This is a genomic window from Streptomyces sp. NPDC127119, assembly GCF_042677425.1.
Taxonomy (GTDB): domain Bacteria; phylum Actinomycetota; class Actinomycetes; order Streptomycetales; family Streptomycetaceae; genus Streptomyces.
In genome coordinates this window covers 1-56,167 of record NZ_JBHXTO010000014.1, presented here as the reverse complement: position 1 = coordinate 56,167, position 56,167 = coordinate 1, and the positions used below count along the sequence as shown (strand labels likewise).

General features: G+C 71.2%; 51 protein-coding genes (1 of these 51 cut by a window edge). 24 read left to right on the top strand and 27 right to left on the bottom strand.

The window, feature by feature from the left end; genetic code table 11:
• The 3 genes from ACFVH5_RS09740 to ACFVH5_RS09730 all read left to right on the top strand — a co-directional run.
• Positions 1–852, top strand: the 3' portion of a protein-coding gene (locus ACFVH5_RS09740; RefSeq protein ID WP_385833016.1) for a helix-turn-helix transcriptional regulator. The gene continues 138 nt to the left of window position 1, outside the view; only the last 852 of its 990 coding nucleotides appear in the window; its start codon lies off the left edge, out of view; its stop codon occupies positions 850–852.
• Positions 853–863: 11 nt separating this feature from the next.
• Positions 864–1,850, top strand: a complete 987-nt coding sequence (locus ACFVH5_RS09735) for an aldo/keto reductase (RefSeq protein WP_385833014.1) — start codon at positions 864–866, stop codon at positions 1,848–1,850.
• A 224-nt stretch (positions 1,851–2,074) separates the two neighbouring features.
• Positions 2,075–2,806 (top strand): dienelactone hydrolase family protein, encoded by a 732-nt coding sequence (locus ACFVH5_RS09730; RefSeq protein WP_385833066.1) that lies wholly within the window; start codon positions 2,075–2,077, stop codon positions 2,804–2,806.
• A 22-nt stretch (positions 2,807–2,828) separates the two neighbouring features.
• Here the strand turns inward: ACFVH5_RS09730 and ACFVH5_RS09725 are convergent, their stop codons facing one another.
• Both ACFVH5_RS09725 and ACFVH5_RS09720 read right to left on the bottom strand, forming a co-directional pair.
• A complete protein-coding gene (locus ACFVH5_RS09725) occupies positions 2,829–3,752 on the bottom strand; it encodes a squalene/phytoene synthase family protein (protein WP_385833013.1) in 924 nt (307 codons plus the stop codon).
• Positions 3,753–3,924: 172 nt separating this feature from the next.
• Positions 3,925–4,854: a lytic polysaccharide monooxygenase gene (locus ACFVH5_RS09720; RefSeq protein ID WP_385833012.1), complete on the bottom strand. Its 930-nt coding sequence runs from the start codon at positions 4,852–4,854 to the stop codon at positions 3,925–3,927.
• A 220-nt stretch (positions 4,855–5,074) separates the two neighbouring features.
• Here ACFVH5_RS09720 and ACFVH5_RS09715 point away from each other — a divergent pair, with 220 nt between their 5' ends.
• From ACFVH5_RS09715 to ACFVH5_RS09700, 4 genes are all read left to right on the top strand, one after another.
• On the top strand, positions 5,075–5,755 hold the full coding sequence (locus tag ACFVH5_RS09715; protein WP_107019488.1) for an ABC transporter permease: 681 nt from the start codon (positions 5,075–5,077) through the stop codon (positions 5,753–5,755).
• Entirely contained in the window at positions 5,752–6,417 is a 666-nt protein-coding gene (locus ACFVH5_RS09710) for an ABC transporter permease (protein ID WP_385833065.1), read from the top strand. The genes ACFVH5_RS09715 and ACFVH5_RS09710 overlap by 4 nt, the downstream gene beginning before the upstream one ends.
• Positions 6,414–7,376, top strand: a complete 963-nt coding sequence (locus ACFVH5_RS09705) for an ABC transporter substrate-binding protein (protein WP_385833011.1) — start codon at positions 6,414–6,416, stop codon at positions 7,374–7,376. Before ACFVH5_RS09710 ends, ACFVH5_RS09705 begins: the two co-directional genes overlap by 4 nt.
• Positions 7,377–7,502: 126 nt before the next feature.
• Positions 7,503–8,501: a hypothetical protein gene (locus ACFVH5_RS09700; protein WP_385833010.1), complete on the top strand. Its 999-nt coding sequence runs from the start codon at positions 7,503–7,505 to the stop codon at positions 8,499–8,501.
• Here ACFVH5_RS09700 and ACFVH5_RS09695 read toward each other — a convergent pair.
• From ACFVH5_RS09695 to rhaI, 7 genes are all read right to left on the bottom strand, one after another.
• Positions 8,468–9,622 (bottom strand): betaine/proline/choline family ABC transporter ATP-binding protein, encoded by a 1,155-nt coding sequence (locus ACFVH5_RS09695; RefSeq protein ID WP_385833009.1) that lies wholly within the window; start codon positions 9,620–9,622, stop codon positions 8,468–8,470. The two genes, ACFVH5_RS09700 and ACFVH5_RS09695, sit on opposite strands and share 34 nt — an antisense overlap.
• A gap of 22 nt (positions 9,623–9,644) precedes the next feature.
• Positions 9,645–10,292 (bottom strand): lactate utilization protein C, encoded by a 648-nt coding sequence (locus ACFVH5_RS09690; RefSeq protein ID WP_385833008.1) that lies wholly within the window; start codon positions 10,290–10,292, stop codon positions 9,645–9,647.
• A complete protein-coding gene (locus ACFVH5_RS09685; protein WP_385833064.1) occupies positions 10,289–11,746 on the bottom strand; it encodes a LutB/LldF family L-lactate oxidation iron-sulfur protein in 1,458 nt (485 codons plus the stop codon). The genes ACFVH5_RS09690 and ACFVH5_RS09685 overlap by 4 nt, the downstream gene beginning before the upstream one ends.
• A gap of 20 nt (positions 11,747–11,766) precedes the next feature.
• Positions 11,767–12,519, bottom strand: coding sequence for a (Fe-S)-binding protein (locus ACFVH5_RS09680; RefSeq protein WP_385833007.1), 753 nt, complete (start codon positions 12,517–12,519; stop codon positions 11,767–11,769).
• A 166-nt stretch (positions 12,520–12,685) separates the two neighbouring features.
• Complete coding sequence (locus tag ACFVH5_RS09675) at positions 12,686–14,122, bottom strand: rhamnulokinase family protein (RefSeq protein WP_385833063.1); 1,437 nt, start codon at positions 14,120–14,122, stop codon at positions 12,686–12,688.
• A gap of 23 nt (positions 14,123–14,145) precedes the next feature.
• Complete coding sequence (locus ACFVH5_RS09670; protein ID WP_385833006.1) at positions 14,146–16,197, bottom strand: bifunctional aldolase/short-chain dehydrogenase; 2,052 nt, start codon at positions 16,195–16,197, stop codon at positions 14,146–14,148.
• A gap of 224 nt (positions 16,198–16,421) precedes the next feature.
• On the bottom strand, positions 16,422–17,582 hold the full coding sequence (gene rhaI / locus ACFVH5_RS09665; protein WP_385833005.1) for an L-rhamnose isomerase: 1,161 nt from the start codon (positions 17,580–17,582) through the stop codon (positions 16,422–16,424).
• Positions 17,583–17,877: 295 nt separating this feature from the next.
• Here rhaI and ACFVH5_RS09660 point away from each other — a divergent pair, with 295 nt between their 5' ends.
• The 10 genes from ACFVH5_RS09660 to ACFVH5_RS09615 all read left to right on the top strand — a co-directional run bounded on the left by ACFVH5_RS09660 (position 17,878) and on the right by ACFVH5_RS09615 (position 28,980).
• Positions 17,878–19,395 (top strand): sugar ABC transporter ATP-binding protein, encoded by a 1,518-nt coding sequence (locus ACFVH5_RS09660; protein ID WP_385833004.1) that lies wholly within the window; start codon positions 17,878–17,880, stop codon positions 19,393–19,395.
• Positions 19,392–20,432 (top strand): ABC transporter permease, encoded by a 1,041-nt coding sequence (locus tag ACFVH5_RS09655; RefSeq protein ID WP_384802122.1) that lies wholly within the window; start codon positions 19,392–19,394, stop codon positions 20,430–20,432. Before ACFVH5_RS09660 ends, ACFVH5_RS09655 begins: the two co-directional genes overlap by 4 nt.
• Positions 20,425–21,417 carry an ABC transporter permease gene (locus ACFVH5_RS09650; protein ID WP_107019499.1) on the top strand — a complete coding sequence of 331 codons (993 nt, stop codon included), beginning with the start codon at positions 20,425–20,427 and terminating at the stop codon, positions 21,415–21,417. Before ACFVH5_RS09655 ends, ACFVH5_RS09650 begins: the two co-directional genes overlap by 8 nt.
• 118 nt (positions 21,418–21,535) lie before the next feature.
• Positions 21,536–22,621: a rhamnose ABC transporter substrate-binding protein gene (gene rhaS, locus ACFVH5_RS09645; RefSeq protein WP_385833003.1), complete on the top strand. Its 1,086-nt coding sequence runs from the start codon at positions 21,536–21,538 to the stop codon at positions 22,619–22,621.
• Positions 22,622–22,712: 91 nt separating this feature from the next.
• The gene (locus ACFVH5_RS09640; RefSeq protein WP_248776046.1) at positions 22,713–23,033 is read left to right on the top strand and encodes an L-rhamnose mutarotase; all 321 of its coding nucleotides are present in this window, start codon (positions 22,713–22,715) and stop codon (positions 23,031–23,033) included.
• A 101-nt stretch (positions 23,034–23,134) separates the two neighbouring features.
• Positions 23,135–24,556 (top strand): BNR repeat-containing protein, encoded by a 1,422-nt coding sequence (locus ACFVH5_RS09635; protein WP_385833002.1) that lies wholly within the window; start codon positions 23,135–23,137, stop codon positions 24,554–24,556.
• 78 nt (positions 24,557–24,634) lie between these two features.
• Entirely contained in the window at positions 24,635–25,660 is a 1,026-nt protein-coding gene (locus ACFVH5_RS09630; RefSeq protein ID WP_385833001.1) for a LacI family DNA-binding transcriptional regulator, read from the top strand.
• A gap of 190 nt (positions 25,661–25,850) precedes the next feature.
• Complete coding sequence (locus ACFVH5_RS09625; protein ID WP_385833000.1) at positions 25,851–27,152, top strand: alpha/beta fold hydrolase; 1,302 nt, start codon at positions 25,851–25,853, stop codon at positions 27,150–27,152.
• A gap of 106 nt (positions 27,153–27,258) precedes the next feature.
• Positions 27,259–28,035 carry an SDR family NAD(P)-dependent oxidoreductase gene (locus tag ACFVH5_RS09620; protein WP_385832999.1) on the top strand — a complete coding sequence of 259 codons (777 nt, stop codon included), beginning with the start codon at positions 27,259–27,261 and terminating at the stop codon, positions 28,033–28,035.
• 105 nt (positions 28,036–28,140) lie between these two features.
• The gene (locus tag ACFVH5_RS09615) at positions 28,141–28,980 is read left to right on the top strand and encodes a pentapeptide repeat-containing protein (protein ID WP_385832998.1); all 840 of its coding nucleotides are present in this window, start codon (positions 28,141–28,143) and stop codon (positions 28,978–28,980) included.
• Here the strand turns inward: ACFVH5_RS09615 and ACFVH5_RS09610 are convergent.
• Complete coding sequence (locus ACFVH5_RS09610) at positions 28,948–30,498, bottom strand: cytochrome P450 (protein ID WP_385832997.1); 1,551 nt, start codon at positions 30,496–30,498, stop codon at positions 28,948–28,950. The two genes, ACFVH5_RS09615 and ACFVH5_RS09610, sit on opposite strands and share 33 nt — an antisense overlap.
• 148 nt (positions 30,499–30,646) lie before the next feature.
• On the opposite strand from ACFVH5_RS09610, the gene ACFVH5_RS09605 reads away from it, so the two are divergent.
• A complete protein-coding gene (locus ACFVH5_RS09605) occupies positions 30,647–31,255 on the top strand; it encodes a TetR/AcrR family transcriptional regulator (RefSeq protein WP_210886852.1) in 609 nt (202 codons plus the stop codon).
• Between the two features lie 98 nt (positions 31,256–31,353).
• Positions 31,354–32,079 (top strand): DUF2470 domain-containing protein, encoded by a 726-nt coding sequence (locus tag ACFVH5_RS09600; protein WP_384802096.1) that lies wholly within the window; start codon positions 31,354–31,356, stop codon positions 32,077–32,079.
• Positions 32,080–32,142: 63 nt separating this feature from the next.
• Here ACFVH5_RS09600 and ACFVH5_RS09595 read toward each other — a convergent pair whose 3' ends face one another.
• From ACFVH5_RS09595 to ACFVH5_RS09560, 8 genes are all read right to left on the bottom strand, one after another.
• A complete protein-coding gene (locus ACFVH5_RS09595) occupies positions 32,143–33,210 on the bottom strand; it encodes a hypothetical protein (RefSeq protein WP_385833062.1) in 1,068 nt (355 codons plus the stop codon).
• Between the two features lie 67 nt (positions 33,211–33,277).
• Complete coding sequence (locus tag ACFVH5_RS09590; protein ID WP_385832996.1) at positions 33,278–34,537, bottom strand: aromatic acid exporter family protein; 1,260 nt, start codon at positions 34,535–34,537, stop codon at positions 33,278–33,280.
• A gap of 104 nt (positions 34,538–34,641) precedes the next feature.
• Entirely contained in the window at positions 34,642–35,136 is a 495-nt protein-coding gene (locus tag ACFVH5_RS09585) for an FBP domain-containing protein (RefSeq protein ID WP_385832995.1), read from the bottom strand.
• A 126-nt stretch (positions 35,137–35,262) separates the two neighbouring features.
• Entirely contained in the window at positions 35,263–35,649 is a 387-nt protein-coding gene (locus ACFVH5_RS09580; RefSeq protein WP_384802084.1) for a hypothetical protein, read from the bottom strand.
• Between the two features lie 322 nt (positions 35,650–35,971).
• A complete protein-coding gene (locus ACFVH5_RS09575; protein ID WP_385832994.1) occupies positions 35,972–37,330 on the bottom strand; it encodes a GH1 family beta-glucosidase in 1,359 nt (452 codons plus the stop codon).
• A gap of 47 nt (positions 37,331–37,377) precedes the next feature.
• A complete protein-coding gene (locus ACFVH5_RS09570) occupies positions 37,378–38,277 on the bottom strand; it encodes a carbohydrate ABC transporter permease (RefSeq protein ID WP_385832993.1) in 900 nt (299 codons plus the stop codon).
• Positions 38,270–39,259 carry a carbohydrate ABC transporter permease gene (locus ACFVH5_RS09565; RefSeq protein WP_385832992.1) on the bottom strand — a complete coding sequence of 330 codons (990 nt, stop codon included), beginning with the start codon at positions 39,257–39,259 and terminating at the stop codon, positions 38,270–38,272. The genes ACFVH5_RS09570 and ACFVH5_RS09565 overlap by 8 nt, the downstream gene beginning before the upstream one ends.
• A gap of 7 nt (positions 39,260–39,266) precedes the next feature.
• Positions 39,267–40,583 (bottom strand): ABC transporter substrate-binding protein, encoded by a 1,317-nt coding sequence (locus ACFVH5_RS09560; RefSeq protein ID WP_385832991.1) that lies wholly within the window; start codon positions 40,581–40,583, stop codon positions 39,267–39,269.
• Between the two features lie 167 nt (positions 40,584–40,750).
• On the opposite strand from ACFVH5_RS09560, the gene ACFVH5_RS09555 reads away from it, so the two are divergent.
• Together ACFVH5_RS09555 and ACFVH5_RS09550 are read left to right on the top strand one after the other, a co-directional pair.
• A complete protein-coding gene (locus tag ACFVH5_RS09555) occupies positions 40,751–42,292 on the top strand; it encodes an ROK family protein (RefSeq protein WP_385832990.1) in 1,542 nt (513 codons plus the stop codon).
• A 102-nt stretch (positions 42,293–42,394) separates the two neighbouring features.
• Positions 42,395–42,664: a hypothetical protein gene (locus ACFVH5_RS09550; RefSeq protein ID WP_385832989.1), complete on the top strand. Its 270-nt coding sequence runs from the start codon at positions 42,395–42,397 to the stop codon at positions 42,662–42,664.
• A 92-nt stretch (positions 42,665–42,756) separates the two neighbouring features.
• On the opposite strand, the gene ACFVH5_RS09545 is transcribed toward ACFVH5_RS09550, so the two are convergent.
• From ACFVH5_RS09545 to ACFVH5_RS09535, 3 genes are all read right to left on the bottom strand, one after another.
• Complete coding sequence (locus ACFVH5_RS09545; protein ID WP_385832987.1) at positions 42,757–43,719, bottom strand: SDR family NAD(P)-dependent oxidoreductase; 963 nt, start codon at positions 43,717–43,719, stop codon at positions 42,757–42,759.
• A 295-nt stretch (positions 43,720–44,014) separates the two neighbouring features.
• Complete coding sequence (locus ACFVH5_RS09540) at positions 44,015–44,680, bottom strand: HAD family hydrolase (protein ID WP_385832986.1); 666 nt, start codon at positions 44,678–44,680, stop codon at positions 44,015–44,017.
• A gap of 51 nt (positions 44,681–44,731) precedes the next feature.
• The gene (locus tag ACFVH5_RS09535) at positions 44,732–45,769 is read right to left on the bottom strand and encodes a PHP domain-containing protein (protein WP_385832985.1); all 1,038 of its coding nucleotides are present in this window, start codon (positions 45,767–45,769) and stop codon (positions 44,732–44,734) included.
• Between the two features lie 196 nt (positions 45,770–45,965).
• On the opposite strand from ACFVH5_RS09535, the gene ACFVH5_RS09530 reads away from it, so the two are divergent.
• The gene (locus ACFVH5_RS09530) at positions 45,966–46,202 is read left to right on the top strand and encodes a hypothetical protein (protein WP_210886817.1); all 237 of its coding nucleotides are present in this window, start codon (positions 45,966–45,968) and stop codon (positions 46,200–46,202) included.
• 375 nt (positions 46,203–46,577) lie between these two features.
• On the opposite strand, the gene ACFVH5_RS09525 is transcribed toward ACFVH5_RS09530, so the two are convergent.
• The 4 genes from ACFVH5_RS09525 to otr(A) form a co-directional block, all read right to left on the bottom strand.
• A complete protein-coding gene (locus ACFVH5_RS09525; protein ID WP_385832984.1) occupies positions 46,578–47,849 on the bottom strand; it encodes an RICIN domain-containing protein in 1,272 nt (423 codons plus the stop codon).
• Between the two features lie 200 nt (positions 47,850–48,049).
• Positions 48,050–48,724, bottom strand: coding sequence for a VanZ family protein (locus ACFVH5_RS09520; RefSeq protein WP_385832983.1), 675 nt, complete (start codon positions 48,722–48,724; stop codon positions 48,050–48,052).
• A 204-nt stretch (positions 48,725–48,928) separates the two neighbouring features.
• On the bottom strand, positions 48,929–49,579 hold the full coding sequence (locus ACFVH5_RS09515; protein WP_107019525.1) for a DUF4230 domain-containing protein: 651 nt from the start codon (positions 49,577–49,579) through the stop codon (positions 48,929–48,931).
• A 121-nt stretch (positions 49,580–49,700) separates the two neighbouring features.
• On the bottom strand, positions 49,701–51,689 hold the full coding sequence (otr(A), locus tag ACFVH5_RS09510) for a tetracycline resistance ribosomal protection protein Otr(A) (RefSeq protein ID WP_385832982.1): 1,989 nt from the start codon (positions 51,687–51,689) through the stop codon (positions 49,701–49,703).
• A 267-nt stretch (positions 51,690–51,956) separates the two neighbouring features.
• On the opposite strand from otr(A), the gene tuf reads away from it, so the two are divergent.
• The gene (tuf, locus tag ACFVH5_RS09505) at positions 51,957–53,150 is read left to right on the top strand and encodes an elongation factor Tu (protein ID WP_385832981.1); all 1,194 of its coding nucleotides are present in this window, start codon (positions 51,957–51,959) and stop codon (positions 53,148–53,150) included.
• A gap of 38 nt (positions 53,151–53,188) precedes the next feature.
• Here tuf and ACFVH5_RS09500 read toward each other — a convergent pair whose 3' ends face one another.
• Both ACFVH5_RS09500 and ACFVH5_RS09495 read right to left on the bottom strand, forming a co-directional pair.
• Complete coding sequence (locus ACFVH5_RS09500) at positions 53,189–53,569, bottom strand: STAS domain-containing protein (RefSeq protein WP_385832980.1); 381 nt, start codon at positions 53,567–53,569, stop codon at positions 53,189–53,191.
• A 360-nt stretch (positions 53,570–53,929) separates the two neighbouring features.
• On the bottom strand, positions 53,930–54,880 hold the full coding sequence (locus ACFVH5_RS09495; protein ID WP_385832979.1) for an NADP-dependent oxidoreductase: 951 nt from the start codon (positions 54,878–54,880) through the stop codon (positions 53,930–53,932).
• Positions 54,881–54,950: 70 nt separating this feature from the next.
• Here ACFVH5_RS09495 and ACFVH5_RS09490 point away from each other — a divergent pair, with 70 nt between their 5' ends.
• A complete protein-coding gene (locus ACFVH5_RS09490) occupies positions 54,951–56,015 on the top strand; it encodes a GlxA family transcriptional regulator (RefSeq protein ID WP_385832978.1) in 1,065 nt (354 codons plus the stop codon).
• Positions 56,016–56,167 lie beyond the last annotated feature (152 nt).

Sequence of the window (56,167 nt, the reverse complement as noted above, 5' to 3'; positions counted from 1 at the left end):
GGGGTCAGCATCGACTACTACGTCCGTCTGGAGCGCGGTCATCTCGCCGGCGCCTCGGAGGGCGTCCTGGACTCCGTCGCGAACGCCCTCCAGCTGGACGACGCCGAACGCTCCCACCTCTACGACCTGGCCCGCGCCGCCGCCAAGCGGCCCGCCCGCCGCACCCGGCGCCCCCGCGGCCCGCTGCCGGACAGCGTCCTGCGCGTCCTCGACGCCATGACCGACGCCCCGGCCTTCATCCGCAACGGCCGCCTGGACATCCTCGCCGTCAACCGCCTCGGCCGCGCCCTGTACAGCCCTCTCCACGCGGGCACGGAGCAGCGTAGGCACGGGGGAGAGGAACAACGTACTCACGCAGGGAAGGCGGAGCGCGCGGTCAACATCGCCCGCTTCCAGTTCCTCGACCCCGCCGGGAGCGACTTCTTCCCGGACCGGGAGGAGTCCGTGAACACCACCGTGTCCCTGCTGCGCACCGAGGCGGGGCGCGCTCCGGGCGACAGCGAGCTGACCGGGCTGATCGGTGAACTCGTCACCCGCAGCGAGGAGTTCCGCACCGCCTGGGCCAAGCACAACGTGCGCCTGCACCACACCGGCCGCAAGGCCTTCCGGCATCCCGCCGTCGGTGAGATCACCCTCGACTTCGACGCCATGGACCTGCCCGCCCAGCCCGGCCTCACCCTGACCGCCTACAGCGCCGCGCCCCACACCCCGGCCCATGACGCGCTCAAGCTGCTCGCCGCCTGGGCTGCGACGGAAGACGCGTCCGCGGCCACCGACGACGCATCCGCTGTGGCCGAGGACCGGTCCGCCACCGCCGAGGACGGATCCACGACCGCCATCGACACCGCATGAGGAGCCGCACGATGCACACCCGCACCCTCGGGCAGGGACTTGAGGTCTCGGCGATCGGCCTGGGCTGCATGGGCATGTCCCAGAGCTACGGCCCCAACCCCGGCGACCGCGCGGACATGATCGGCGTGCTCCGCGCCGCCGTCGACCGCGGCATCACCTTCTTCGACACCGCCGAGGTCTACGGCCCCTACGTCAACGAAGAACTCGTCGGGGAAGCCCTCGCCCCCGTACGCGACCGGGTCGTCCTCGCGACCAAGTTCGGCTGGCGCATCGAGGACGGTACGTCGGCCGGGCTCGACAGCCGCCCGGAGCAGATCGAGCGGGTCGCGGACGCCTCGCTGCGCCGCCTGCGCACGGACACGATCGACCTCTTCTACCAGCACCGGGTCGACCCGGACGTCCCGATCGAGGACGTCGCCGGAGCGGTCGCGGAACTCGTACAGGCGGGCAAGGTACGCCACTTCGGCCTCTCCGAGGCGGGCGCGGCGACGATCCGCCGGGCGCACGCCGTCCACCCCGTGACCGCCGTCCAGAGCGAGTACTCCCTGTGGACCCGCGACCCCGAGCCCGAGGTGCTGCCCACGCTCGCCGAACTCGGCATCGGATTCGTGCCGTTCAGTCCGCTCGGCAAGGGCTTCCTCACCGGCACCGTGGACACCGCGACCGCGTTCACCGAGGGCGACATCCGCACCACCGTCCCGCGGTTCCAGCAGGACAACCTCGCTGCCAACCAGGCCCTGGTCGACCACGTCGCCGTACTCGCCCGCGCCCGCGGGGCCACGCCGGGGCAGGTCGCGTTGGCCTGGCTGCTCGCCCAGCGTCCCTGGATCGTGCCGATCCCCGGCACCCGTCGGGTGGCACGCCTGGAGGAGAACGCGGGCGCGGCCCAAGTCGCCCTGTCCGCCGACGACATCGCGGACCTCGACGCCGCGGCGGCCCGCATCGGTGTGCACGGCGACCGCTACAACCCCATGCACCTGGGACTCGTCGGCAGGTGAGACGGCGTCCGCCGAGGGGATGCCGCGCGCCCGCGAAAACCCGTTGGCGGACCCGAGCGGCCCCTGCTACTTTTCCGGAGGCCGTGCGAGAGAACGAGGAGGTGGTACCCGTGACATCACTGTCGACATGGGTGCTCTCCTCCGGGGTCACGGTCGGGCGATAGGTCGTCCGGGAGCGCCGTTCAGCAGCACTCCCGAAAGGCCCGACCATGCGTGACACGACCATGCACTTCACGTCCGAGCAGCGCCTCGAAGACGGCGTCCTCGCACGTGAGTTCACCCTCGGCGAGATCCCCGGCACCCTGTGGACGTCCGCATCCACCACATCCGCCGCACCGGCCCCGCTGATCCTCATGGCCCACAACAACGGCCTCCCCAAGCGGGACGCCCGGCTGGTGGCCCGGGCCCGGCACTCCGTGGGACGCGGCTACGCGGTGGCCTCCATCGACGCCGCCGGGTGCGGTGACCGGCCCCGCTCCGCCGCCGACGAACAGACCCGCGCCGACCTCCGGCGGGCGATGCGGGCAGGCGAGCCGGTCGACGAGATCTTCGAGTCCCTCGTCGGCCCGCTGGTCGGGAAGGCGGCCCCGGAATGGCGGACCACCCTGGACGCCCTCCTGTCGCTGCCGGAGATCGGCGGCCCGGTCGGGTACTCGGGGTGGACCGCCCTCGGCATCCGGCTGGCGGTGACCGAGCCACGTATCGCGGCCGCCGGGTTCTTCGCCGGGGGATACGTGCCCCACGCCCAGCGCGAGGAGGCCCGGCAGGTCACCGTCCCGCTGCTGCTCCTGCTGCAGTGGGACGACGAGGGGAACCCCCGGCAACGGGCCCTGGACCTGTTCGACGCCTTCGCCACCAAGGAGAAGACCCTGCACGCCAACACGGGCGGCCACACCGGCACCCCGTGGTTCGAGGCGGAGGACGCGGGCCGCTTCTTCGACCGACACCTGAAGTAAGTTCTGGGGTCACGCGGCGCTCTCAGAGCGTGCTGGTCCTCGCCGTCGCGCCGACCGGTTCGGCGCGGCGGGTCAGGAGGCGTAGGCAGGCCAGCGGGCGGTCGCGTACGGGGCGGCGGGTGACCGTGGCGCCGCGGGTCGCCACCGATTCCAGGCGCTGGTGGTGCAGGTCCAGGATGAAGCGCATCAGCCGCCGGTGTTCGTCCGAGCAGTGGTCGAGCAGCACACCCGCCTCCCGGAGCGTGGCGCGCGCGGTGCGGGCGGTGGCCGCGACCAGCGCGCGTACCCCGGGCAGGTCGCGGCCCCGCTCCAGGTCCTCGCGCGTGATGTCGTACCGGTCGAGATCGCTGACCGGCAGGTACAGGCGCCCGCCACGCAGATCCTCGTGCAGGTCGGTCAGGATGTCCGTCCGCTGGGCCGCGTCGGCGAACAGCCGGCAGGCGGCGGCGAACTCGGCGCTGCCGCCGCCCTGATGGGCCAGCCCCGAGGTGATCATCAGGAACGGCCAGGTGAGCTGTTCCACGTACCGCTGGTAGTCGGCCTCGGTGGCGAAGCCGGGGAAGTCGAGGTCGATCCGCGCGCCGTCCAGATACGAGTCGACCCACCGGCGCGGCAGCTCCCGGGCGGCAGCGGTGTTCAGGAACGCGCGCAGCAGCGGGTGCTCGGCGCTTCCCGAGTCCAGCGCCGTGCGCACCTGCGCGTCCCACGCGTCGTAACGCCGGGTGCGTTCGTCGACCGTGCCCCGGTCGCAGACGTCGTCGGTGTAGGAGGCGAACGCGTAACCCGCGAGGACATGGGGCTGGTGGTCCGCGGGCACCATCAGGCGCACCGCCAGATAGCCGGCCGGCTCCCGCCGCTGCATGAACCGCACGGCCTTCATGTAGTCGTCACGCAGCACGCCCTGGCTCACCTCGGCCGCTTCCAGACTTTTCCGCCAGGTCCGCACGTTCCGCTCTCCTGAGACTGCCAGTCTTCAACCGCCGAAGCGACGCACGCTACCAGTCAGGTGATCTTCGGCGGACGGCAGGTCCTGGAGGCCGGTCCGGGCGGCCAATCCCGCCGGGAGCTCCCGGCGGGAGATCCGGTGTACGGAAGGACCGGGCGGCGGATCGAGGGCGTCAGCGGCGCCTGCGCAGGGTGTACGCGGCGCCCGCCGTGATCAGGAGCCCCGCCGCGCCGCCCGCCACGAGGGGCAGCGCCGGGGCCCGGTCGTCGCCGGAGGTGGCGGAGGAGACCGCCTCGCCGGGATCACTGGTCACCGTCTCCGACGGCTGCGGGGGAGCACTGGTGGCGCCGGCCGGGGACTTCGACGGGGAGGGCGCGGCGCTGGTCTCCGCCGCCGCGGACTTCGTCGGCGACGCGGCCGGCTTGCGCGTCGCGGAGCCGCCGGAGCCCGCGGACCCGGCAGCGTCCTTCGCGGCGGGGAAGACCACGTCGGAGCACGAGTAGTACGTGTCCGGCGTACTCGTGTTCTGCCAGATCGTGTACAGCAGATGGCGTCCGGTGCGGTCGGCCGGCAGCGTGGCCTTGATCCGGTAGGCGCCGTTCACCAGGGCAGGATCGGTGGCCGTCGCGAAGGGCTTGGCCGGCAGATCGGACCACTTGAGCGGCTTCGTCGGGTCGTAGCCGTCCTTCGTCAGGAACAGCTTGAACGTTCCTGTGTGCGGGATCGTCGACTTGTAGGTGAGCGTCATGGCCGCCCCGGCCGTCAACGTGGTCGAGGGCCAGTCGGCGCGGGCCAGGTCCAGGCCCCGGTAGGCGGCGAGGCCACCGCTGCACAGCTTGCCGTCGGGGACGACCTGCCGGTCCCGGCCGCCGACACCCGCCAGCCGCAGGTTGTCGAAGACGGCGACACCGGAGGCGGTGGCGGCCCGGCAGGCCGCCGACTGCGCCCGCTGTCCGCCCTCGGGGGAGCAGGCCACCACCCGGCTGACCGGATCCGTCGGCGCCCCGTGCGCGGCTGCGGGCCCGGCGGCCCCCACCGCGAGCAGGAGCGGGGCCGTCCCGGCGAGGACGACGAGGGCGGCGGTGCGGGGTGCGGTCGTCATGGGCGGGATTCCTCCTGGGACGGCGGGCAGGGGAAGCCCGCTGTCCCTGAAGTACGGGAGAGGCGCAAGGGGCGTTCAACGCGCCCCACGGCCCGTGCGTAACTCCTCCTTCGGGTCACTCCCTGTGCGGCCGGCTCCCCGTACGGGTCATCAATTCGCGCCGTACGCCGCCCGGCCCGCTGGAATGGACCGTGACCGGACCCGTGACCGGAAGGGACCCGTGACCGCGCCCCCGGACGACTGCCTCGCGCGCAACGAGTGGATCTGCGGCGACTATCTGAGCACCCGCCGCCACATCCTCCTCGACGCGGTCGGCCAGCACCTCCAGCTGACGGTGCTGTCCGTCCTCATCGGCCTGGCGATCGCCCTGCCGCTGGCCGTACTGGCCCGCCGCTGGGGCTGGGCCGCGGGCCCGGTGCTCGCCGTCACGACCGTCCTCTACACGATCCCGTCGCTGGCGATGTTCTCGCTGCTCCTGCCGGTGTACGGGCTGTCGGCGGCCCTCGTCGTCGCCGGGCTCGTCCTCTACTCGCTGACCCTGCTCGTACGGAACATCCTGGCCGGGCTCCGGGCCGTACCCGAGGACACCCGGCAGGCGGCCCGCGGCATGGGGTACGGGCCCGTGCGGCTCCTGCTCACCGTCGAACTGCCGCTGGCCCTGCCCGCCGCCATGGCGGGGCTCAGGATCGCCACCGTCTCCGCGGTCTCGCTCGCCACGGTCGGCGCGATCGTCGGCTTCGGAGGGCTCGGCAACCTCATCTACGCGGGCATGAACACCTACTTCAAGGCCCAGGTCCTCACCGCGTCCGTGCTGTGCGTGGTCATCGCGGTCGCCGCCGATCTGCTGCTGCTCGGGATCCAGTGGCTGATCACCCCCTGGACGAGAGCGAGGCGCGGATGAACACCCTCACCGACGCCTGGAACTGGCTCACCGACCCGGCGCACTGGGCGGGCGACGACGGCGTCTGGCACCGGCTCGGCCAGCATCTCGTCCTGACCGTCGTCTGCCTCGTCATCAGCTGTCTGATCGCGCTGCCCGTCGCCCTCGTCCTGGGCCACCTAGGCAGGGGCGGCGCGCTCGCCGTCAACATCTCGAACGTCGGCCGGGCCGTCCCCACCTTCGCGGTCCTGGTCCTGCTGCTGCTCACCCCCATCGGCGACCGGGGCGAGGGCCCCACCGTCGTCGCGCTCGTCCTGTTCGCCGTACCGCCGCTGCTCACCAACGCGTACGTCGGGATGCGCGAGGTCGACCGGGACGTCGTCCGGGCGGCCCGCGGCATGGGGATGACCGGCCGGCAGCTGCTGTGGCGGGTCGAGGCGCCGCTCGCGATGCCGATGATCATGGGCGGGGTGCGGATCGCGGCCGTACAGCTCGTGGCCACCGCCACGATCGCCGCGCTCGCGGGCGGCGGCGGACTCGGCCGGATCATCACCGCCGGGTTCAACCTGGCGAGCACGCCGCAGGTCGTCGCCGGAGCCGTCCTCGTGGCCGTCTTCGCGCTGCTCGTCGAGGCCGTCTTCGAGGCGGCCGAACGGCTGCTGCCCCGACGGGGCACACGATGAGGGCGGGGCACGGGACCAGGTGGGGCGGGGCCCTCGCCGGCGTGCTCCTGCTGCTCCTGCCGACCGCCTGCGCCTCCGGCCCCTCCCTGGAGAACCAGGGCGAGGTCACCGCACCGCCCGGCGACAGCAGGAACCTGACCATCGGCTCGGCCGGCTTCACCGAGAGCGACCTGCTGGCCACCATGTACGGACTGCTGCTGAACCAGGCCGGCTACAGGACGTCGACGCTCACCGTCGCCAACCGCGAACTGTACGAACCCGCCCTGGAATCGGGGCAGATCGACGTCGTCGCCGAGTACGCGGCGACCTTCGCGGACTGGCTGAACGCCAAGACCAACGGGGCGGACGCCCCCGCCGTCGGCTCGCCCGACCTGGACGCCACGATGGCCGCGCTGCGGAAACTGGCCACGCCCCGCGGACTCACCGTCCTCGACCCCGGCAAGGCCGTCGACCAGAACGCCTTCGCCGTGACCCGGGCCTTCGCCCGCGAGCACGACCTGAAGACACTCAGCGACCTGGGGGCGTCCGGCGTCGCCGTGCGGCTCGCGGCGGGCGACGAGTGCGTGCAACGGCCGTACTGCGAACCAGGATTGAAGAAGACGTACGGCATCGACATCACCGGTGTGGACCCCAAGGGCGTCGGCACTACGCAGGCGAAACGGGCCGTGCAGAACGGCCAGGACCAGATGGTGCTGACCACCACGACGGACGCGACCCTCGACGACTTCGGCCTGGTCCTGCTCACGGACGACAGACACCTCCAGAACGCCGACTACATCGTGCCGGTGGTCAACCGCTCGCGGGCGGGCGGCAAGAACGTCGCGGCGGCCCTCGGCAAGCTCAACGGGGTACTGACGACACGGGACCTGGCGTCCATGAACCAGCAGGTGGACAGCTGGCGCCGACTGCCCGAGGACGTGGCCCGGACGTATCTGCGGGACCGCGGATTGCTCCCGTAGCGGGACCGTGACGACTGTCGCAGTACTGGTGCGGCGGAACGGCTTCCCGCACAACCCCCGTGTCGGTACACGTCTTACATGGAAAACGGGGGACACCGCCCGACGAGGCGGGAGAAGTTATCGGAAATGAGGGTGGGGGCGCCCACGGTCGAAAAGCCCGAACTGCTGAGCGAAGCGGATTCGGTTTCCCGCGGCGACTACGAGAAGCTGGGCAGAGCGTTCCCGAAGCAGCAGCTGGAACTCCAGCGGCTGTACGGGGTCTCCCAGCGGGCCTTCGAGCGGGAGACCAGGATCTCGCTGATGGCCACCGTGGTGTACACGCTGCGCAGCGCGCTCGCCTCCCCGCAGCTCGACGACGCATCGGCCAGGTCCAGCATGGCCGCCTACCTGGACAAGGAGATCGCCGGCATCCGGGCCAGGGTGCGCCAGGACAGAGCGGTGGCCGTCAGCCGCGGGCTCAACGTCGGGCTCTCCAGCGGGCTGCTGATCAGCCTCCTGCTGCTCGGCCTTCCGCTGATGGCGGGCGCGTGGGGATGGCTCGCGGACGTGGGAATCACCCTGAGCTGCAGCGACCGCTGGACGCTCATGGGTGTCTTCCTGAGCGGCGGAGCCGGGGCGTTCGGCGCGGTGTTCAGCGTGCTGGCGCGGCTGCGCAACAGCGGGGACGAACTGACCCGTCGCAAGACCAACGGACACAGCGCGGCCGTCGTACCGGGCCAGATGTCGCGGAGCATGCGGCACGAGGGCGTCTACCGCGTGGTCATCGGCTGGGTCCTCGGTATCGCCGTGTTCCTGCTGCTGAGCGCGGAGTTCGTCCAGGTGATCGAGATACCGGTCGCCACGGCCGACATCTGCGGCGGCGGTGAGGGGACGAACACCTCGTTCTGGGTGTTCTGGTGCGCCATCGGCTTCCTGTCGGGCTTCAACGAACGATGGGCCTTCGGACTGCTGAACCGCTCGTCCCGCTCCTACGGCGCGGACCGGACGGCCGACCCGGGCGACACAGCAGGTGCGGACGACACAGCGGATACGGGCGCCACACCAGGTACGGGTGCTGCGGTCGGCGCGGACAGCGGCAGGAGGTCCAGGACTCAGGCGTCCGCCACCGAGTCGAAGTCCACCTGACCCCGCGGCACACCAAGCGCGTCCGCGTCCACCGAGCGGCGCAGCGCCTCGTGCAGCTTCGCCGGGGTCAGTACGCCGAGGAAGCGCGCCCCGTCGAGCACGGCCACCCAGCCGGCGTCGTGCTGGAGCATCACGCCGAAGGCCTGCTTGAGCGGGGCGCCCACCGCGACCCAGGAGTTCATCCGATGGACGAGGGCGGCCACCGTGCCGCCCCCGGCCAGCGCCTCGGCGCCCACCCAGCCGTGCAGATCGCCGTCCGCGTCCAGGACGACCGCCCAGCGCGCGCCCTCCGCGCGCAGCCGTTCGGCGGCCCGCTCGGCGGGCTCGTCGAGGCGCACCACCGGCGGCTGCTCCAGGTCGTCGGGCTCGATCTCGGTGACCGACAGCCGCTTCAGGCCCCGGTCGGCGCCCACGAAGCCCGCCACGTACGGGGTCGCCGGGGTGCCCAGCACCGCCCCCGGCGTGTCGTACTGCTCGATGCGGCCCTGCCCGTACACGGCGATGCGGTCGCCGAGCCGGACGGCCTCCTCGATGTCGTGCGTGACCAGCAGCACCGTCTTGCGCACGGCCGCCTGCATCCGCAGGAACTCGTCCTGCAACTGCTCCCGCACCACCGGGTCGACCGCCCCGAAGGGCTCGTCCATCAGCAGGACGGGCGGGTCGGCGGCCAGCGCCCGCGCCACGCCGACCCGCTGGCGCTGACCGCCCGAGAGCTGGTCGGGATAGCGGGAGCCGAACGTCTTCGGGTCGAGCCCGACCAGGTCGAGCAGTTCGGCGGCCCGCGCCCGCGCCTTCGCCCTCTTCCAGCCGATGAGGGTCGGCACGGTCGCCGTGTTGTCCAGGACCGTGCGGTGCGGGAAGAGGCCCACCTGCTGGATGACGTAACCGATCCGCCGGCGCAGCCGCACCGGGTCGACCTTCGCGATGTCCTCGCCGTCGACGAGGATCCGGCCCGAGGTCGGCTCGATGAGCCGGTTGACCATCATCATGGTCGTCGTCTTGCCGCAGCCGGACGGGCCCACGAGCGTGACGAGTTCGCCCTCGGACACCTCGAAGGAGAGCCCGTCCACCGCGGTCGTACCGTCCGGATAGCGCTTGGTGACCTGTTCGAACCGGATCATTCCCTCACGCTAACCGCGTCCGTCACTCTCCGCTCACCAGCACCACCTCAAGGGTGCGCGGACCGTGCACCCCCTCGACCCGGTCGAGCTCGATGTCACTGGTGGCGGACGGACCCGAGATCCAGGTCAGCGGGCGGGCCGGGTCGACGCGCTCCAGGCCCTGGGGCACCGAGGAGACGACCTGCTCCGGGACGCGGACGACACAGATGTGGTGGTCCGGGACCAGCGTGATCCGGCGGCGGCCCTGATCCGGGCTCCCGTCCAGCACGATGGTGCCGGTCTCGGCGATGGCGACGGCACACGCCGTGACCACGCTGTCGACCCGGTCCAGTTCGTCCGGGGTGTTCGCGGCGGAGTCGGGCACCTGGGTGACCTCGGTGGCCGCGAGCCACGCCGGATCCAGGCCCGTCGGTACGCAGACCGCCGCCGAACCCCGCTCGGCCAGCAGCCGGGCGATCGTCGCCGCCAGCTCACCGGCCGTGCAGCGGTGCACGAGGGCCCGGTAGTCCGCCAGGTTCTCCGCCAGCAGGTCCACCGTCTCGGCGACACCCCGATGCCCGTGCTCGCGCAGATACGGGCGCGCGAAGGCCTGGTCGTACGGCGTGTCGTCCTGCGGCACATCGGCCAGCGCACGCCGCACCCGGGCCAGGATCAGATCCCTGCTGCTCACTTCGAGGTGTCCTTTCCGCCCCGGGTCCGCTGCCACCAGTCGCGGAACGGTTCCGCGGGAACCGCCGGCAGCGACCGGGTCTCGCTCCACGCCTTGCCGGGGCCCGGCAGCGTCCGCGGATGGAAGCGGCGGGTCCGGGACGCCATCCGCTGGCCGGTGCGCAGCGCGCCCGGACGGCTGAACGCCCACCGCGCGGCGCGCATCGCCGCCCGCTCGGCTGCGTGCCCCTTGGCTGGCTTGACGACGACCTTCGCGCCCTCGCGGGTCACGGCACCGCCCTGCACGACCCGTTCCCGCAGATGCACCAGCACCTCCGGGATGTCGATCGCGACCGGGCACACGTCGTAGCAGGCACCGCACAGCGAGGACGCGTACGGGAGCGAGGCGTCTATCTCGCTCTCGGTGCCCCGCAGTTGCGGGCTGAGGATCGCACCGATGGGGCCCGGGTAGACCGAGCCGTACGCGTGGCCGCCCGCCCGCTCGTACACCGGGCAGACATTGAGACACGCCGAGCAGCGGATGCAGCGCAGCGCCTGGCGTCCCACCTCGTCGGCCAGCGTGTCGGTGCGCCCGTTGTCGATGAGGACCAGATGGAAGTCCTGCGGCCCGTCCTCGTCCGTGGTGCCCGTCCACGTCGAGGTGTACGGGTTCATGCGCTCGGCCGTCGAGGAGCGGGGGAGGGTCTGCAGGAAGACCTCCAGGTCCTGCCAGGTCGGTACGATCTTCTCGATGCCGACGACCGAGATCAGCGTCTCGGGCAGGGTCAGGCACATCCGGCCGTTGCCCTCGGACTCCACCACGACCAGGGTGCCGGTCTCGGCGACCATGAAGTTGGCGCCGGAGACACCGACCTTGGCGCGCAGGAACTTCTCCCGCAGGTGCAGCCGGGCCGCGTCGGCCAGTTCGGCGGGCGTGTCGGTCAGGCCCTCCGGTGCCGGGCGGCCCCACTCGCTCATCTCGCGCGTGAAGATCTCACGGATCTCGCCGCGGTTGCGGTGGATGGCCGGGACGAGGATGTGCGAGGGCCGGTCCTTGCCCAACTGCACGATCAGCTCGGCGAGATCGGTCTCGTAGGCGTTGATGCCCTCGGCTTCGAGCGCCTCGTTCAGCCCGATCTCCTGCGTGGCCATCGACTTGACCTTGACGACCTCGCTCTCCCCGGTCGCCTTCACCAGGTACGTGACGATGCGGTTGGCCTCGTCCGCGTCGGCGGCCCAGTGCACGGTGCCGCCCGCCGCCGTGACCGACTCCTCCAACTGCACGAGATAGCGGTCGAGATGACGGAGCGTGTGGTCCTTGATCTGCTTGCCGGCCTCGCGCAGCTCGGCCCAGTCGGAGACCTCCGCGACCGCGTTCGCGCGCTTGGCGCGGATGGTGTGCGTCGCGTGCCGCAGATTGCCGCGCAGGGTCTGGTTGTGGACGGCCTCGTGCGCGGCCTTCGGAAAGGCCGGCATACCGAGATACGTGCCACCGCTCATGCCCGCTCCTCCTCCGTGCTCGCCAGGATCTCCGCGATGTGTACCGGGCGCATGCCCGTCCTGAGTCGGGTCATGGTGCCGCCGATGTGCATGAGGCAGGAGTTGTCGGCGGCGCACAGTACGTCGGCGCCCGTCGACTCCGCGTTGCGGACCTTGTCCGCGCCCATCGCCGCCGAGACATCGGAGTTCTTCAGCGCGAAGGTGCCGCCGAAGCCGCAGCACTCGTCGGCGCCCGGCAGCTCTTTGAGCTCAAGTCCCTCGACGGACTGGAGCAGTCGGCGCGGGCGGTCGCCGAGACCGAGGCTGCGCAGGCCGTGGCAGGTGGGGTGGTAGGTGACGGTGTGCGGGTAGTACGCGCCCACGTCGGTCACCTTGAGCACGTCCACGAGGAACTCGGTGAGTTCGTACGTCTTCGGTACGACCGGCGCGAGGGTGGTGGCGAGGCCGTCGCCGCGGCCCTCCGCGCGGGCCCGTTCGCCCATCCGGGGGTACAGCTCGCGGACCATCGCGCCGCACGAACCGGAGGGGGTCACGATCGCGTCGTACCCGCCGAACACATCGGAGAAGTGCCGGGCCAGTGGTTCGGCCTCGTGGCGGTATCCGGTGTTGTAGTGCGCCTGCCCGCAGCAGGTCTGCGCCATCGGGAAGTCGACGTCGACGCCCAGCCTGGTCAGCAGCTTCACGACGGCTCGGCCCGTGTCCGGATAGAGCGTGTCGTTGACACAGGTCAGGAACAGGGCGACACGCATCGCGGCTCCTTGGGGTTGTACGTCGGATGGATGCACCGTACGCGGCGCGGGGCCCTGCCGGAATGAGCGGTGGTCTCCGCGGGGTTTTCGGGTGCGGGTTCGCCGTGGCCGGCCGCGCAGTTCCCCGCGCCCCTTTCGGGGCGCCTGTGCTGGAGCTGATTTCCTGTCATCGGCCGCTCAGGCGGGACTCGGCCGACCGCCAGGCCGCCGTGGTGCCCTGCGGCTCGTAGCGGGTCAGGGGCTGGGTGCGGGCCAGTAGCGCGCGCATCTCCGTGCGGTCGCCCACCTGGCCGTGGGCGCGGGCCTGTACCAGGACGTTGCCCAGGGCCGCCGCCTCCGGTGGGCCCGCCACGACCGGGAGGCCGCAGGCGTCGGCGGTCAGGCGGCACAGCAGGGCGTTGCGGGCGCCGCCGCCGACGATGTGCACGACGTCGACCGGGTGGTCGGCCAGTTCCCGCGCCTGGAGGACCGCCCGGCGGTGGGCGAGGGCGAGCGAGTCGAGGATGCACCGGGTGATCTCGGCGCGCGAGGCGGGCACGGGCTGCCCCGACTCCCGGCAGGCGTCGGCGATCCGGGACGGCATCCGGCCGGGGGCCAGGAACCCGGAGTCACCCGCGTCCACGACGGACCGCAGCGCCGGCACCTGGGCGGCGGCGGACAGGAGTTCGCCGAGGTCGGGGTTGCCCCACTCCCGCAGGCACTCCTGGAGCAGCCACAGGCCCATGATGTTCCGCAGATAGCGGACCGTGGCGTCCAGGCCCAGTTCGTTGGTGAAGTTCGCGGTGCGGCTCGCCTCGGTGAGGACGGGTGCGTCCAGCTCGAGACCCACCAGCGACCAGGTCCCGGTGCAGATGTAGGCGAACCGCTCGTTCACGGCCGGGACGGCGGCCACCGCGGAGGCGGTGTCGTGGGAACCGACGGTCGTCACCGGCACCGGACCCGTCAGCCCGGTCTCCTCCAGCACGTCCGGCCGGAGCAGACCAGCCGGGTCCCCGGGCCGCCGCAGCGGCGCGAAGAGGTCCAGGTCGACACCGAGACGCGCCGCCACGTCGTACGACCAGTCACCCGTGCGCGGGTCGATCAGCTGGGTGGTGGAGGCGTTGGTCAGCTCCGTGCCCGCCTCGCCCGTCAGCCAGTACGTCAGCAGATCCGGGATGAGCAACAGGCGCTTCGCGTGCGCCAGTTGTGCGGAGGAACCGGCCGCCACCAGCTGGTACAGCGTGTTGAAGGGGGCGTACTGGAGTCCGGTGGCCGCGTACAGCTCGGCGGCGGGCACGGTGGCCCACACCTTCTCCGCGACGCCCTGGGTGCGGGCGTCGCGGTAGTGCACCGGGTTGCCGAGCAGCGCCCCGTCGGCGTCGAGCAGGCCGTAGTCCACGGCCCAGCTGTCGATGCCGACCGAGTCGACGGGCCCGGCCGCGCGCAGCCCGTCGAGGACCCCCGCGTACAGGGACAGGATGTCCCAGCGCAGGCCCTCGGGCGTACGCACCGGCCGGTTCGGGAAGCGGTGGGCCTCCGTCAGTTCCAGCGAGTCGGGGCCGACGCGGCCGACCATGACGCGTCCGCTGGACGCGCCGAGGTCGACCGCGGCGTACGACTTCACCGCCGGTTCCCGAGCGAGGTCCGTCATCGGAGGAACGCGGCGGCGACGCCGGCGTCGACCGGGACGTGCAGACCGGTGGTGTGCGTGAGGTCGCCGCCGGTCAGGGCGAAGACGGCGTTCGCGACGTGCTCGGGCAGGACCTCGCGCTTGAGGATGGTCCGCTGGGCGTAGAACTCGCCGAGCTTCTCCTCCTCGATGCCGTAGGTGGCCGCGCGCTGGGCGCCCCAGCCGCCGGCGAAGATCCCGGAACCGCGCACGACCCCGTCGGGGTTGATGCCGTTGACGCGGATGCCGTGCTCGCCCAGCTCGGCGGCGAGGAGCCTGACCTGATGGGCCTGGTCGGCCTTGGTCGCCGAGTAGGCGATGTTGTTCGGGCCCGCGAAGACGGCGTTCTTGGACGCGATGTAGATGACGTCGCCGCCCAGCTCCTGCGCGATCATCACCCGGGCCGCCTCGCGCGAGACGAGGAAGGAGCCGCGGGCCATGATGTCGTGCTGGAGGTCCCAGTCCTTCGCCGTGGTCTCCAGGAGCGGCTTGGAGATGGAGATGCCGGCGTTGTTCACGACCAGGTCGACACCGCCGAAGGCGAGGACCGCCGCCTTGAAGGCCTCGGTGATCTGCTCCTCGGAGGTCACGTCCACGGCGACGGCGACGGCCTTGTCGGGGCCGCCGAGCGCGGTGGCGACCTCGGCGGCGTTGTCCGCGTTGAGGTCCGCGATCACGACACAGGCGCCCTCGGCGACGAGTCGCTCGGCGATGGCCTTGCCGATCCCGCTGCCGGCGCCGGTCACGAGCGCGACCCGGGTGGCGAGCGGCTTGGCCTTGGGCATGCGCTGAAGCTTGGCTTCCTCCAGGGCCCAGTACTCGATGCGGAACTTCTCGGACTCCTCGATCGGCGCGTAGGTCGAGACGGCCTCCGCGCCGCGCATCACGTTGATCGCGTTGACGTAGAACTCGCCGGCCACGCGCGCGGTCTGCTTGTCCTTGCCGAAGGAGAACATGCCGACGCCGGGGACCAGCACGATCGCCGGGTCGGCGCCGCGCATGGCGGGGGAGTCGGCGTCGGCGTGCCGCTGGTAGTAGGCGGCGTACTCCGCGCGGTACTCGGTGTGCAGCTCCTTCAGCCGCGCGACCGCCTCGTCGAGTCCGGCGGCCGACGGCAGATCGAGGACGAGCGGCCTGACCTTCGTCCGGAGGAAGTGGTCCGGGCAGGAGGTGCCGAGGGCGGCGAGGCGCGGGTGCTCGGTGCTCGCCAGGAAGTCGAGGACGACCTCGGAGTCGGTGAAGTGCCCGACCTGGGGCCGGTCCTGCGAGGCCAGCGACCGGATGACGGGCGCGAGCGCGGCGGCCCGCTCCCGCCGCTCGGCGTCACCGAGCGCGGCGTACCCGTCGAGCGCCGGACCGAAGGGGTCGGCCTTCCCGCGCTCGACGAGGAACTCCTCGGCGGTACGGATGATGTGCAGCGAGTTGCGCTCGCACTCCTCGGCGGTGGCGCCCCAGGCGGTGATGCCGTGCCCGCCGAGGACACAGCCGACGGCCTGCGGGTTGGCCTCCTTGACCGCGGCGATGTCCAGCCCCAGCTGGAAACCGGGCCGCCGCCACGGCACCCACACCACGCTGTCCCCGAAACACTCGGCGGTCAGCTTCTCCCCGTCGGCCGCACAGGCGAGCGCGATCCCGGAGTCGGGATGCAGATGATCGACATGGGCGGCGTCCACCAGACCATGCATCGCGGTGTCGATCGAAGGCGCGGCCCCGCCCTTGCCGTGCAGGCAGTAGTCGAAGGCGGCGACCATCTCGTCCTCGCGCTCGACGCCCGGGTACACGTCCTTCAGCGCGAGCAGCCGGTCGAGCCGCAACACGGCGAGCCCGCCCTCGGTCAGGGTGCCCAGGTCGCCCCCGGACCCCTTGACCCACATCAACTCGACGTCCCCGCCGGTCACAGGGTCGGTCTCGGTCCCCTTCGCGGACGTGTTGCCCCCCGCGTAGTTGGTATTACGAGGATCAGCACCAAGCCGATTGGACCGCCCGAGCAGAGCAGCGGCCTCAGGATGGGGACGGGATTGGTTTGCCATGTTCCGGTTCCTTAAAAGAAGAGATGAGGAGAAAGCCCCGCAAGGGGCGCGGGGAACTGCGCGACCAGCCACGCACGACCCGCAGTAGGCCACCGGCCTCAGCCCCCACGGCGAGTGGACCGCCAGGGTTCAAGCCCCGCAGGGGCCGCGACCAGCCACGCACGACCCGCAGTCGGCCCCCGGCCCCACGGCGAGCGGACCGCCAAGGCCGAGGGAAGCTGGGGTCAGGCCCCCCAACCGGCCTGCTGCCCACCCACCCGCTCGGAGGCGATCTTCTCCGCCCACCCGGACCGGGAATACGCGGCGATCGGGTCCGCGTCCAACCCGAGCTCCTCACGAACCTCCGCGACCAACGGCCGCACATCCGTGTTGTACGCGTCCATGACCACCGCGTTCGCGGCCAGCACGTCACCGGACCGCTGCGCGACGGCCAAGGCCTCTCCGTCGACGAGCAGCGCCTTCGCGGTGGCCTCCTGCACGTTCATCACGGACCGGATGATCGCCGGGATCTTCGCCTCGATGTTGTGGCACTGGTCGAGCATGAACGCCACATCGGCGGTGAAGCCGCCGCCCCGGATGACCTCGTACATGATCCGGAACAGCTGGAAGGGGTCGGCCGCACCGACCATCAGGTCGTCGTCCGCGTAGAACCGCGAGTTGAAGTCGAACGCCCCGAGCTTCCCCTCCCGCAGCAGCGTGGCGACGATGAACTCGATGTTGGTGCCGGGCGCGTGGTGGCCCGTGTCGACGACGACCTGCGCCTTGGGGCCGAGTTTCAGGCAGTGGGCGTACGCCGTGCCCCAGTCCGGCACGTCGGTCGCGTAGAAGGCCGGCTCGAAGAACTTGTACTCAAGCAGCATCCGCTGGTCGTCGCCGAGACGCTCGTACACCTGGGCGAGGGCCTCGGCGAGCCGGTCCTGGCGCTCCCGGAGGTCGTCCTGGCCGGGATAGTTCGTACCGTCGGCGAACCACAGCTTCAGGTCCTTCGACCCGGTGGCGTCCATGATGTCGATGCACTCGTGCAGGTGGCCCACGGCCTTCCTGCGCACTGCGGCGTCCGGGTGGCAGACGCTGCCCAGCTTGTAGTCGTCGTCCTGGAAGGTGTTGGAGTTGATCGCGCCGAGGGCCACACCGCGTTCCTCGGCGTGCTTGGCGAGCGCCGCGTAGTCCTCGACCCGGTCCCAGGGAATGTGCATCGCCACGGTGGGCGCGGCCCCCGTGAACTCGTGCACCTTCGCCGCGTCGTCGATCTTTTCGAAAGGGTTGCGGGGAACTCCTGGCTGCGCGAACACCTTGAAGCGGGTTCCCGAGTTCCCGTACGCCCACGACGGCGTCTCTACTGCCTGGGTCTTGAGGGCGGCCTTCACCGCGGCGAGCTCGGTCACTTCGGGGCTCCTGTGACTTCCGTTGTGGCATCGGTTCCGAACGGCTTCCGAACACCATGGCTGACACCACGGCTCTGAAACGATTCAGAAGGCAGAAGTTATGAGCCCCCCGAAAGGCTGTCAACCCCTCCGGCGCGGACGCCTTGCCGTGACTCGGTTGTGACCTTTGGCTATCGAAAATTTCGGCCTGTACCCATTGACGTGACCTGGGCTACATGTCTAACGTCCCGGCAACCTAGTTGAAACCTTTCACGACGTCGTGAGGCCGCATCGCCCGCGTCGTTGAGGAGCCCTCATGACCCACCGGTCCGACGCGGATCCGGCCCCCGTGCTGGCACTCAAGGACATCTCGAAGTCCTTCGGTGCCGTACGCGCCCTGCGGGACGTGTCCCTGGAACTCTTCCCCGGCGAAGTGCACGCACTCGCCGGAGAGAACGGCGCGGGCAAGTCGACCCTCATCAAGACGCTCGCCGGCGTGCACCGACCGGACGCCGGTCAGGTGCTCCTGGACGGCGAGCCCACCCTCTTCCACGGTCCCGCCGACGCCCGCGACGCGGGTATCGCGGTGATCTATCAGGAGCCGACCCTCTTTCCCGACCTCTCGATCGCCGAGAACATCTTCATGGGGCGCCAGCCCCGGCGGGCCCTCGGCCGGATCGACCACAAGGCCACGCACGCCGCGACCCTGGCCCTCATGAAGCGGCTCGGCGTCGAGCTCGACCCCGAACGCCCGGCGCGCGGCCTGTCCATCGCGGACCAGCAGATCGTCGAGATCGCCAAGGCGCTCTCCTTCGACGCCCGCGTCCTGATCATGGACGAGCCGACCGCCGCCCTCACCGGCAGCGAGGTGGCCCGCCTCTTCGGAGTGGTCCGCGCACTGCGGGAGCAGGGCTCGGCCGTGCTGTTCATCTCGCACCGGCTGGAAGAGATCTTCCAGATCTGCAAGCGGGTCACGACCCTGCGCGACGGGGCCCTGATCTCCAGCGAACCGCTCGACGGCATGACCGAGGAGGACCTCGTCCGCCGCATGGTCGGCCGCGACCTCGACGAGCTCTACCCCAAGCAGGACGTCCGGGCGGGCGAGGTCGCCCTGAGCGTGCGGCGCCTGACCCGCGAGGGTGTCTTCACCGACGTCTCCTTCGACGTCCGCCGCGGCGAGATCGTCGGCCTCGCCGGACTCGTCGGCGCCGGGCGCACGGAGGTCGCCCGGGCCGTCTTCGGCGTCGACCGCTGGGACGCCGGAGAGGTCGAGCTGGACGGGAAGAAGCTGACGAACGGCGCGCCCTCCACGGCCATGGCCGCGGGCCTCGCCCTCGTCCCCGAGGACCGCCGCGCCCAGGGCCTGGTGATGGACATGTCCATCGAGCGCAACATCGGCCTCACCGGACTGCGCAAGACCGTCAAGGCGGGTCTGATGGACCGCGGCGCCGAGCGCAGCCGCTCCCTCGACTGGGCCGTCAAGCTCCAGGTCAAGTACGCCCGGATCGCCGACACCGTCAACACGCTGTCCGGCGGCAACCAGCAGAAGGTCGTCCTCGCCAAGTGGCTCGCCACCGGCCCCAAGGTGCTGATCGTCGACGAGCCGACCCGCGGCATCGACGTCGGTACGAAGGCCGAGGTGCACCGGCTGCTCAGCCAGCTGGCCGCCGACGGGGTGGCCGTCCTGATGATCTCCTCCGACCTGCCCGAGATCCTCGGCATGGCCGACCGGGTCCTCGTCATGCACGAGGGCCGGCTCACCGCCGAGATCGCACGTACCGACGCCACCGAGGAAACCGTGATGGCCGCAGCCACCGGGAGGGCAGCCGCGTGACGGTCACCGCTCCCAACCCCGCCCCCGCCGCCGAGGTGCCCAAGTCCAGCGGCACCCGGCTGGTGGACCGCGTCTTCAAGATGCGCGAACTCGCCATCCTGCTGGTCTTCCTGGTGATGATCGTCATCACCCAGATCGGCAACAGCGACTTCCTGTCCGAGCAGGGCATCAAGGACCTCCTGCTGAACGCGACCATCCTCGTGCTGGTCGCCACCGGCCAGTCCCTGGTCGTCATCACCCGCAACGTCGACCTGTCCGTCGGTTCGACGCTCGGCATCAGCGCCTTCGCCGCCGGCACCTACCTGGAAGGCGGCGGCAACTCCGTCGTCGCGGTGGTCCTCGCGGTCCTCCTCGGCGTCGGCTGCGGCCTGGTCAACGGACTGCTCGTCAGCCTCGGCCAGGTGCCCGCGCTCGTCGTCACCCTCGGCACGCTCTACATCATCCGCGGCATCGACTCCATCTGGGTCGGCTCCCGGCAGATCACCGCGGCGGGCCTGCCCGACGGCTTCATCGACTTCGGCTCCGGCGGCATCTCCGCCGTGCCGTACCTGGCCCTGATCGCGCTGGCGGTCCTGATCGCCACGGCGTACTACCTCAAGCACTTCGGCAGCGGCCGCGAGCTGTACGCGCTCGGCTCCAACCCGGAGGCCGCCCGGCTCGCCGGCATCCCCGTACGCAAGCGCATCCTCGCCGCGTACACCTTCTGCGGAGCCCTCGCGGGCCTCGCGGGCGCGCTGTACCTCGCCCGGTTCGGCAACGTCGACTCCGGCACCGGCAACGGCTACGAACTCACCGTCGTCAGCGCGGTCGTGGTCGGTGGCGTCGTCTTCACCGGCGGCTCCGGCAGCGTCTACGGAGCGGCCCTCGGCGCACTGCTCCTCACCTCCATCAACAGCGTGCTGCCCGCCCTCGGCGTCAGCTCGGTCTGGGTGCTCGCCATCAACGGCATCCTGCTCATCCTCGCCATCGCGGTCGACCGGATCGTCGCCCTGCGCGTGGCGACCGCACTGAAGAAGAGGAACGCCCGCCATGGCTGACTCCGCTCTCACGCGCGCCGTCCGCTGGGACACGGTGGTCGGGGCCCTCCTGATCGTCGTCCTGCTGCTCTCCTTCACCACCGTGGACGGCTTCGGCAACGCGCTCAACCTGTCGTTCCTCATCGGCAACACGCTGCCCATCGCGCTGATCGCCCTGCCGATGACGATGCTCGTGGTGTCCGGCGAGATCGACCTCTCGGTGGCCTCCACGGCCGGTCTGTCCGGGGCGGTGATGGGCGCCCTGTGGAACCAGGGCATGACCATCGAGACGATCATCCCGATCTGTCTGCTCCTCGGTGTGGTGTGCGGGCTGATCAACGGGCTGCTCGTGACCCGCCTGGGACTGCCGTCCCTCGCCGTCACCATCGGCACGCTCGCCGCCTACCGGGGCATCGCGCAGATCGTGCTCGGCTCCGACGCGGTGACCGACTTCCCCACCCAGTACCTGGACTTCGCGGCCGGCCGCCTCGGGGACACCTTCATCCCGTACGCGTTCCTGCCCTTCCTGGTGCTGCTCGCGATCGCCGTGGTCGCGCTGCACGCCACCCCGTTCGGGCGATCCCTGTTCGCGGTCGGCGCCAACGAGGAGGCCGCGCGGTTCGCCGGCATCCGCGTCAAGCGGCAGAAGCTGATCCTGTTCACCGTGACCGGACTGATGGCCTCGCTGACCGGCATCTTCTGGGCGCTGCACTACGCGAGCGCGCGGTACGACAACGCCACGGGGCTCGAACTGTCCGTCGTGGCGGCGGTGCTGCTGGGCGGGATCGACTTCGACGGCGGCAAGGGGACGCTCGGCGGTGCGATCGCCGGTGTCTTCCTGCTGGGTGCCCTGCAGAACGTGATGAGCCTTCAGGACGTCTCCGCGCAGTCCCAGATCGTCGTCACGGGCGTGCTGCTCGTGCTGTCCGTGCTCGGGCCCCGCGTGGCACGGCAGGTGTCCGTCGCACGGGCGGGGCGCCGGGCGGCGCGCAGTTCCACCGGCTAGGCGGTAACGCCCCGCTGGTCAGGCCGTTTTGTAATCTGCGGGCCGTCTGTGGCTGGTCGCGCAGTTCCCCGCGCCCCTTACGGGGCGCACCGTACTCATCCCAGTAAAGGATCCAGCCATGCGCAAGTCATCCCTCCGCCGAGCCTGTGCGGTTCTCGCTGCCACCACCTCTCTGGCCCTGGCCCTCACCGCCTGCGGCGGGGGGACCTCCAAGGACGACGTCAAGGACGAGGGCGGCTCGAACGCGGCGGCCGGCAAGGCCGACCCGAACGCGGCCACCAAGAAGGGCCTGACCGTCGGCTTCCTGCCCAAGCAGGTCAACAACCCGTACTTCACCTCCTCCGACAAGGGCGGCGAGAAGGCCCTCACCGAGCTGGGCTCGAAGTACAAGGAGGTCGGCACCAACAGCGGCACCGACACCGCCGGCCAGGTCTCCTACGTCAACACGCTCACCCAGCAGCAGGTCGACGCCATCGCCGTGTCCGCGCAGGACCCGGGCGCGCTGTGCACCTCGCTCAAGCAGGCCATGAAGAACGACATCAAGGTCGTCACCTACGACTCGGACACCAAGACCGACTGCCGCAACGCCTTCGTGTCGCAGGCCAGCGCCGAGGACCTGGGCCGCACCGAGGTGCAGCTGCTCGCCGAGCAGATCGGCTACAAGGGCGAGATCGCGATCCTGTCCGCCGCGCAGACCGCGACGAACCAGAACACGTGGATCGACTTCATGAAGGACGAGCTGAAGGACCCGAAGTACAAGGACATCAAGCTCGTCAAGACCGCCTACGGCAACGACGACGCCCAGCAGTCCTTCCAGCAGACCCAGGGCCTGCTCCAGGAGTACCCGAAGCTGAAGGGGATCATCTCCCCGACCACGGTCGGCATCAAGGCCGCCGCCCAGTACCTGTCGGGCTCCAAGTACAAGGGCAAGGTCAAGCTGACCGGCCTCGGCACCCCGAACGACATGCGCAAGTACGTCAAGAACGGCACCGTCGACGCGTTCGAGCTGTGGGACCCGGCGAAGCTCGGCGAGCTGGCCGCCCGTACGTCCGTCGCGCTGGTCTCCGGCCAGATCACCGGCAAGGAGGGCGAGACCTTCAAGGCCGGCGACATGGGTGAGTTCACCATCGGCAAGGACGGCGTGATCAACCTCGGCAAGCCGACCGTGTTCAACGCCGAGAACATCGACCAGTTCGACTTCTGAGACGGGCGCCGACAGCAGGGCCGCCCTCCCGCGTCACGGGCGGCCCGGCCGACGGCACTTCCCCCCCCCCACGACCCCGGAGTGGTTCTTCATGCAGCGTGTCTGTTTCCTGCTCAAGGTCCGTGAGGACCGGCTCGACGAGTACCGCGAGAGACACACCACCGTGTGGCCCGAGATGCAGGAGGCGCTCTCGGCCACCGGCTGGCACAACTACTCGCTCTTCCTGCGGGAGGACGGTCTGCTGGTCGGCTACCTGGAGACCGAGGACTTCGCGGCCGCGCAGGCGGGCATGGAGGCCACCGGGGTCAACGCCCGCTGGCAGGCCGAGATGGCGCCGTTCTTCGAAGCGCTGGACGGCGCCAGACCGGACGAGGCCATGAAGCCGCTCACCGAGGTGTTCCACCTCGCCTGACGACCCGCCGACCCATCTACCCGCCGACCCATCGGCCCGATCACCGTGCTCTTCCCTCGCTCGTTCCCCTCCTCGTCCCCACACGCCAAGGAGCCCCGGACATGAAGAGACGCACCCTGCTGGCCACCGCCCTGCTCGGTACCGTCGCGGCCCCGGCCCTCGCCGGTACCGCCAGGGCGGCGGCCCCAGGTCCCTCGGTCACCCGGACCGGGACCACCACGCTCGACAGCCAGGCCATCTTCTTCGTCTCCTACGACGGCCTGGTCAACAACAACTCGTTCCAGAAGAACGCCCTGCTCACCCACAAGGGCTACCAGTACGCCGCCTGGTACACCGCCGACCGCAACGCCGTCATCGGCCGCCGCGTGCTCGGCGCGAGCACCTGGTCGACCGTCAAGGTCGGACACACCCTGCGCTACGACGACTCCCACAACGTCATCTCCATGGGTGTCTCCAAGACCGACGGCCGCCTGCACCTCCACATGGACTCCCACAGCGACGGCTTCACCTACGTGAAGTCGGTGGCCGGGCTCATGGACAACCCCGCGGGCCTGACCTGGACCACGAGCCGGTTCGGGTCGCCCCAGTCCACCCTCGACGGACTCGCGCTCACCTCGCAGTTCACGTACCCGCAGTTCGTGTCGACCCCCGACGGGAAGCTCCAGCTCAGCTACCGCGTGGGGGTGTCCGGCAACGGCCGCAACGCCCTCGCCGAGTACAACGGCACGACCTGGACCGCCCTCGGCGAGTGGAGCTCCTCCACCGGCACGTACACCAGCGAGCACGGCTCCAGCACCGTCCGCAACATGTACCTGCACGGCATCGACTACGACCGCAACGGACGGCTGCACTCCTTCTTCACCTGGCGCGAGCAGAACGGCGCCGTGATGTGCAACAGCGGCGGCCTCACCAACCACGACACGGGGTACGTCTACTCCGACGACCGGGGCCGCACCTGGCGCAACAACGCCGGAACGGTCGTCGGCACCACCGGCACCTCGAACACGGTCGCCGTCACCGACAGCGGCCTGGTGATCGACGCCCTCAACCCGGACCACTCCCTGATGAACCAGGAGAGCCAGGCCACCGACTCCGCGGGCCGCCCGCACGCGATCATCAGCTACGTCCCCGGCCGCTTCGGCCAGTGCACCACGAACTACGTCGCCGACCGGACGGCGAACGGCCGTGCCTTCCACGTACGGAAGACCGCCTCCGGCGCCTGGAGCAAGACCGAGATACCGATCGCCCTCAACTCCAGCCAGCGCACCCGGCTGATCCTCGACAGGTACGACAACGCGTACGCGATCCTGCCCTTCGGCCGCATCGCCGCCGCGTCCGCCGCCTCCGGACACACCGACTGGACGACCCTGTTCGACGGCGGCGGACTCGACGCGTTCGGCGAGGTCCTCGTCGACGAGACACGGATCGCCCAGGACGGTGTGCTGTCCGTCCTGTACCAGGTCAGGTCCACCGGTACGACGCCGTCGGCGCTGCGTGTCATCGACTTCGCCCTGCCCGCATGACGAAGTCCGTTCCGGGTGGGCGCGCGGGTAATGTGACTGCGTGCCCACCACTCACCGTTCCATGGAGGTAACCGCCTGATGGCCCAGTCGGTGGGTATCAAGGACGTCGCCCGAGTCGCCGGAGTCTCCGTCGGCACGGTCTCGAACGTCATCAACCGCCCTGACACGGTCGCCTCCGAGACCCGCGCGCGCGTGCTCTCCGCCATCGACCGGCTCGGCTACGTACGCAGCGAGTCGGCCCGGCAGCTGCGCGCCGGACGCAGCCGCATCATGGGCCTGCTCGTCCTCGACATGGGCAACCCCTTCTTCGTGGACGTGGCACGCGGCGCCGAGCGGGCGGCCCGCGAGGCCGGACTCGGCGTGATGGTCTGCAACAGCGCGCAGAGCGCCGGCGAGGAGGCCGACTATCTGTCGCTCTTCGCCGAACAGCGTGTCCGGGGCGTCCTGTTGACCCCCGCCGACGCGACCGGACGCAACATAGAGGCGTTCCGCCGGCACGGCATCCCCTTCGTCCTCGTCGACCGCGTGGCCGAGGGCACCACCGAGTGCTCGGTGTCCGTGGACGACGTCGCGGGCGGCGCACTCGCCGTCCGGCACCTGATCGACGCGGGCCACCGCTCCATCGCGTACGTGAGCGGGCCGCCCGGACTCACCCAGGTCACCGACCGCCGCACCGGCGCCCTGAACGCCCTCGCCGAGGCCGGACTCGGCCCCGAATGCCTGCGCGAGCTGCCCACCGAGCGCCTCGACGTGGCCGCGGGCCGCGACGCGGGCGCCAGGCTCCTCGGCCTCGCGGAGCGCCCCACCGCCGTCTTCTGCGCCAACGACCTGCTCGCCCTCGGTGTGCTGCAGGCGATGTTCGCGGCCGGGGTGAGCGTCCCGGACGACCTCGCGATCGTCGGCTACGACGACATCGAGTTCGCCGCGGCGGCGGCCGTCCCGCTGACATCGGTGCGCCAGCCCGCCGTGACCATGGGCGCGCTCGCCGCGGAACTCCTCCTGGAGGAGACCGAGGCCGACGCGGCCCCCGGCGCGCACCAGCACCGGCGCGTGGTCCTCCAGCCGGAACTGGTGGTGCGGCGCTCCAGCCTCCCGCCGCGCTGAGGGGCGTTCCGGGCCGTGCGGCGGTGCTGAGCGGCTGGTCAGTACGTTTCTGTTCCCCAGCCGTTCGCCGGCTGTTCCACCGCCTGATCGGCCGGTCAGTAAGGATTTCTTGATCCCCGCCCTCGGCTCGCCGAAGAACTTGTGCTGAACTGGTTCGCGGTCAGGAATCCGTCCGTCTCGGGAGCCCCTTTTGAGCGCCAGTTACCGTCAGCCCGGTGTCGTCCTCAGCGACCGCCGGTTCACCGTGCCCCTCGATCACGACGCCCCCACCGGGGAGACGATCGAGCTGTACGCCCGTGAGGTGGTCGCGAGCGACCAGGCGGACCAGGACCTGCCCTGGCTGGTGTATCTCCAGGGAGGGCCCGGTTTCGGCGCCAACCGCTTCGTCGGCAGGCAGGCCTGGCTGGGCCGCGCCCTGGAGGAGTACCGCGTCCTGCTGCTCGACCAGCGCGGCACCGGCAGCTCCACGCCCGCCAACCGGCAGACGCTCCCGCTGCGCGGCGGACCGCGGGAACAGGCCGACTATCTCGCACTGTTCCGCGCCGACTCCATCGTTCGCGACTGCGAGGCGATCCGCCCGGCCGTCACCGGCGGCGCCCCCTGGACCGTCCTCGGCCAGAGCTTCGGCGGCTTCTGCACGACCCACTACCTCTCCACCGCGCCGGAGGGCCTCAGCACGGCCCTCATCACCGGCGGCCTCCCGACCCTCGACGGCCACGCCGACGACGTCTACCGGGCCGCGTACCCGCGGATCGAGCGCAAAGTCGCCGCGCACTACGCGCGTTACCCCCAGGACATCGAGCGGGCCCGCCGGATCGCCGAGCACCTCCTGCTCAACGAGCCCGTCCTGAACGGCGGTTACCGGCTCACCGTCGAGGCCTTCCAGTCGCTCGGCATCCTCCTCGGCGGCGGCGAGGGCAGTCACCGGCTGCACTACCTCCTGGAGAACGCCTTCGTCCGCACCGCCCAGGGCGCGGCCCTCTCCGACGCCTTCCAGGAGGAGGTCCAGTCCCTCCTCTCCTACGCAGGACATCCCCTGTACGCGCTGGTCCACGAGGCCTGCTACGGACAGGGTGAGCGCCCCACCGCCTGGTCCGCCGAGCGGGTCCGCGCCGACTTCCCCCAGTTCGACGCGGCCAAGAGCCTCGCGGGCGACGGCCCCGTCCTCTTCACCGGCGAGTCCGTCCACCCCTGGACCTTCGACTGCGACCCCGCCCTGCGCCCGCTGCGCGAGACCGCGGACCTGCTCGCCGAGCGCGCCGACTGGCCCGTCCTGTACGACCCGGCGCGCCTCGCCGTCAACGAGGTCCCCGTCGCCGCGGCCGTCTACCACGACGACATGTACGTCGACACGGACCACGCCCTGAGCACGGCCCGCACGATCCGCGGCCTGCGCACGTACGTCACGAACGAGTTCGAGCACGACGGGGTGAGAGCGGGCGGCCCCCGCGTCCTGGACCGCCTCCTGTCCCTGGCGAGGGACGAGGCCTGACAACCTCGCGAGGGGGCGCCCTCCAGGGCGCCCTTCAGGGGCGCGGGGAACCGCGCGCCCGGCCACTTCGGACCCGCAGCCGAACTCCCGTCCCTAGTCTGATCCCATGAGGCGATTCGACGATCACGCGGTCCTGATCACAGCCGCGGGCCAGGGCATCGGCGAGGCGACGGCACACCGCTTCGCCGAGGAGGGCGCGTCCGTGCTGGTCACGGACCTGGACAAGGCCCGCGCCGAACGGGTCGCCGCCGCGATCCGTGACAGCGGCGGCACGGCCGCGTCGTACGCGTGCGACGTGGCCGACGCCGCCGCCGTCGAAGGGGCGGTCGCCACGGCGGTGGACTCCTTCGGCCGCCTGGACGTGCTGGTCAACAACGCCTACGCGTGCCATACCGACCCCGCCTCCTTCGAGGAGCACGAGGACGGGCCCTGGTACGAGGACTTCGAGATCACCCTGCACGGCGCGTACCGCTGCATCCGCGCGGCCCTGCCGCATCTGGTGGCCGCGGGCGGACGAGGGGCGATCGTCACCATCGGCTCGGTCAACGCCGAGCAGCACTTCGGCTCCCACGCGTACAGCGCGGCGAAGGCGGCACTGGCCTCGCTGACCCGTACCGTCGCCGTCGAATCGGCCCCGCGGGGTGTCCGGGTGAACCTCGTCGAGCCCGGCACCATCCGTACCCACGCCTGGGACGGCCGGGGCGAGATCCTCGAACGCGTCGCCGCCCACTACCCGTTGGGGCGGGTCGGTGAGCCCGCCGACATCGCGTCCGCCGTCGCCTTCCTGGCCTCGGCGGACGCGGCCTGGATCACCGGGGCGACGCTGCCGGTCGACGGCGGCCTGCTGGTGAGCAACCTGGCGATGCTCCGCGACATGTCCTGAGACCGAGCGACCCGACCGTCGGTGCACCTGACAGCCGGTACGGGGGAGGAGCTGAACCATGCTCGTGGTGATCACCACGAGCGCGTCCTGCGTACGCTGGGAGACATGCAAGACGAACCCGGCAGCACGGCCCCGGCCCGCACCGAACTGACCGCCGACTGTGCCCGGTGCTTCGGGCTGTGCTGTGTCGCGCTGCCCTTCACGGCCTCCGCGGACTTCGCGATCGACAAGGCCGCGGGGAGCCCCTGCAAGAACCTGCGGACGGATTTCGGCTGCGGCATCCACACGGAACTGCGGCAGCGGGGCTTCAACGGCTGCACGGTCTACGACTGCTTCGGCGCGGGCCAGAAGGTCTCGCAGCTCACCTTCGGCGGCGAGGACTGGCGCTCGGGGGACCGTGAGCACTCCCGGCTGATGTTCGACGTGTTCCACACCGTGCGGCAGTTGCAGGAACTGCTCTGGTATCTCACCCAGGCACTGGAACTGCCCGCGGCCCGCCCGGTCCACCCCGAACTGCGCCGCGTGCTCGACCGCACCGAGGCGCTCACCCGCCTGGAGCGGCGGGAACTGGCCGGGCTGGACGTGTCGGAGGTCCGCCAGGACGTCAACGTCCTGCTCCTGCGCACCAGCGAACTGGCCCGCGCCGGACTCGGCCGGGGCAGGAAGAAGGAACGCCGGGGCGCCGACCTGATGGGAGCCCGGCTCAAGGGCGCCGATCTGCGGGGCGCCAACCTCCGCGGCGCCTACCTCATCGCCGCGGACCTCACGGGCGCCGATCTGCGCTCCGCGGATCTGATCGGCGCCGACCTGCGCGACGCCGATCTCACGGACGCCGACCTGACCGACGTCCTCTTCCTCACCCAGCCGCAGCTCAACGCCGCCAAGGGCAGCGCAGGGACCAGGCTGCCGGCGTCATTCACCCGCCCCGGTCACTGGACACCGTGACACCGGCGGCGCCTCCCGTATCCCCGAAGCCTCCGACCCGACGGCCGACTCGACGGCCGGTGCGGGGGAGCGCCGGTCGAGCCGCAGGGTCAGTCCCTCCGGCATCAGCGTGAGGCGCTCCACCACCCGCAGCCGGTAGGCGGGGTCCGGCCGCAGCTCGTACCGGCGCAGCAGCAGTCCCAGGACGAGCGTCGCCTCGTGCAGCGCGAACTGCCGCCCGATGCACGCCCGCGCGCCGGTGCCGAACGGCTTGAAGGTGTGGGCGGGGCGGGCCCGTACGGCTCCCGGCTCGAAGCGGTCCGGGTCGAACCGTTCCGTGTCCGGGCCCCACGCGTCCGGATCGCGGTGCAGCAGCGGCATCAGGACCAGCGCCCACGCGCCCCGGCGCATCGGATGGACACCGCCGAGGACCGTGTCCTCGCGGGCCTCGCGCGCGAACGCGGGCGCCGTCGGCCACAGCCGCAGCGACTCGTCGAGTACGCGCCGCACGTACCGGAGCCTGGCGACCTGGTCGTAGGCCGGTTCCGGGACGTCTCCCCAGACGCGGTCCACCTCGGCGCGGGCACGGGCGGCGATCTCGGGGTGCTGCGCCAGATGGTGCAGGGCGAACGAGAGCGCGCCCGACGTCGTCTCGTGCCCGGCGATCAGGAAGGTGATGACCTGGCGGCGGACGTTCTCGGGCGTCAGGCGCTCGCCGGTCTCCGGATGCGCGGTCTCCAGCATCCGGTCCAGCAGGTCGCCGTCGCCGGCCGGCCCGTGCAGCCGCGTCTCGACGACCGCGTCGACCGTGCGGTTCAGGTACGCCACGTCGGCCCGGTTGCGGCGGGTGGCGGTGCGCATCAGCACCGGCGCCACCGGCGCGGGGACGACATTGAGGCGCTGCGCGTACGACAGCGCGCCCACCATGGCCGTGACGAAGGGGTGCGGCCGGGTGCGCTCGAAGGAGTCGAAGTCATGGCCGAAGCCGGTGCGGGCGATCGTCTCCAGCGTCAGTTTCGTCATGTCGCCGGGCACGTCGACGGCCCGGCCCGCGGCCTGTTCGCCGTCCCAGCGGTCGGTGAGCCGGGCGGCCACGCCCAGCATCATCGCGTGGTAGCCCTCCATGGCCTCCCGGCTGAAGCCGGGCGCCAGCACGTCGTGCGCGAGCTGCCAGTTGGGCTCGTGGTTGTACGCCGTGAAGAGGCCGTCGCCTGCGACGGGCCGCAGGTTGGCGACCCCCAGCCCGACATGCTTGGCGAACCGGGACTCGTCCGCCAGGTCGCCCGTGAGCCCCGCGCCCCAGACGAAGACGATCTCCTTGCCGAACCCCTTGCGCCGGAAGATCGGCCCGAGCCCGCGTCCGACGCGCAGCGAATCCTGCAACGGCGTACGGAGGTTGGTGCCGACGGCGTCGCCGATCAGCGGCACCCGGTAGGGCGGGTGCGGGATGCGGCGCAGCTCGGGCCAGCCCAGCTCCGCGCTGCGGAACCCCTTCGGCAGCGCGCCTTTCGACGACCGGTTCTCCTTCGCGCCCGCCATCACGTCATCTCCCCTGCACCGGCCACCGGTTGCGCCTGTTGTACGCGGATTCAATAGCGTGGTCAGTCTGGTCCCGCTGTTGAACCGACGTCAAGTAAGACGTCACGTACAACGCCGGCCGGGAGGGCGGGCCGGGTAAAGTGCGGGCATGGCCGCCAAGGAGGGGGAGCGCACGCGTCGTCGGCTCAGTACCGAGGAGCGCCGGGAGGAACTGCTCACGGTCGGGGCGCGCCTGTTCTCGGAGAGTCCGTACGACGACGTCTGGATCGAGCAGGTCGCCGAACTCGCCGGTGTGTCACGGGGGTTGCTCTACCACTACTTCCCGACCAAGCGGGACTTCTTCGCGGCCGTCGTCGAGCGCGAGAGCAGGCGCATGCTGCGGGTCACCGCCGCCGTGCCCGGCGTGCCCGTGCGGACGCAGATCGACGCCGGGCTCGACACCTTCCTGGAGTACGTGCAGAAGCACGCGCACGGCTTCCGCGCCTTCCACCGCGCCGAGGCGGCGGGGGACCAGGCCGTGCGGAAGGTGTACCGGGAGACGCTCGCCGCGCAGCAGCGGCAGATCCTGGAGGCGCTGGCCGCCGACCCCGAGACGGCCTGGACCGAGGAGGACCTGCCGGTCCTGCGGATCGCCGTGCGGGGCTGGCTGGCCTTCATGGCGGCGGCCTGTCTGGAGTGGCTCAAGGAGCCGGATCTCTCCCGGGAGCAGGTGCGCGATGTGTGCGCGCGAGCCCTGCTCGGAGCCGTCCGTCCGTGAACCCGCTGTCACAAAGGTGCCGTCGACGGCGCCGCGTGGTTGGCGTACACCCCGATCTTCTGTAGGTTAGGCAAGGCTTACCTAAGGGAGGGTTTGGGATGGGTGACCGTCACAGCTGGACGGCCGCACCGGCCACGGCACAACGTGCCCGCTCGGTGCTCGCCGCGGCGTGGTCCTGCGCGGTGACCGCGGAAGGCGGTCGGGAGGAGTTCATCGGCGTACACACCGTCGCGGAGGACGGCCGGGTGCTGCTGCATCTGCCCGACGACAGCGTGCTCACCACGGCCGCGATCTGCGCGCCCCGCGGAGAGCCGTCCGCCGTACTGGAGTTCGCCGACGTGGCGCCCGTCCCGGTACGCAACCGTATCCGCTCGCGCCTGTGGATGGCGGGCTGGTTCGCGCCCGAGGACGACCACCTGACGTTCCACCCGACCCGCGCCGTGCTGCGCGAGCCCGGCGGGGCGGTCGTCGTCGACCTCGACGAGTACGCCGCCGCCGAGCCCGACCCACTGGCCCTCGCGGAGGCCCAACTGCTCACCCACCTCGCCGATTCGCACCCGGACGCCGTCGAGCGGCTGACCCGGCTCGTCGAACCGGACTGCCTGCACGGTGCCGTCCGGGTGCAGCCGCTCGCCGTCGACCGGCACGGGCTGACGCTGCGCATCGAGCGCGTCCGCGGCCACGGCGACGTACGACTGCCCTTCCACCGGCCCGCGGACGACGTCGGGCAGCTCACCGAGCGCATGCACATCCTGCTCACGCAGGCGAGCGGCGCGAGCTGCCCCCGTCCGCTGCAGCGGCAGCGCACGGAGAGCGAGGGCTGAACCGAAGGGCGACCAGCGGGCGGCGGGTGACGGGAACGCGCCCCGGGCGGACCGGAGCCGGGCTCACCAGTCCCCGTCGCCGACCGGTTTGCCCGGTGCGTCGCCCAGCGGCTTCACCTGGCCAGGCGACGGCGGCTGCCACGGGGTGTGGTCGTCGCCGAGCCAGTCGCCGACCGGCTTGACCGCGCCGAGTTCGTCCGTGGGGTCGAGATCCGTGGCGTCCTGGTCGTAGTAGTCGAACCAGGGCAGCCCGGCACGGGTGTAGGCCGCACGGTCGACGGGCGACGGCGGGGGAGCCTCACCCGTGATGCGCCGCCACTGCGGCGGCGTCACGAGATGGACGAAGACCCGCCCGGACGCGGTGGTCGACCAGTCCGACAGCGGGCGGTCGTCCTTGTAGACCTCCTGGCGCATCGAACCGCCGACGCCGAGACCCATCGCCCCCGAGGCGCGGGGCGCGGCTGCCGCCGGAGCCGCAGGCATCGCACCGGCCGGCTGCGGCATGCCGCCGGGCGCGGACATCGGCGCCGGGGCGCCGTAGCCGCCCGACGCCGACCGGGCCCGCCTGCGTACCGTCTCCTCCGCCAGCCGGCGCTGTTCCTCCCGCCACGTGTGCAGCGCGGTGTCGGTCAGCGGGAACGACTGGAGCTGTACGCCGCCCCACACCTCCTCGCCGGTCACCTGGCCCTCGACCGTCGCGCCCAGCCCCAGCGGCACCGCCACGAACTGACGGACCGTGCCCTTGCCGGAGTTGATGCCGTCGAGCCACGGCTGGCGGGGCAGCACCACGTAGTTCTGCGGATCCCGGCCCGGCCGGGGGCTCCACGGACTGCCGGACACCGCGCACACCTTGCCCGCGCCCACCTGGAGGGCAGCCGGTTCCGCGGCGCCGAAGCTCAGCCACATCGCCTCGCGCAGATGGACCGGCAGCATCACCCCGCCGCGGGCCAGCCACTCCGCGGGCACCGTCTCCGGGTGGTCCTCCACGCGTCGCAGCGGGAACTCGCCGAGCCCCGGCGGCAGCGCGTGCGTGCCCGTCTCGGGCAGGCGCAGGGTACGGATGAACCGGACCCGCACACCACCCGCCAGAAGCAGCGAGTTCCCGTCGATCCGGACGGTGCCGTCGGCCATCCGCACTCCCTCTGTCGTCATGTGCCGCCCCGTGGGCAGGTCGCCCTGTCGCGGCGGTGCCGGTACATCACGTAGTACGAGTCGAGGGGGCCCCGCGGTTCCGGCGCGCGCGGCGCAGGCGTCGGCGGAGGCGTCGGCGGAGGCGGTCCAGCCGGGGCATGCGCTCGCGCTGTTCGCGCGTACAGCGGTCCAGTTCCTCCAGCAGACGGCGGGAGCGGTGCTCCATGTCGAGTTCGTCGAGCATCCGCGTGACCTCGGTGACCACGGCCCCGTACAACTGCCACTGGTGCGCGTCCCGCTGCACCTCCTCCAGGAGGAGCTGGGCCAGCTTGTCGCGGGTGGCCGTCGCGGCGGTGAGTTCGTGGGCGAGCCGGGCCTCCGCCGACTCGGCGCTGCGGCTGACGTCGGTGGTGACCAGCACGGCGAAGCTGACCACGGCGTCACCGACCTCGGACAGGAGCCGCTCGAAGACCGTCCCGATGTGCGACTCGAAGAGCGGCTCGGGGGTGCGTTCCTTGGCGAGGTCGGTGAGGGTACGCGTGAGCACCCGCAGGACCACCGTGCAGATCTCCAGCGTGTCGAGCCCGGTGCGCAGGACGACCCGGTGCAACAGGCCCTCCCGTACACGGGGATTGAGCCGCAGGCTGTCCTCGGCCTGTTTGAGGGCCGCGTCCACGTCGACGATGTCGTGGTCGAGCTGCCGCGCCTCGTGGAGGCTCTCGGTCGCGGCGGCCACCTGGGTACGGCCCGCGGCCTCGTCGCCGACGCGCAGCATCAACCGCCGCATCCGGCGCGCCAGATCCTCGATGGACTCACCGGCGGCGCCGACCCACACCGGGGGAGCGAACAGCAGATTGCAGCCGAGGCCGACCACGGCACCGATCACCGTCTCCAGGATCCGGGCCCAGGCCGTGTCGCCGATGCGGGTGACGCCGAGGACCAGCATGGCGCTGATCGCCACCTCGGGCACGAACTCGCTGACCCGCACCAGGTGTCCGACGGCCAGCGCGGCCAGGATGAGCAGTCCGAGGCTCCACCAGGTCAGCCCCACCAGGGCGCTGAACCCGATGGCGACGAGGACGCCGGCGACCACGGCGTTCACCCGTCGGATGCCGGTGGTGAGGGTGGCGTAGAGGGTGACCTGGACGACGAGGAGCGCGGTCAGGGGAGCGGTGAGCGGCGCGGCCTCGGGGCTGAAGCGCAGAGCGACCACGTAGGCCACGGTCGCGGCCGCCGCCGCCCGGACCGTCTGGACGATCACGGGCTGCTGCCGCCACTTGGTCACCTGGGCGCTGCCGGCGGCCCACACTTCACGTACATCTCGCATCCCTGGCCACTTCCCGTTCGACGGCCGCATCGAACGCGAACGGAGGGGTCGGCTCCGACGATGCTTCCTACCGTCCAGTCGGTCAGGAGTGCGGCGGGGGCGGATCAGGAGTGGAGACGGTCCAGGAAGGACGACAACCGGCCGTTCATGCGGGCGACCTGCTCCTCCACGGTGAGGCTCTCCTCAAAGCGCGCGCCGGGGCCGGGCAGCTTCTTGCCGCGTACGTACAGGGAACAGGCGAGGTCGGCGCAGATGTAGACACCCACCGAGTTGCCCTCGCGGCCGGCCGGGCCCACCTTGCGGGCCGTCATCAGGGAGACGCCGTTTCCCGGATGGGTGGTCAGGCACAGCGAGCACATGCTGCGGTGCATGAAGCCGCGCTGCTGCGACGGGAAGCGCAGGGTCACACCGACGGGGCCGCCCGACCGCTCGGTCACCAGGTGACTGCGGTCGGGCGCCCCGGGGTCGCGCCAGCCCAGGAAGTCCAGATCGTCCCACGGCCGGTCCGCCAGATCGTGCGGCACGAACAGGCGCTTGGCCTCTCCCTTGGAGCAGTTGACGAACGAACTGCGGATGTCCTGCTCGGTGAGCGGCTTCATGGCGGGGTCTCCTGATGGATCGGGGCGGTGCGAAAGCTGAACCTAGGGTCACTAGGTTATGGCCTAGGCTACGTAGCCGATCCATGGAGAGCCACTGTGTTTTTGTGGAGGGTGACGGCATACGTGCTACACGTCGTCGTCCAGGTCCGGGTCGGGGCCGCCGTTCGCGTCCGTGTTGGACAGGCGCAGGGCGAGGGTGCGCAGGAGATCGGTGCTCTTGATCTCGGTGCGTTCGGTGTCGTGGACGTCGGCGAGCTCCGAGAAGAGGAAGGCGAAGGCGCCGACGAGGGAGATCGCGGCGGGCATCAGGGCGTCGATGACCGCTTGGCCCGCCTCGGCGGGGGTGGCGTCGCCGGGGACCTCCACGGAGGGGAAGACTTCCGTCACCAGCCTGCCGAGTTGGGCCTCGCCGGCATCGATGTCCACCTCGGTGTCCTCGTTGAGCCTGCGCACCATTTCCTGGGTCTCGGTCAGGACGCCGATCGCTCGGAGGATGATCTCGCTCTGTTCCATGCGGGGAGCTTATGCGGTTCGCATGCACGGGGTTGTGGCGTGGGCGTTGCGGGGTCGGTGCGGGCCCGTTGTGGCCGGCCGCGCAGTTCCCCGCGCCCCTGGGGGGTGTGCCCCCGTGGACAAAGGACTGCCGTCGATGGACGCGCCCTTCAGGGGCGCGGGGAACTGCACAATCCTTTGGTCTTGGGGCGTGCCAAGGACGGCGCATCGCCCACCCGCGTACCCCCGGGCGTGGCCGCCGTAACCGCGCGCGGAGCAACGGCCGCTGTGATGCGGGCCGTTGCTCCGCGCCCCGCCCGAGTCGCCCCGGCAGAGGCCAGAGTCACGCGGCCTTGCGCTGTGTCCCGCCGTGCTCCCGGACGATCTCGGCGTACCGGTGCCCGCTCCCCTTCACCGTGCGCCGCTGTGTCCGGTAGTCGACGTGGACGAGGCCGAAGCGTTTGTCGTAGCCGTACGCCCACTCGAAGTTGTCCAGCAGCGACCAGGCGTAGTAGCCCGCGAGCGGAGCGCCCTTGCGGGCCGCCGAGGCGCAGGCCGCCAGGTGCTGTTCGAGATACCGGGTCCGCTCGGGATCGTCGACCGTGCCGTCGGGGCGTACGACGTCCGGGTAGGCCGAGCCGTTCTCGGTGACGTACAGCTTCCGGGCGCCGTACTCGTCCGTGAGGCGCAGCAGCAGGTTCTCGATGCCGGCCGCGTCGATCTCCCAGTCCATGGCCGTGCGCGGCACACCGTGACGGCGGACGGCGGCGGCGTACGGGGCCGGGCCCGTCGGGTCGTCCTCGATGGCCGACGGGAAGTAGTAGTTGAGCCCCAGCCAGTCCAGCGGCTGGGCCATGACCGCCAAGTCGCCCTCCTGCTCGGGGAGTTCGACCCCGTACACCTCGCGCATGTCCGCCGGGAAGCCGCGGCCGTGGACGGGGTCGAGCCACCAGCGGTTGGTGTGCCCGTCCATGCGCCGGGCCGCCGCGATGTCCTCGGGGCGCTCGGTGGCGGCCTCGATGTAGGACAGGTTGTTGACGATGCCGACCTGGGCGCCGGGGGCCGCGGCGCGGATCGCCTGGGTGGCGAGGCCGTGGCCGAGGAGCAGGTGGTAGGACGCGCGGACGGCCGCCGTGAGGTCGGTCAGGCCCGGGGCCATCCGGCCCTCCAGATGGCCGATCCACGCCGAGCACAGCGGCTCGTTGAGGGTCGTCCAGTGCTGGACGCGGTCGCCGAGGCGCTCGGCCACGACCGCCGCGTACGACGCGAGGTGGTGTGCCGTGTCGCGCTCGGTCCAGCCGCCCCGGTCCTGGAGCACCTGCGGAAGGTCCCAGTGGTACAGGGTGACCGACGGGGTGATGCCGGCCTCCAGCAGACCGTCGATCAACGCGTCGTAGAAGTCGAGTCCCTTGGCGTTCGCGGGACCGTCGCCGCCCGGTACCACCCGTGGCCAGGCGATCGACAGCCGGTACGCGTTGGTGCCCAGCTCCTTCATCAGGGCGATGTCCTCGCGCCACCGGTGGTAGTGGTCGCAGGCGACGTCGCCGTGGTCGTCGCCGTCCACCTTCCCGGGCGTGTGCGAGAAGGTGTCCCAGATGGAGGGCGAACGGCCGTCCTCGGCCACGGCACCTTCGATCTGGTACGCCGAGGTGGCCGTGCCCCACACGAAGTCCTGGGGGAGTGCGGCGAGATCGATGGTCACAGAAGTCCTCTCGGAATGAAGGGAGTCGACTGACGTGCGGGTGGTGGTCACTTGACGGCCCCGGCGGTGAGTCCGGCGACCAGATAGCGCTGGAGCAGCAGGAACCCGGCGACCACGGGCACGCTCACCACGAGGGAGGCGGCCATGACCTGGTTCCAGTACACGTCGTTCTGCGTGGCGTAGCCCTGGAGGCCGACGGCGAGCGTGCGGGTGGTGTCGTTGGTCATCACCGACGCGAACAGCACCTCGCCCCACGCCGTCATGAACGCGTACACGGCGACGGCGACGATCCCCGGCACCGCGGCGGGCACGACGACCCGGAAGAGCGCGCCGAGCGGCCCGTTGCCGTCCACCATCGCCGCCTCGTCCAGGTCGCGCGGCACCGACTCGAAGTACCCGATCAGCATCCAGATCGAGAACGGCAGCGAGAACGTCAGATAGGTGAGGATCAGACCGATCCGCGAGCCGAAGAGCGCGATACCGGTGGCGTTGCCGATGTTCACGTAGATGAGGAACAGCGGGAGCAGGAACAGGATCCCGGGGAACATCTGCGTGGACAGCACGGTCACGGTGAACAGGCGCTTCCCGCGGAAGCGGTAGCGGCTCACGCCGTACGCGGCGAAGATCGCGATCACCACTGAGAGGACCGTCGCCGCACCCGCCACGATCAGCGAGTTGACGAAGTACTTCGCCAGCGGGACCGTCGACCAGATGTCGATGTACGGGCGGATCGTCAGCCCGCTGGGCAGCCAGCGGAACTCGCCCGACACGTCCTCCAGCGGCTTCAGCGAGCTGGACAGCATCACGTACACGGGCAGCAGCACGAACCCGGTGAGCAGCGTGAGGAAGATCCGCCGCGACCACACGAAGGACCGGGGCGCGGCCATCGGTGACCGCCGCGCCCCCGCCGGCTTCCCGGGCCGCGCCGCCGTGGTGGTCCTAGACATCGGCCGCCCTCCGTCCGCGTGAGGTCAGGGCGAGATAGACACCCGTCACGACCAGCAGGAACAGCAGAAGCAGCACGGACATCGCGGATCCCGTCCCGAAGTTCCACGTCACGAACGACGACTGGTAGATGTGGATCGAGATCAGGTCGGCCGCCTCCGGCGCCGCCTTGCCGAACAGCACGTACGGCGTGTTGAAGTCGTTGAACGTCCACAGGAACAGCACGAGGACCAGCACCTGGTTGACCGGGCGCAGCGACGGCATCGTGATGCGGCGCAACTGCTGCAGCATCCCGGCCCCGTCGATGGAGGCCGCCTCGTACAGCTCCTTGGGGATGTTCTGCAGGCCCGCCATCACGATGAGGAAGGCGAACGGCCAGCCCTTCCACACCGACACGACGAGCAGCGCGACGAAGCTGTTGTCGCCGATCAGCCAGAAGGACGGGCTGTCGGTGAGGCCCAGCTGGTCGTGCAGCACATGGTTCACCAGGCCGTTGTCCCGCTGGAACATGAAGGCCCAGGTGATGACGGCCGCGTACACCGGAAGCGCGTACGGGACGAGGAAGACGGCCCGCAGGAAGCCCCGGCCGCGGAAGTTCTCCTGCATGTACACCGCGGCCGTCGTGCCGAGCAGCCAGCACAGGCCGACGGAGAGCACGGTGAACGCGCAGGTGACGAAGAACGAGTGGAGCAGCGCCTTGCCGATGGGCGCGTCGAAGTCCACGGACAGGCTGTAGTTGTCGAAGCCCGCCCAGGGCGCGGCGCCCCAGTCACGTATGTAGAACTGCGTGAGCTCCTTGAAGCTCATGACGATGCCGATCACCATCGGCACCAGATGGACGAGGAGTTCGAGCAGCAGGGCGGGCAGCAGGAGCAGATACGGCAGGGCGATCCGGCGTACCCGCCCGGTGCGGCGGCGCGGGGCGGGCGCCGTCGCACCGGGCGGTGCTTCCTTACCGACCGCGGGCTCGGCGGTCACGGTCATCGAACGCTCACTTCTTCGGCATCTGCTGCTGGGCCTCGTCGAGCTTCTCCTTGACCGAGGCCGTGGTCACCGGCCGGCCGGCCGCCGCGTCCGCGAAGAGCTCCTTGACGGCCGTGCCGACCGCGGTCTCGAACTGCGACTCGTTCGCCACCTGCGGCAGCGGGGCCGCGCTCTTGGCGAGCGTGTCCCGGATGACCTTCAGGGCGGGCGTGTTGAACGCGGGGTCCTGCTGGGCCGCCTTGACCGGCGGGATGGACCCGTAGGTCTTGTTGAGGATCGTCTGCTCGTCCACGCTCGTCATGAAGTTCACGAACTTCATGGCGCCGTCGATGTTGTCGGTGTTCTTGAAGACGGCCATGTTGATGCCCGCCACCATCGAGTTGACGGCCGTGTCGGCGCCCGGGGTGCCGGACTGCACCGGCACCGGCGCGACGCCCCACTCGTCGTCGCTCATGCCGTGCGCCTTGAGCGTGGCCGCCGCCGTCTGCCACAGCACCATCGCCGTCTTGTCCTTGGCGAAGTCCTGGAGGGACTGGTTCTGCGCGTACTCGGCGTTACCGGGTGCGACGACCTTGTCCTTGCCCATCAGGTCGACGTACTGCTTGACCGCCGCCACGGCCCCGTCGGAGGTGAAGTCGGGCTTGCCCTCGGCGTCGAAGAAGTCGGCGCCGTGCTGCTTGGCGAAGACGAAGACGTGGTGGATGTTCTCCGAGAGGTTCGCCCCCTCGGCGCCCAGCGCCCACTTGTCGTCCTTGGAAATCTTCTTCCCGTCGGCGACCAGATCGTCCCAGGTGGCGGGCGGTCCGGATATCCCCGCGTCCTCGAACATCTTCTTGTTGTAGTAGAGCGCGTACGCCATCGAGTACAGCGGGACCGCCGCCGGATCGGAGCCGGTCTCGCCCGCCGAGCCGAGCGCCGACCCGACGAACCGGTCCTTGCCGCCGATCTTCCCGAAGTTCTTGGCGTCCCAGGGCAGCAGGGCCCCGGTCGCCTGGAGCGAGGCGGACCAGGTGTTGCCGATGTTGAGGACGTCCGGGCCCTGGCCCGACGTCGTCGCGGCGAGGATGCGGTTGAGGAGATCCGACCAGGGGACGACCTCCAGCTTGACCTTGATGCCGGTCTGCTTCTCGAACTTCTTCAGCTCGGGAGTGAGGATCTTCTTGTCGGCCTCGATGCTCGGGCCCTGGTTGGAGGCCCAGTAGGTGAGCGACTTCGGCGAGTCGTTGGACCCGCCGTCCGTCGACGAGCCACCGCCGCACGCGGTCACGGCGGCCAGCAAGGAGACAGTGACCGCGCTCGCGGCCGCGGCTCGGGTTCTGCGCATGACGTCAGGCGTCCCTTCCTGAGGGAAAGCAGGAGGTGTCGTGCGTTCACTTCTCGAACGACCCTCACAGCTTAATTTAGGACGTGAGTTAAGCTCCGTAAGAAAGTCGCGTCAAGGGTTGGCGCAGCGGTATCTTGCAGGTCGGGGGTACGGCGGGAAGGGAACACATGGCGGGGCGGAACGGGCGAACGGTACGTGACCTGCGACGAGGCAATCGCACGGCCGTGCTGAGGAGGCTCTACTTCGACGGACCGATGAGCCGGTTCGAACTCGGGCCCGCCACCGGGCTCAGTTCCGGCTCCATCAGCAACGTCGTCGCCGAGCTGGTCGCCGACGGCCTCGTGGAGGAGGCGGGCAGCGTCGACTCCGACGGCGGCCGGCCCCGCACCCTGCTCCGGGTCGCCCCCGCCAGCGGCCACATGATCGGCGTGGACGTCGGCGAGACCCGCGTCCGCGTCGAGCTCTTCGACCTGTCACTGACCGAACTCGCCCGCACCGAACGCCCGTTGGAGCACCAGAGATACGACGTCGACGTCATCGTCGGCCACATCCGCGACGGCGTCGCCGAGGTGCTGGCCACCGCCGGCATCGCCCCCGAGCGACTGCTGGGCGTCGGCATCGGCGTACCCGGCATCGTGGAACGCACCGCGGCGGACGGCGCCGTCGTGCACGGCCAGACCATCGGCTGGCCCGCCGTCCCGCTGGAGTCCCTGCTCCGCACCGCCTGCGGACTGCCGGACTCCGTCCCGTACTTCACCGACAACGGCGCCAAGACCCTCGGCCAGGCCGAGATGTGGTTCGGCGCGGGACGCGGCGCGCGCAACGCGGTCGTGGTCCTCTTCGGCTCGGGTGTCGGCGCCAGCCTGGTCTCGGACGACGTGGAACTGGGCCGGGCCGTGGAATGGGGACACCTCACGGTACGGGTCAGGGGGCGCCGCTGCCGCTGCGGTGCGCTCGGCTGTCTGGAGGCGTACGCCGGGGCCGAGGCCCTGCTGCAACGCTGGGAGGAGGCCGGGGGACGGCCGCCCAAGGGCGTCGACGAGGAGACGGCCCTCACCGCCATGCTGGCGGCGGCCTATCCGGTCGAGGGCGGGACGGAGGGCGGGGTGCGCGGCGCGGCGGCCACGGGCCCCGGCGCGTCCGCATCCGCGTCAGTGTCCCCGGACGGTTCGGCGGCCGACGGCGCGGCAGCGGCTGGTGGGGCGACCGGCGGTGGCACGGCCGGTGGTGGGGCTCTGCCTGAGGGGACGCCCGGTGGTGGGGCTGCTGCTGGTGCCGCAGCCGGCAGTGGGGTGAGCCGCAGTGGGTCGGCCGGTGGCGCGGTCGGCGCCGGTGCCGCGCCCGACCCCGTGGCGCTGGCCGTGCTGGAGGAGACGGCCGAGTACCTGGGCGCGGGCCTCTCCGACCTGATCAACCTCTTCCAGCCCGAACGCATCCTCATCGGCGGGTGGGCCGGACTCCAACTGGGCTCCCGCTTCCTGCCCGCCGTCCGCGCCCACGCCGTCTCGTACGCGCTGCGCCACCCGGCCGAGCGGGTCACCATCGAGCTGGGCGCCCTCGGGCCCGACGCGGTCACGGTCGGCGCGGCGATCCTTCCGCTGGCCGACTTCTTCGCCCGCGGCGGCCGTCGGCCGGGCACGGGACCGGGCTCGGGGGACACCCCGCCACCGGCCTGGCGCGCGGCCCTGGAGGAGCGTGCCCCGCACTGACGCCCGGGGCTCCGGGTTTGCCGGGTGGTCCCGGCAGGTACCCGCACCCTGGCCGACAGGGGACTTCCGCCCCGCGTGGCTTGACGAGGAGGGGAGCGCACCGTGAGCGAATACGGGACCAGGACGCCCGAGGAGAGCGAAGGACCCGTACCCCGGGACCTGCCGGACCAGCAGGTGCAGGAGGGCGAGGACCCCTGGGACGTCATCGCGCCGCCCGAGCCGGGGCCGGACGAGAACGGGGACGGCGGCGTACGGGCGAAGCCCGACACCGACGTCCCCGACACCGACGAGGCGGGCACCGGCCGGCAGGGCGACCCGGGCACGAGCACGGTCCACCCCGAGGACCCGGAGCCGGAGGAGTCTCCCGCCTGAGCGTCTGAGCGCCTGCCCCGCGTGCCTGAGGCCACAACGCGCCGCGGGGCGCCCTGTTGAGCCGCTGCCGCTGCCGCCGCTGCGGCCACGTCTCAGGCGAAGGCGTCGACGCCCGTGAGTTCCGCAGAGAGGGCCCACAGGCGGGCCGCGGACGCCGGGTCGATCGCGTACTCGCGTACGCCGACCCGCGTACCGTCGGCCGGGGCGATCCCGGCGATGTCGCAGTCCTCGCAGTACACCCCGCCCATGCCGGACAGCTGCGGAGAGGTCGCCGCCCACACCTGGGTGGCCGCTCCCTGCTCGGGGGACTTGAAGCCCTCCGGGTTCAGCGGCACACCGTTCTCGTCGATCCAGCCGCGCTCGACCATCTCCTGCCGGGGGAGGTGGCGCTGGAGAGGCGTGAGGATGCCGCCCGGGTGCAGCGCGAAGGCCCGTACGCCCGAGTCCTTGCCCAGGGCGTCGAGCTGCACGGCGAACAGGACGTTGGCCGTCTTCGCCTGTCCGTACGCCTCCCACTTGTCGTAGTCGCCGCGGTTCCAGTGCGGGTCGTCCCAGCGGATGTCCGAGGTGTGGTGGCCCGTCGAGGAGACGGAGACGATCCGGGCGCCGCCCGGGGCGATCGCCGGCCAGAGCCGGTTGACCAGGGCGAAGTGACCCAGGTGGTTGGTCGCGAACTGCGCCTCCCAGCCGGGGCCGACGCGGGTCTCGGGGCAGGCCATGATCCCGGCGTTGTCGATGACGAGGTCGACGGTGCGGCCCGAGGCGAGGAAGCGGTCGGCGAACGCGCGCACGCTCTCCAGGTCGCCGAGATCCAGTTCGTCCACCTCGACGCCGTCGATACCGGCGACCGCCTCCTCGGCGACCGCCCGGCGCCGCGCGGGAACGACGACCGTGGCACCCGCCTTGCTGAGCGCGCGGGTCGTCTCCAGGCCGAGCCCCGAGTAGCCGCCGGTGACGATCGCCAGCTTGCCCGTGAGGTCGATCCCGGCGAGGACGTCGTCCGCGGTGCTGTGCCGGTCGAAGCCCGAACCGATCTTGTGCTGTGCAGTGGTCATACGGGTGACGCTACGGATTGGAGCGCTCTCGAAGTCAAGCGACGCCCCCGGGGAACGGGAAAGGCCCCGACCGGACGGGGGAATCGCGGTCGGGGCCGTCTGTGGGTGGCCACGGATGGCGGTCGCCTCTCGGCGGTGTGCTCCACAGGGCTTCAGCCGAACGATCTTCCCTGTGGGCGGAAGGTGAGGCCCGGGGACACTGTCCCATCCGCACCCACAGCTGATTTAACGGGAAACTACCGACGGGTGTTCCCAGGTCGGGGCGGTCTAGACCGTGATCTGCGTCACGAGCCGGTCAGCCTCCGGCCGCCAGCGGGCTCCTGGACAGCGACGCCAGGAGATGGGCCGGATCCCGGTAGACGGAGGTCGCCCCGGCCTTCTCCAGATCGGCGCGCGGGATGCCGCCGCACAGCACTCCCACGCACAGGACACCCGCTCTGGTGCCCGCGCGCATGTCCCAGACCGTGTCACCGACGAAGAACGAGTGCTCGGCGGAGGCTCCGGCGAGTTCCAGGGCGTGCTCCACCGGATCGGGCGCGGGCTTCCCGGAGTCCACGTCGTCGGAACCGGCCGTCGCCCTGATGACGTCGTCGGCGTCGAGGGCCCGCCGGAGCGCCGCCAGCTCCGCCCCGCCGGCCGAGGTGGCGAGCACGACCGTCCAGCCCTCGCTGTCGAGCCGCCGCAGCAGGTCACGGGCGCCCGGGAACGGGCGCAGCCGCTCGAAGTACGTGCCGTAGACGGTCTTGTGGGCGGCGCTGATCGTGTCGTCCTGCCCGGTGTCCCGCCCGTCGCCCAGCAGATGCGCGATCAGGTCGTCGGAACCGAGGCCCACCGCCCGGTGGACGTCGTGCATCGACACATCGTGCCCGGCCTGCCGGAACGCCTCCCACCAGGCCGTCACATGCAGATGGTTGGTGTCGACAAGAGTGCCGTCCACATCGAATACGGCCGCCCGCTCCATACGTCGTCCCTTCGCCGCGGTGTCGCGTTGTCCACGTGTCCCAGTACCGCGTCACGGGGCTCGTACGCCCGCGGGAGTCACGCGATCCCGCGTCCAGGCCAGCAGTTCCTCCGCCGACCAGGTGGTGACCACCCGCGCCGGCGGCACCCCGCACTCCTCGGCCCGCGCGCATCCGTACACCTGCCACCCCAGCTGTCCCGGCGCGTGCGCGTCCGTGTCCACGGAGAACAGCACGCCCGCCGCGACCGCACGGCGCAGCAGCCGCCGCGGTGGATCGAGCCGTTCGGGGCGGCTGTTGATCTCGACCGCCGTGCCCGAATCGGCGCAGGCGGCGAACACGGCGTCCGCGTCGAACTCCGACTCCGGCCGCCCCCGCCCGGTGACCAGCCGCCCCGTGCAGTGCCCCAGCACGTCCGCGTGCGGATTCCGTACGGCGGCGACCATCCGGCGGGTCATCGCGGTCGCGTCCATCCGCAGCTTGGAGTGCACCGACACCACGACGACGTCGAGCCGGTCCAGCAGTTCGGGCTCCTGGTCCAGCGAACCGTCGTCGAGGATGTCGCACTCGATACCGGTGAGCAGCCGGAAGGGGGCCCAGCGCTCGTTCAGTTCCGCCACCACGTCCAACTGCTCCCGCAACCGCTCGGGGGACAGACCGCGGGCCACCGTCAGACGCGGCGAGTGATCCGTGAGGACCGCCCACTCGTGCCCGAGCCGCGCCGCGGCACGGCCCATCTCCTCGACGGGGCTGCCGCCGTCCGACCAGTCCGAGTGCAGATGGCAGTCGCCGCGCAGCAGGGCCGCCAGCTCCTCGCCGCCCAGGACGAGGGGTTCCGCCGCCTCCTGCTCCAGCTTCTCCAGATAGCCCGGTGGCTGTCCGGCCAGCACCTCGCGCACCACCTGCGCGGTCTTCGGCCCGATGCCCTTCAGGGACTCCAGCGATCCGTCGGCCGCCCGCCGGGCCACCTCGCCGGCGGACAGCCGCGTGACGACGCCCGCCGCCGTGCGGAACGCCCGTACGCGATAGGTGGGTGCCTGGGACCGCTCCAGCAGGAAGGCGATACGGTCCAGCGCCTCGGCCGGGTCCATGGCTCAAGCGTGGCCCAGCCGGGCCGGGTCCGCACGGCAGCCGACCGGCCTGCCCTGTGCCACCATGAGAGACGAACCTCGTACGGCCACGGCCGCAGCCAGAGTCACGGCCGCCGTCGCCGCCGAGCGCCACGACGACCGACACCGCCGCCCCGGGCAGGCTTATCGGCGGCACGCGTGTGGAACCGGTGGGATCATGACTGAAATCGCCAGCCCTCACATCTCGTATCCGCGGATCACGGTCCTGGGCGTGCAGCCCGGCGATCCGCCCTTCCGCATCGTGGAGATCGACGGTGCCGTCATCGGCGAGGCCAAGAGCTTCACGGATGTCCTGGTGGCCGCCGCGGCGTACGGCATCCCGGTGCACGACGCCGACGATCCCGCCGTGGTCCGCTGGGTCGGCGGGGACAAGCTCACCTGGCACCCGCGATAGCGGTGGATCGGCCGGCGGCGCGTCCGGGTGAATTCCGACAGGCTGGAGAGGCCGTAGGGGCTGGAGGGGCCGTAGGCGCCAGAGGAGTCCGAGGGGGGCGCGTGGCGCTCTGGCGTGCGCGCCGTGGTGAGCCGTCGCGAGTGGTGTGACCCCGCGCATCGGCGGTCCGCGGAAGCGGACACGGCCGCGCATGGGGCCCTGGCGGCAAGGGCACTTTGATCTTGCAGCACGCGTGACCCGAGGAGGGGAGTGGCACGTCCGGCAGGGGCGGACGTGCCGCGTGACACACGGGCCACGCGCAAGCGTCGTACGGACGAGCAGAGCCAGGCCGGGCGATCCCCGGGCCTGGCTCTGCCGCTGCTGGACGTCCGCCTCTCAGCCGACCGTCCACTTCTGGTTGGCCGCCCCCGTGCAGGTCCACAGCTGCAGCCGGGTGCTGTTGGCCGAGTTGTTGCCCGTGACGTCCAGGCACTTGTTCGCCTGCGGGTTCACGATGTCGCGGGCCCCGCTGACGACCCACTGCTGGGCGGGTACGCCCGCGCAGTCCCAGAGCTGGACGGGCGTGCCGTCGGCCGTGCCACCCCCGGCGGCGTCCAGGCACTTGCCCAGTGCGCGGATGGTGCCGTCCGAGCCCACGCTCCACTGCTGGGCCGCGGTGCCGTTGCAGTCGTAGAGCTGGACGGGCGTGCCGTTGGCGGGATTCGCGCCCGCCACGTCGACGCACTTGCCCGCGAGGCCCCTGATGGCCGAGCCGCCGCCGGAGCTGTCACCCGTCGTCACCTTCACCTCGTCCACGACGAGCTGCGAGGGGAAGGGGGTCGAACCGTCCGGGTCGCCCGGCCAGTAGCCGCCCACCGCGAGGTTGAGGATCAGGAAGAACGGCTTGTTGAACACCCACTGCCTGCCGCCCAGGTCGGCCGGGGTGCGGGTCTGGTAGACGGTGCCGTCCACGGACCAGGTGACCCGCTCGGGCGACCAGTCGACCGCGAAGGTGTGGAAGGCGTCGGCGAAGGCCTGTCCGCCGGGCAGCGAGTAGCCGGCCCCTATGCCGCCGGAGCCGGAGTAGCCGGGACCGTGCAGGGTGCCGTGCACGGTTCCGGGCTCGAAGCCCACGTTCTCCATGATGTCGATCTCACCGGAGTTGGGCCAGCCGACCTGTCCGATGTCGTTGCCCAGCATCCAGAACGCCGGCCACATGCCCTGCCCGCGCGGCACCTTCAGCCGGGCCTCGACCCGTCCGTAGGTGGTGGTGAACTTGCCGGAGGTGTTGAGGCGGGCCGAGGTGTACTCGCAACGCCCGTACCAGCACTGGTAGTTGTTCGGGTTCTCGCGGCGGGCCTCGATGACCAGGTGGCCCTGGCCGTCGAGCTTCGCGTTGTTGTTGCCGGCCGTGTAGTACTGCCGCTCGTGGTTGTTGACGTTGTCGCCGGTCTCGATCTGCCACTTCGAGGAGTTGGGGGCCGAACCGGCGGCACCGTCGAAGGTGTCCTGGAACGTCACCGCGGCGGCGGCGCTCGGAGCGGGGTCCGCCTGGACGTGTGCCGCCCGGACCGGATCCGCTTGCGCGGGTCCGACCGCGACGGACGCGAGGAGTGCGGCGGACAGGGCGGCGAGGAGGTATCTGCGGAGCAGGCGTGGCGAGTCCACGACTTCTCCCTTCCGTACGGCGATCCCCGTGGGGGAGGAGCCGACTGAGGTGGGGGGTGCGCGCTTCGACTCTTGATTTAAGAAGTGAAGTAAGGGGTGCGTCAAGACTCTGGTACAGACCAGCTGTTCACACCCCGCGAACGCCCCGCCTCAGCCCCGGAAGGCCCCAACTCCGTTACGGACCAAGCCCCTTGGCTGCTTCAGGCCGCGGCCGCCTTGCGCTCGCGCCGTCGCGGATGCACGGCGCGGCTCATCCGCCGGCCGAGCAGCAGATATCCGATCAGGGCGCCGGAGGTGTTGAGGATGACGTCGTCGATGTCGAAGGCGCGTCCGGTGATGAACGTGCCCTGCACCACCTCGACCAGCAGCATCGCCAGGGCGGTCAGCAGGGTCACCCGCAGGACGCCGCGCGCCTTGGGCACCAGCAGCGGCAGCAGCACGCCGAAGGGGATGCCGAGGACGATGTTGCCACCGATCTGCTTGACCGCGTCCCGCAACTCGGGCTGGTCGAGATAGGCGCGCAGGGAGCGCCCCGGGTGGATGTTGTTGTGCGTCAGCGCCTCGGAGGCCGGCGACGGCTGCAGCGTGAGCTTGGCCAGCACGGCCGCGAAGGCCACCATCGCGGCGAAGGCGATGAGGACGACGAGGAAGCGGACGACCAGGGGAGGCCGGCGCCGCTCGCGGACCGCCTTCGAGGACGGCGGGCGCGGCGGCTTGGACGACGGTTTGCGGGGCGCTTTCGAGGACGGCCGCCCGTTCTTCGTGCCGAGTCGGAGACGCGGTTTCGCGGCGCGGGAGTCCGTCTTCTCGGGGCCCGAGCGTGACGCCGAGCGGAAACCAAAGGCGGTACGGGGGCGTAGCGCTTCGCGGGCCATGCAACCCTCCAGTTTGGGACTGCGGTGTGGTGGAACCCGCATACCCTTTGATCGGTCGAAGATGCCGCTGTATCCGGCCCGTCGGGAGCGTCCGGGCAGGACACGCGAATGCGCCCGCGAGCTGCACTTGTCGGCTGCTCGCGGGCGCGGTCGTGTACGGGGCGCCGACCTGGCGGGCGGCGCCTGATCGAGGGCTCGGACGGCTCAGGTCCCGTAGGTCACACGCACCTCCTTGAACCCGAGTGAGCCCAGCAGCCCCTTGAGCATGCTGGTGGTGTTCTCCTCGGCGCGGGCGGTCAGCTCGCTGTCCTTCGCGGCGTCACCGATGTGCCGGGCGGCGAGCCGCTGCACGGCCCGCTCGTCGTTCGGGTTGTCCGAGAACACATCGCCGAGCCGGTCGAGGAGACCGCGCTGCTTGGAGACGGCGTACGAGTGGTCGGGGTCCAGTGCCGGCTTGCCCAGGGCCGCGTGGGGGAGCCTGAGCGTGGCCGATGTGCGGTCCTCGTTGACCTGCACATCCTTGTCGCGGATCTTTCCGAGGTCGACATAGGAGTCGACGGTGCCCGCGCCCACGTACAGGGTGCGGGTGCCCCGGACCGCGTCCGGCAGATACTTGGTGTCCTTCTCCAGATCCACCACCACCTGGAAGTTGCCCGAGGCGGCGTCGTAACGGCTGATGTCCTGGATGGACTTGAGGAGCGTGGGCCCCGTCCGGTCATGGGTCTCCTCACCGAACACGTCGCCCAGTCCGGGCAGCAGACTCCACCGAAGGCCGGCGAAGAGCACTGCCAGAACCAGCACGACGGCACTCACGACCTTCGCCCATCCGGGCACGCGCTTAAGAGACGTCGTCATGTGGACCGTCCTCCTTCCTCCTTCCTTGTGCCCGCCAAATGCCCGGCCAGACAGGCATGTTGACGCGCTCCTTCCGTCCTCGTCCGTCGCGTGGGGCCGCGCGGACCCGGCCCGTCCTCGGTCACCGGACCGGACGGTCCCCCGAGGGGCGTGACCACCAGACGCCCTCGCCGTGGGTCAGACCGGGCAGCCGCAGCTCGATGTCGCGCACGTGCCGGGCGGGCAACCGGCCCGTGACCAGCCACGAGGTGCCACCGCCCGTCGTCTCGCCGAACTCCGTCCCGCAGGAGGCGAGTCGGGCCGTGACGGGGGCGAGCGCGTCGAGGGGCAGGTCGGCCTCGAAGGAGTGGTACGGCTCGTACACCCGTGTGTGCGCGTGCTCCAGAGCGCGGTGCAGCACCACCGGCGTGAGCCCGCGGAAGTCGCCCGCCGTGCTGAGCGGCGCGACGTAGCCGGAACGGACGAGCGTGACCCTGCAGTCCGTCACCGGCCAGCCGTGCGGGCCGCCGTCGAGCAGGGTGGCGTGCACGGTGTCCTCGACGGCCTGGTGGAACGCGCGGGGCAGGGCGCCGAGTTCGGTCTCGTACGCGAAGACCGTGCCGCTGCCGTGCGGGCCGGGCTCGACGCGAAGGCCGACCGTCGCCCAGAACCCGGTGTGGCCGTGCCGCCGGACCTCCTCGTACGCCTCCCCGGTGCCCACCGGCCGCTCCAGGCACCGGATCCGGCTCGGCTCGAACGCGGCCTCGATGCCGAAGTCCTGGGCGAGGGTCGCGGCGATGACCTCCTTCTGCACCTCCCCGTACAGGAGCAGCGCGGTGCTGCCGGACGGCCCCGGGCGCGCGTGCAGGAGCGGGTCCTGGTCGGCCAGGGTCAGCAGGGCGGTGCGCAGCGCCGCCGCGTGTCCGGCCTCCCGGGCGCGGACCAGGGTCTCCAGGGTGGGGGCGGCGAACTGCGGGGCGCGGTCCGGGGCCCGGCCGAGGCGGTCGCCGACCCGGACGCCGTGCAGGCCGGTCACCGTGGCGATGTTGCCCGCGGTGAGCGGTCCCGGCCGGCCCACGACGTCGAGGCCGAGAGCCCGGCCGGGCACCTTCCGCTCCCTGCCGTCCGCCTCGCGCCGCAGCAGGGTGAGCCGCTGACGAGGCGTCACCTCGCCCTCGTACAGGCGGAGACAGGCGGTGCGCTCGCCGTCGGGCCGGGTGCGCACGGCGAAGACCGTGCCGCGTGGCTCCACCGTGCCGGACGCCTTTCCGGGGGCCGCTCCCTCCACGGGGCCGGGCGCCGGGATCAACCGGGTCACGGCCTCGACGAGTTCGGTGATGCCCTGGCCGCCGAGCGCCGAGCCGAAGAGGACCGGGTGCAGGGAGCCGTCGGCGGTCCGTGCGGCGAGCGCGGCGCGCAGTTCGTCCGGAGTCGGCGGCGGTCCGTCCACGACGGCCGCCAGGATGCCGGGATCGGCGTCGGCGAGCGTCTCCGCCGTACGCGGCTCGTCCACGGGGCGCGGTACGACCCTGGCGCGGGCGGTGCCGAGGCCGCGGACCCCCGTGAGCGGGACGATGTGCGGGGTCAGCCTGCGCCGGATGTCGTCCAGCAGGCCCTCCTCCCGTGCGCCCGCGCGGTCGATCTTGTTCACGAAGACGAGCGTCGGCAGCCGGAGCCGGCGCAGGGTCTTCATCAGCACCCGGGTCTGGGCCTGCACGCCCTCCACGGCGGACAGCAGCAGGACCGCTCCGTCGAGGACCTCCAGGGCGCGTTCGACCTCCGCGATGAAGTCGGAGTGCCCCGGGGTGTCGATCAGGTTGATCTGCACGTCACCGGCGGTGTGCCCGGCTCGGCCCACGTCCGCGTCCATGTCCGTGTGCACGTACGCGTCCTTGGCGGTGAAGGCGGCGACGGCCGAGCGGATGGTGATGCCGCGCTGCCGTTCGATCACGCCGTCGTCCGTGCGGGTGTCGCCGGCGTCGACGCTGCCGAGCCGGTCGATGACGCCCGCGTCGAAGAGCAGCCGCTCGGTGAGGCTGGTCTTACCGGCGTCGACGTGCGCCAGGATGCCGATGTTCAGGGTGCGGGTGTCGCGGGTGCGCGAGAAGCGCGCGGTGTTCCAGGAGTTCATGTGTGGTCGAGTCCTCAAGAACGATCGTCCGACGGGGGCGAGGGGTTCCGAGGAATCGGCGCATGCGAGCTCCTGAGGCGGGTCGGGGAGTGGTCCATGGGCATGATGGCCCGTTCCCGTGGGTCGGCCGCAACCGAATTTCCCGTGCGTGGACAGGGCGCCCGAACGGCGGTACCGAGTAAGTACCGAACCGGCGAGGAGAGCGGACCGAGCGGAGCGGACCGGGCGGAGCACGCCCGTGTCACCGGGTGATCAGGAGGGCTCGCAGTGGTCAAGGCGAAGTTCGAGCGGACCAAGCCGCACGTCAACATCGGCACCATCGGTCACATCGACCACGGCAAGACGACCCTCACGGCGGCCGTGACGAAGGTCTTGCACGACAGGTTCCCCGACCTCAACCCGTACACGCCGTTCGAGCAGATCGACAAGGCGCCCGAGGAGCGCCAGCGCGGCATCACGATCTCCATCGCGCACGTCGAGTACCAGACGGAGCGGCGGCACTACGCGCACGTCGACTGCCCGGGGCACGCCGACTACATCAAGAACATGATCACGGGAGCGGCGCAGATGGACGGCGCGATCCTCGTGGTCGCCGCGACCGACGGACCGATGCCGCAGACCAAGGAACACGTCCTGCTGGCACGGCAGGTCGGCGTCCCGTACATCGTCGTCGCCCTGAACAAGACGGACATGGTCGACGACGAGGAGATCCTCGAACTGGTCGAGCTGGAGGTGCGCGACCTGCTCACCGAGTACGAGTTCCCGGGCGACGACGTCCCGGTCGTGCGGGTCTCCGCGCTCAAGGCCCTGGAGGGCGACGAGCAGTGGACCGCGTCCGTGCTCGAACTCCTCGCCGCCGTCGACGAGTTCGTGCCCGAGCCGGTGCGTGACGTGGACCGGCCCTTCCTGATGCCGATCGAGGACGTCTTCACCATCACGGGCCGCGGCACGGTCGTCACCGGCCGCATCGAACGCGGTGTGCTGAGGATCAACCAGGAGGTCGAGATCATCGGCATCCACGAGGAGAAGACGAAGACGACGGTCACGGGCGTCGAGATGTTCCGCAAGCTGCTCGACGAGGGCCGGGCCGGGGAGAACGTCGGGCTGCTCCTGCGGGGCGTGAAGCGCGAGGAGGTCGAGCGCGGACAGGTCGTCATCAGGCCGGGTTCGGTCACGCCGCACGCCGAGTTCGAGGCGAGGGCGTACATCCTGTCGAAGGACGAGGGCGGCCGGCACACGCCCTTCTTCCACAACTACCGGCCGCAGTTCTACTTCCGCACGACGGACGTCACGGGAGTCGTCACCCTGCCCAAGGGCACCGAGATGGTCATGCCGGGCGACAACACGACCATGCACGTCCAGCTGATCCAGCCGATCGCGATGGAGGAGGGGCTGAAGTTCGCGATCAGGGAGGGCGGGCGGACGGTCGGCGCGGGCCAGGTCACCAAGATCCTGAAATAGCCGGGCGCCGGGCGTACTGCACGGGAGTGCGCCGGGCTCTACGAGTACTCCGAGGCGGCCTCCGGGCGCCCCAGGGCCTCGTCCATGCTCGACAGCGGCGGCATGACCTTCGCCAGTTCGGTCACGCGCAGGATGCGCAGGGTCAGCGGATGGGTGCAGACCAGGTGCACCGTGCCGCCCTGGGCGAGGACCCGGCGGCGGGCCCGGTACAGCAGACGCAGGCCGGAGCAGTCGAAGAACTCGATGTGCCGCAGGTCGAGGACGACCTGGGCGGCCGGGAGTCCCGTCGCCGCGTCCAGCGCCGGAATGATGTCGAGCGCGGCGAGGATGTCGATCTCGCCGTGGAATTCCAGCACGGTGTGTCCGCGCTCTTGGCGCACGCGCAGGTGCGGGGAGTGCGGCCCGGGTTTGCTGCACACGACGACATCACCTCCAACAGGGTCACCGGGGACCAGGGTGACGTCGTTCCGTGAGCATAGAGCCGACGTGGCGCAGCTTGAGACCGCTCCACCGTCCCTCACCCTGCAAGTTACCCTCGTTAGAGGGAATTTCAGCATGTTCGATTGACATATGTCTGTCATTTAGGAGACGTGCCGCACCTTCAATGCGCCCCGCGGTGCGCCCCCGGGTGCGCGCACAGCGCCCTGCGGACGCGGGCAACCGCGCGGCCGGACGGGTCGGCCCGCAGGTCACGCCGCCGCAGGGGTCCCGGGTCACCAGGAAGGCCCCGCGACATCATCGGTGATGTCGCGGGGCCCTGCGAAGAGCTACCGGAAGAACTACCGCACCTGGAGTACGAGCTTGCCCACCGTCCGCCCGGTATCGCCCAGCGCGTGCGCCTTCGCCGCCTCGGCCAACGGGAAGACCTCCGCGACCGTGGCGCGCAGCGTCCCCGCGGCGACGAGCCCGGCGATGGCGCTCATCCCGGCCTGATCGGCCTCCACGAGCATCTCCACCGCCCGCACACCGAGCCCCGCCGCCTCCTCGGCGAGCTCCGGGGACCCCGACGGCAGGATCGACACCAGCAGCCCGCCCGGACGCAGCGTCCGCAGCGAACGCGAACGGTAGTCGCCCCCGACCGTGTCCAGGACGACGTCGACGTCACGCACGGCCTCGGCGAAATCGGTCTCCCGGTAGTCGACGAGCTCGTCGGCGCCCAGTCCGCGCAGGAACTCGTGCTTGCCCGAGCTGGCCGTACCGATCACGTACGCGCCCCGCTCCTTGGCGATCTGGACGGCCAGGTGCCCCACCCCGCCGGCCGCGGCGTGGATCAGCACCCGCTGCCCCGGCTGGACGTCCGCAGTGTCGACCAGTGCCTGCCAGGCGGTCAGCGCGGCGAGCGGCACGGCTCCCGCCTGTGTGTGGTCGACCTCGGCCGGCTTGCGGGCGAAGGCCCGCGCGGGCGCGGTGACGTATTCGGCGTGCGCCCCTACGCCGTACGGGTAGGGCAGCATGCCGAAGACCTCGTCGCCCGGCCGGTGGATGCTGACGCCGAGACCGACGGCCTCGACCACCCCGGAGACGTCCCAGCCGAGGACGAACGGTGGTTCGCCGAGGAAGTTGCCGTTCGCCCGGTGCTTCCAGTCGGTCGGGTTCAGGCCCGCCGCGTGCACCCTGACCAGTACTTCGCTGGGACCCGGCCGAGGGATCTCCAATTCCACCTCCTTGAGGACCTCGGGACCGCCGAGGACGTCCTGACTGATCGCGCGCATCGTGTTCGCAGTGCTCATGCGTCTCAGCCTGCCCGGCTTCGAAGACCGAGGAAATGGCATGATTGCCATTGTTCGATAGGATCGTGCCATGCAGCGGACAGGGAAGCAGACGCGGACACAGGCGCAGACGTACTGCGGGGGGCGCCCCGTGCACGAGGAGCGGCCGGAGGACTCCGGACGCCCCGACCGCCAGGGGTACGAGGGACAGGTGGAGCGAGTCGTCGTGCTCGCCCTCGACGGGGTCTACCCCTTCGAACTCGGCATCCCGAACCGGGTGTTCGGCTCCGCCGAGGGCCGGTACGAGGTGCTGACCTGCACCGTGGACGGGCGGCCGGTCCGCAGCAACGCGGACTTCTCCATCACCGTCGAGCACGGGCCCGAAGTGCTGCGTACGGCCGACACCGTGGTGATCCCGCCCTTCGTGCTGACCGACCTGACCACCGACCTTCCCGAGGCGGTGGCCGACGCGCTCCGGGCCATCCGCCCCGGCACCCGGATCGTCTCCATCTGCACGGGCGCCTTCGTGCTGGCGGCGGCCGGCATGCTGGTCGGCCGCCGGGCGACCACGCACTGGCAGCTGGCCGGGCTGTTCCGGCAGATGTTCCCGGAGGTGGACCTCGACGCCGATGTGCTGTTCGTGGACGAGGGTTCCCTGCTCACCTCGGCGGGGGCCGCGTCCGGGGTGGACGTCTGCCTGCACCTGGTGCGCAAGGACCACGGCAGTGAGCTGGCCAACCGGGTGGCGCGGTCCTGCGTGGTGCCGCCCTGGCGTGACGGCGGCCAGGCGCAGTACATCGAGCAGCCGGTGCCCGGACCGACGGCGACGAGCACGGCGGCGACCCGGCGCTGGGCGCTGGAACGGCTCGGTGAGCCGCTGACCCTGGCCGAGCTGGCCGACCATGCGCGGATGAGTCTGCGTACGTTCGCGCGCCGTTTCAACGACGAGGTCGGGATGAGTCCGGGGCGCTGGCTCGTTCAGCAACGGGTCGTACGGGCGCGGCAGTTGCTCGAATCCAGCGATCTGGCGGTGGATCAGGTCGCGGGTGAGGTGGGGTTCGCGACGGGTACGTCGCTGCGGCAGCATCTGCATGCGGCGATCGGGGTGTCGCCGCAGGCGTACCGCCGCACGTTCCGGACGGGCCGCCGGCCTTGACGCCCGCGCGGACCGGCCGAGCCTCGCGTCACCGCCTCGGGGGCTTCGCCCCCGGACCCCTGGTGCGCAGTTCCCCGCGCCCCTGAAGGCGCCTGTGCGGACCGGCCGAGCCTCGCGTCACAGATCCGGGGGCGCCGCCCCCGCACCCTCGC

What these genes read in the sequence shown, in the direction of transcription:
- ACFVH5_RS09710 (WP_385833065.1), top strand. Translation starts at nt 5,752, where the DNA reads ATGAACACCCTCACCGACGCCTGGAACTGGCTCACCGACCCGGCGCAC.
- ACFVH5_RS09640 (WP_248776046.1), top strand. Translation starts at nt 22,713, where the DNA reads ATGCAGCGTGTCTGTTTCCTGCTCAAGGTCCGTGAGGACCGGCTCGAC.
- ACFVH5_RS09685 (WP_385833064.1), bottom strand. Translation starts at nt 11,746, where the DNA reads ATGCCGGCCTTTCCGAAGGCCGCGCACGAGGCCGTCCACAACCAGACC.
- ACFVH5_RS09605 (WP_210886852.1), top strand. Translation starts at nt 30,647, where the DNA reads ATGGCCGCCAAGGAGGGGGAGCGCACGCGTCGTCGGCTCAGTACCGAG.
- ACFVH5_RS09520 (WP_385832983.1), bottom strand. Translation starts at nt 48,724, where the DNA reads ATGGCCCGCGAAGCGCTACGCCCCCGTACCGCCTTTGGTTTCCGCTCG.
- ACFVH5_RS09670 (WP_385833006.1), bottom strand. Translation starts at nt 16,197, where the DNA reads ATGGCAAACCAATCCCGTCCCCATCCTGAGGCCGCTGCTCTGCTCGGG.
- ACFVH5_RS09635 (WP_385833002.1), top strand. Translation starts at nt 23,135, where the DNA reads ATGAAGAGACGCACCCTGCTGGCCACCGCCCTGCTCGGTACCGTCGCG.
- ACFVH5_RS09535 (WP_385832985.1), bottom strand. Translation starts at nt 45,769, where the DNA reads ATGGACCCGGCCGAGGCGCTGGACCGTATCGCCTTCCTGCTGGAGCGG.
- ACFVH5_RS09730 (WP_385833066.1), top strand. Translation starts at nt 2,075, where the DNA reads ATGCACTTCACGTCCGAGCAGCGCCTCGAAGACGGCGTCCTCGCACGT.
- ACFVH5_RS09595 (WP_385833062.1), bottom strand. Translation starts at nt 33,210, where the DNA reads ATGGCCGACGGCACCGTCCGGATCGACGGGAACTCGCTGCTTCTGGCG.
- ACFVH5_RS09630 (WP_385833001.1), top strand. Translation starts at nt 24,635, where the DNA reads ATGGCCCAGTCGGTGGGTATCAAGGACGTCGCCCGAGTCGCCGGAGTC.
- ACFVH5_RS09560 (WP_385832991.1), bottom strand. Translation starts at nt 40,583, where the DNA reads ATGCGCAGAACCCGAGCCGCGGCCGCGAGCGCGGTCACTGTCTCCTTG.
- ACFVH5_RS09610 (WP_385832997.1), bottom strand. Translation starts at nt 30,498, where the DNA reads ATGGCGGGCGCGAAGGAGAACCGGTCGTCGAAAGGCGCGCTGCCGAAG.
- ACFVH5_RS09660 (WP_385833004.1), top strand. Translation starts at nt 17,878, where the DNA reads ATGACCCACCGGTCCGACGCGGATCCGGCCCCCGTGCTGGCACTCAAG.
- ACFVH5_RS09620 (WP_385832999.1), top strand. Translation starts at nt 27,259, where the DNA reads ATGAGGCGATTCGACGATCACGCGGTCCTGATCACAGCCGCGGGCCAG.
- ACFVH5_RS09600 (WP_384802096.1), top strand. Translation starts at nt 31,354, where the DNA reads ATGGGTGACCGTCACAGCTGGACGGCCGCACCGGCCACGGCACAACGT.
- ACFVH5_RS09555 (WP_385832990.1), top strand. Translation starts at nt 40,751, where the DNA reads ATGGCGGGGCGGAACGGGCGAACGGTACGTGACCTGCGACGAGGCAAT.
- ACFVH5_RS09565 (WP_385832992.1), bottom strand. Translation starts at nt 39,259, where the DNA reads ATGACCGTGACCGCCGAGCCCGCGGTCGGTAAGGAAGCACCGCCCGGT.
- ACFVH5_RS09735 (WP_385833014.1), top strand. Translation starts at nt 864, where the DNA reads ATGCACACCCGCACCCTCGGGCAGGGACTTGAGGTCTCGGCGATCGGC.
- ACFVH5_RS09540 (WP_385832986.1), bottom strand. Translation starts at nt 44,680, where the DNA reads ATGGAGCGGGCGGCCGTATTCGATGTGGACGGCACTCTTGTCGACACC.
- ACFVH5_RS09705 (WP_385833011.1), top strand. Translation starts at nt 6,414, where the DNA reads ATGAGGGCGGGGCACGGGACCAGGTGGGGCGGGGCCCTCGCCGGCGTG.
- ACFVH5_RS09590 (WP_385832996.1), bottom strand. Translation starts at nt 34,537, where the DNA reads ATGCGAGATGTACGTGAAGTGTGGGCCGCCGGCAGCGCCCAGGTGACC.
- ACFVH5_RS09545 (WP_385832987.1), bottom strand. Translation starts at nt 43,719, where the DNA reads ATGACCACTGCACAGCACAAGATCGGTTCGGGCTTCGACCGGCACAGC.
- ACFVH5_RS09570 (WP_385832993.1), bottom strand. Translation starts at nt 38,277, where the DNA reads ATGTCTAGGACCACCACGGCGGCGCGGCCCGGGAAGCCGGCGGGGGCG.
- ACFVH5_RS09615 (WP_385832998.1), top strand. Translation starts at nt 28,141, where the DNA reads ATGCAAGACGAACCCGGCAGCACGGCCCCGGCCCGCACCGAACTGACC.
- ACFVH5_RS09650 (WP_107019499.1), top strand. Translation starts at nt 20,425, where the DNA reads ATGGCTGACTCCGCTCTCACGCGCGCCGTCCGCTGGGACACGGTGGTC.
- ACFVH5_RS09585 (WP_385832995.1), bottom strand. Translation starts at nt 35,136, where the DNA reads ATGAAGCCGCTCACCGAGCAGGACATCCGCAGTTCGTTCGTCAACTGC.
- ACFVH5_RS09495 (WP_385832979.1), bottom strand. Translation starts at nt 54,880, where the DNA reads ATGAGCACTGCGAACACGATGCGCGCGATCAGTCAGGACGTCCTCGGC.
- ACFVH5_RS09530 (WP_210886817.1), top strand. Translation starts at nt 45,966, where the DNA reads ATGACTGAAATCGCCAGCCCTCACATCTCGTATCCGCGGATCACGGTC.
- ACFVH5_RS09720 (WP_385833012.1), bottom strand. Translation starts at nt 4,854, where the DNA reads ATGACGACCGCACCCCGCACCGCCGCCCTCGTCGTCCTCGCCGGGACG.
- ACFVH5_RS09680 (WP_385833007.1), bottom strand. Translation starts at nt 12,519, where the DNA reads ATGCGTGTCGCCCTGTTCCTGACCTGTGTCAACGACACGCTCTATCCG.
- ACFVH5_RS09580 (WP_384802084.1), bottom strand. Translation starts at nt 35,649, where the DNA reads ATGGAACAGAGCGAGATCATCCTCCGAGCGATCGGCGTCCTGACCGAG.
- ACFVH5_RS09490 (WP_385832978.1), top strand. Translation starts at nt 54,951, where the DNA reads ATGCAGCGGACAGGGAAGCAGACGCGGACACAGGCGCAGACGTACTGC.
- rhaS (WP_385833003.1), top strand. Translation starts at nt 21,536, where the DNA reads ATGCGCAAGTCATCCCTCCGCCGAGCCTGTGCGGTTCTCGCTGCCACC.
- ACFVH5_RS09515 (WP_107019525.1), bottom strand. Translation starts at nt 49,579, where the DNA reads ATGACGACGTCTCTTAAGCGCGTGCCCGGATGGGCGAAGGTCGTGAGT.
- ACFVH5_RS09695 (WP_385833009.1), bottom strand. Translation starts at nt 9,622, where the DNA reads ATGATCCGGTTCGAACAGGTCACCAAGCGCTATCCGGACGGTACGACC.
- ACFVH5_RS09700 (WP_385833010.1), top strand. Translation starts at nt 7,503, where the DNA reads ATGAGGGTGGGGGCGCCCACGGTCGAAAAGCCCGAACTGCTGAGCGAA.